50 protein-coding genes and 6 tRNA genes are annotated in these 57,671 nt (G+C 43.9%); 51 read left to right on the plus strand and 5 right to left on the minus strand.

Annotation, left to right across the window (positions count from 1 at the left end; genetic code table 11):
* The first annotated feature begins 3 nt into the window (after positions 1-3).
* From P5Y91_RS07010 to P5Y91_RS07060, 11 genes are all read left to right on the plus strand, one after another.
* A tRNA-Phe gene (locus P5Y91_RS07010) sits at positions 4-76 on the plus strand.
* Positions 77-91: 15 nt separating this feature from the next.
* Positions 92-172: transfer RNA gene (locus P5Y91_RS07015), tRNA-Tyr, on the plus strand.
* A 6-nt stretch (positions 173-178) separates the two neighbouring features.
* A tRNA-Trp gene (locus P5Y91_RS07020) sits at positions 179-249 on the plus strand.
* Between the two features lie 12 nt (positions 250-261).
* Positions 262-334: transfer RNA gene (locus P5Y91_RS07025), tRNA-His, on the plus strand.
* Positions 335-353: 19 nt separating this feature from the next.
* Positions 354-425 (plus strand) — tRNA-Gln (locus tag P5Y91_RS07030).
* Positions 426-435: 10 nt separating this feature from the next.
* Positions 436-519: transfer RNA gene (locus P5Y91_RS07035), tRNA-Leu, on the plus strand.
* Positions 520-622: 103 nt separating this feature from the next.
* Positions 623-1,060: a zinc-dependent MarR family transcriptional regulator gene (locus tag P5Y91_RS07040; RefSeq protein WP_003004547.1), complete on the plus strand. Its 438-nt coding sequence runs from the start codon at positions 623-625 to the stop codon at positions 1,058-1,060.
* A gap of 1 nt (position 1,061) precedes the next feature.
* Positions 1,062-1,766: a metal ABC transporter ATP-binding protein gene (locus P5Y91_RS07045; RefSeq protein ID WP_118397159.1), complete on the plus strand. Its 705-nt coding sequence runs from the start codon at positions 1,062-1,064 to the stop codon at positions 1,764-1,766.
* Entirely contained in the window at positions 1,759-2,562 is an 804-nt protein-coding gene (locus tag P5Y91_RS07050) for a metal ABC transporter permease (RefSeq protein ID WP_003009676.1), read from the plus strand. The genes P5Y91_RS07045 and P5Y91_RS07050 overlap by 8 nt, the downstream gene beginning before the upstream one ends.
* A gap of 2 nt (positions 2,563-2,564) precedes the next feature.
* Entirely contained in the window at positions 2,565-4,070 is a 1,506-nt protein-coding gene (locus tag P5Y91_RS07055) for a zinc ABC transporter substrate-binding protein AdcA (protein ID WP_118397162.1), read from the plus strand.
* Between the two features lie 139 nt (positions 4,071-4,209).
* A complete protein-coding gene (locus tag P5Y91_RS07060) occupies positions 4,210-4,767 on the plus strand; it encodes a DUF6287 domain-containing protein (RefSeq protein ID WP_045758977.1) in 558 nt (185 codons plus the stop codon).
* 189 nt (positions 4,768-4,956) lie between these two features.
* On the opposite strand, the gene P5Y91_RS07065 is transcribed toward P5Y91_RS07060, so the two are convergent.
* Complete coding sequence (locus tag P5Y91_RS07065; protein WP_118397165.1) at positions 4,957-7,032, minus strand: GH92 family glycosyl hydrolase; 2,076 nt, start codon at positions 7,030-7,032, stop codon at positions 4,957-4,959.
* A 214-nt stretch (positions 7,033-7,246) separates the two neighbouring features.
* Here P5Y91_RS07065 and P5Y91_RS07070 point away from each other — a divergent pair, with 214 nt between their 5' ends.
* The 10 genes from P5Y91_RS07070 to P5Y91_RS07115 all read left to right on the plus strand — a co-directional run bounded on the left by P5Y91_RS07070 (position 7,247) and on the right by P5Y91_RS07115 (position 21,655).
* Positions 7,247-8,527 (plus strand): glycoside hydrolase family 125 protein, encoded by a 1,281-nt coding sequence (locus tag P5Y91_RS07070; protein ID WP_118397168.1) that lies wholly within the window; start codon positions 7,247-7,249, stop codon positions 8,525-8,527.
* A 240-nt stretch (positions 8,528-8,767) separates the two neighbouring features.
* Positions 8,768-11,413: an alpha-mannosidase gene (locus P5Y91_RS07075; protein ID WP_118397171.1), complete on the plus strand. Its 2,646-nt coding sequence runs from the start codon at positions 8,768-8,770 to the stop codon at positions 11,411-11,413.
* A gap of 90 nt (positions 11,414-11,503) precedes the next feature.
* Complete coding sequence (locus P5Y91_RS07080; RefSeq protein WP_118397174.1) at positions 11,504-12,373, plus strand: ROK family protein; 870 nt, start codon at positions 11,504-11,506, stop codon at positions 12,371-12,373.
* Positions 12,367-14,247: a beta-N-acetylhexosaminidase gene (locus tag P5Y91_RS07085; RefSeq protein ID WP_070589752.1), complete on the plus strand. Its 1,881-nt coding sequence runs from the start codon at positions 12,367-12,369 to the stop codon at positions 14,245-14,247. Before P5Y91_RS07080 ends, P5Y91_RS07085 begins: the two co-directional genes overlap by 7 nt.
* Positions 14,248-14,474: 227 nt before the next feature.
* Positions 14,475-15,404, plus strand: coding sequence for an ABC transporter permease (locus tag P5Y91_RS07090; protein ID WP_003009701.1), 930 nt, complete (start codon positions 14,475-14,477; stop codon positions 15,402-15,404).
* Positions 15,405-15,417: 13 nt separating this feature from the next.
* On the plus strand, positions 15,418-16,350 hold the full coding sequence (locus tag P5Y91_RS07095; protein ID WP_003004100.1) for a carbohydrate ABC transporter permease: 933 nt from the start codon (positions 15,418-15,420) through the stop codon (positions 16,348-16,350).
* A gap of 79 nt (positions 16,351-16,429) precedes the next feature.
* Positions 16,430-17,911: an ABC transporter substrate-binding protein gene (locus P5Y91_RS07100; RefSeq protein ID WP_118397177.1), complete on the plus strand. Its 1,482-nt coding sequence runs from the start codon at positions 16,430-16,432 to the stop codon at positions 17,909-17,911.
* A 168-nt stretch (positions 17,912-18,079) separates the two neighbouring features.
* Positions 18,080-18,691 (plus strand): YesL family protein, encoded by a 612-nt coding sequence (locus P5Y91_RS07105; RefSeq protein ID WP_045758983.1) that lies wholly within the window; start codon positions 18,080-18,082, stop codon positions 18,689-18,691.
* 2 nt (positions 18,692-18,693) lie between these two features.
* Positions 18,694-20,340: a sensor histidine kinase gene (locus tag P5Y91_RS07110; RefSeq protein WP_118397180.1), complete on the plus strand. Its 1,647-nt coding sequence runs from the start codon at positions 18,694-18,696 to the stop codon at positions 20,338-20,340.
* A 10-nt stretch (positions 20,341-20,350) separates the two neighbouring features.
* A complete protein-coding gene (locus tag P5Y91_RS07115) occupies positions 20,351-21,655 on the plus strand; it encodes a response regulator transcription factor (RefSeq protein ID WP_118397183.1) in 1,305 nt (434 codons plus the stop codon).
* Positions 21,656-21,695: 40 nt separating this feature from the next.
* On the opposite strand, the gene P5Y91_RS07120 is transcribed toward P5Y91_RS07115, so the two are convergent.
* Positions 21,696-22,550, minus strand: coding sequence for a methyltransferase domain-containing protein (locus P5Y91_RS07120; RefSeq protein ID WP_118397189.1), 855 nt, complete (start codon positions 22,548-22,550; stop codon positions 21,696-21,698).
* A gap of 235 nt (positions 22,551-22,785) precedes the next feature.
* Between P5Y91_RS07120 and P5Y91_RS07125 the strand changes: the two genes are divergently transcribed.
* Genes P5Y91_RS07125 through P5Y91_RS07140 form a run of 4 tightly spaced genes read left to right on the plus strand, consistent with a single transcriptional unit; the run spans position 22,786 to position 25,391 of the window.
* A complete protein-coding gene (locus P5Y91_RS07125; protein WP_118397192.1) occupies positions 22,786-23,652 on the plus strand; it encodes an ABC transporter ATP-binding protein in 867 nt (288 codons plus the stop codon).
* Positions 23,652-24,494, plus strand: a complete 843-nt coding sequence (locus P5Y91_RS07130; RefSeq protein WP_070589760.1) for an ABC transporter permease — start codon at positions 23,652-23,654, stop codon at positions 24,492-24,494. The genes P5Y91_RS07125 and P5Y91_RS07130 overlap by 1 nt, the downstream gene beginning before the upstream one ends.
* Before the next feature lie 18 nt (positions 24,495-24,512).
* Positions 24,513-24,968, plus strand: coding sequence for a LytTR family DNA-binding domain-containing protein (locus tag P5Y91_RS07135; RefSeq protein WP_070589762.1), 456 nt, complete (start codon positions 24,513-24,515; stop codon positions 24,966-24,968).
* 9 nt (positions 24,969-24,977) lie between these two features.
* A complete protein-coding gene (locus tag P5Y91_RS07140; protein WP_070448823.1) occupies positions 24,978-25,391 on the plus strand; it encodes a DUF3021 domain-containing protein in 414 nt (137 codons plus the stop codon).
* Between the two features lie 62 nt (positions 25,392-25,453).
* Here P5Y91_RS07140 and tyrS read toward each other — a convergent pair whose 3' ends face one another.
* Complete coding sequence (gene tyrS, locus P5Y91_RS07145; RefSeq protein ID WP_118397195.1) at positions 25,454-26,710, minus strand: tyrosine--tRNA ligase; 1,257 nt, start codon at positions 26,708-26,710, stop codon at positions 25,454-25,456.
* A 182-nt stretch (positions 26,711-26,892) separates the two neighbouring features.
* Between tyrS and pbp1b the strand changes: the two genes are divergently transcribed.
* The 23 genes from pbp1b (at position 26,893) to folK (ending at position 53,203) form a co-directional block, all read left to right on the plus strand.
* Positions 26,893-29,349: a penicillin-binding protein PBP1B gene (gene pbp1b / locus P5Y91_RS07150; protein WP_070589764.1), complete on the plus strand. Its 2,457-nt coding sequence runs from the start codon at positions 26,893-26,895 to the stop codon at positions 29,347-29,349.
* Between the two features lie 351 nt (positions 29,350-29,700).
* Positions 29,701-33,270 carry a DNA-directed RNA polymerase subunit beta gene (gene rpoB / locus P5Y91_RS07155; RefSeq protein WP_070594717.1) on the plus strand — a complete coding sequence of 1,190 codons (3,570 nt, stop codon included), beginning with the start codon at positions 29,701-29,703 and terminating at the stop codon, positions 33,268-33,270.
* Positions 33,271-33,430: 160 nt separating this feature from the next.
* Positions 33,431-37,084, plus strand: a complete 3,654-nt coding sequence (gene rpoC / locus P5Y91_RS07160; protein ID WP_118397201.1) for a DNA-directed RNA polymerase subunit beta' — start codon at positions 33,431-33,433, stop codon at positions 37,082-37,084.
* Positions 37,085-37,406: 322 nt separating this feature from the next.
* Positions 37,407-38,561 carry a non-hydrolyzing UDP-N-acetylglucosamine 2-epimerase gene (wecB, locus tag P5Y91_RS07165; RefSeq protein WP_118397204.1) on the plus strand — a complete coding sequence of 385 codons (1,155 nt, stop codon included), beginning with the start codon at positions 37,407-37,409 and terminating at the stop codon, positions 38,559-38,561.
* Positions 38,562-39,350, plus strand: coding sequence for an MMPL family transporter (locus P5Y91_RS07170; protein ID WP_003009746.1), 789 nt, complete (start codon positions 38,562-38,564; stop codon positions 39,348-39,350).
* A 9-nt stretch (positions 39,351-39,359) separates the two neighbouring features.
* Positions 39,360-39,500, plus strand: coding sequence for a hypothetical protein (locus tag P5Y91_RS07175; protein ID WP_003009749.1), 141 nt, complete (start codon positions 39,360-39,362; stop codon positions 39,498-39,500).
* Positions 39,493-40,803, plus strand: coding sequence for a glycosyltransferase family 2 protein (locus P5Y91_RS07180; protein ID WP_045758996.1), 1,311 nt, complete (start codon positions 39,493-39,495; stop codon positions 40,801-40,803). Before P5Y91_RS07175 ends, P5Y91_RS07180 begins: the two co-directional genes overlap by 8 nt.
* A gap of 8 nt (positions 40,804-40,811) precedes the next feature.
* The gene (locus P5Y91_RS07185; RefSeq protein ID WP_118397207.1) at positions 40,812-41,915 is read left to right on the plus strand and encodes a family 8 glycosyl hydrolase; all 1,104 of its coding nucleotides are present in this window, start codon (positions 40,812-40,814) and stop codon (positions 41,913-41,915) included.
* Positions 41,916-42,138: 223 nt separating this feature from the next.
* Positions 42,139-42,528, plus strand: coding sequence for a DUF1033 family protein (locus P5Y91_RS07190; RefSeq protein ID WP_070587909.1), 390 nt, complete (start codon positions 42,139-42,141; stop codon positions 42,526-42,528).
* Positions 42,529-42,615: 87 nt separating this feature from the next.
* The gene (comGA, locus tag P5Y91_RS07195; protein WP_049496844.1) at positions 42,616-43,557 is read left to right on the plus strand and encodes a competence type IV pilus ATPase ComGA; all 942 of its coding nucleotides are present in this window, start codon (positions 42,616-42,618) and stop codon (positions 43,555-43,557) included.
* Positions 43,490-44,521 (plus strand): competence type IV pilus assembly protein ComGB, encoded by a 1,032-nt coding sequence (comGB, locus tag P5Y91_RS07200; RefSeq protein ID WP_182448484.1) that lies wholly within the window; start codon positions 43,490-43,492, stop codon positions 44,519-44,521. Before comGA ends, comGB begins: the two co-directional genes overlap by 68 nt.
* A complete protein-coding gene (gene comGC, locus P5Y91_RS07205) occupies positions 44,518-44,835 on the plus strand; it encodes a competence type IV pilus major pilin ComGC (RefSeq protein WP_003009763.1) in 318 nt (105 codons plus the stop codon). The genes comGB and comGC overlap by 4 nt, the downstream gene beginning before the upstream one ends.
* On the plus strand, positions 44,825-45,229 hold the full coding sequence (comGD, locus tag P5Y91_RS07210) for a competence type IV pilus minor pilin ComGD (protein WP_003004513.1): 405 nt from the start codon (positions 44,825-44,827) through the stop codon (positions 45,227-45,229). Before comGC ends, comGD begins: the two co-directional genes overlap by 11 nt.
* The gene (comGE, locus tag P5Y91_RS07215; protein ID WP_003004353.1) at positions 45,195-45,482 is read left to right on the plus strand and encodes a competence type IV pilus minor pilin ComGE; all 288 of its coding nucleotides are present in this window, start codon (positions 45,195-45,197) and stop codon (positions 45,480-45,482) included. Before comGD ends, comGE begins: the two co-directional genes overlap by 35 nt.
* On the plus strand, positions 45,472-45,924 hold the full coding sequence (gene comGF / locus P5Y91_RS07220; protein WP_061455749.1) for a competence type IV pilus minor pilin ComGF: 453 nt from the start codon (positions 45,472-45,474) through the stop codon (positions 45,922-45,924). The genes comGE and comGF overlap by 11 nt, the downstream gene beginning before the upstream one ends.
* Positions 45,911-46,348 carry a competence type IV pilus minor pilin ComGG gene (gene comGG / locus P5Y91_RS07225; RefSeq protein WP_003009770.1) on the plus strand — a complete coding sequence of 146 codons (438 nt, stop codon included), beginning with the start codon at positions 45,911-45,913 and terminating at the stop codon, positions 46,346-46,348. The genes comGF and comGG overlap by 14 nt, the downstream gene beginning before the upstream one ends.
* Before the next feature lie 30 nt (positions 46,349-46,378).
* Entirely contained in the window at positions 46,379-47,332 is a 954-nt protein-coding gene (locus P5Y91_RS07230; RefSeq protein ID WP_118397210.1) for a class I SAM-dependent methyltransferase, read from the plus strand.
* Between the two features lie 51 nt (positions 47,333-47,383).
* A complete protein-coding gene (locus tag P5Y91_RS07235) occupies positions 47,384-48,577 on the plus strand; it encodes an acetate kinase (protein WP_118397213.1) in 1,194 nt (397 codons plus the stop codon).
* A gap of 72 nt (positions 48,578-48,649) precedes the next feature.
* On the plus strand, positions 48,650-49,381 hold the full coding sequence (locus P5Y91_RS07240) for a CPBP family intramembrane glutamic endopeptidase (RefSeq protein ID WP_118397216.1): 732 nt from the start codon (positions 48,650-48,652) through the stop codon (positions 49,379-49,381).
* 162 nt (positions 49,382-49,543) lie between these two features.
* Positions 49,544-50,494, plus strand: a complete 951-nt coding sequence (gene folP / locus P5Y91_RS07245; protein WP_118397219.1) for a dihydropteroate synthase — start codon at positions 49,544-49,546, stop codon at positions 50,492-50,494.
* Positions 50,495-51,805, plus strand: a complete 1,311-nt coding sequence (locus P5Y91_RS07250) for a bifunctional folylpolyglutamate synthase/dihydrofolate synthase (RefSeq protein ID WP_118397222.1) — start codon at positions 50,495-50,497, stop codon at positions 51,803-51,805.
* A gap of 8 nt (positions 51,806-51,813) precedes the next feature.
* Positions 51,814-52,368 carry a GTP cyclohydrolase I FolE gene (folE, locus tag P5Y91_RS07255; RefSeq protein ID WP_031572633.1) on the plus strand — a complete coding sequence of 185 codons (555 nt, stop codon included), beginning with the start codon at positions 51,814-51,816 and terminating at the stop codon, positions 52,366-52,368.
* Positions 52,369-52,393: 25 nt separating this feature from the next.
* Positions 52,394-53,203 (plus strand): 2-amino-4-hydroxy-6-hydroxymethyldihydropteridine diphosphokinase, encoded by an 810-nt coding sequence (folK, locus tag P5Y91_RS07260; protein ID WP_031572637.1) that lies wholly within the window; start codon positions 52,394-52,396, stop codon positions 53,201-53,203.
* Between the two features lie 64 nt (positions 53,204-53,267).
* Here the strand turns inward: folK and P5Y91_RS07265 are convergent, their stop codons facing one another.
* Positions 53,268-54,752: a DUF1846 domain-containing protein gene (locus P5Y91_RS07265; protein ID WP_003009791.1), complete on the minus strand. Its 1,485-nt coding sequence runs from the start codon at positions 54,750-54,752 to the stop codon at positions 53,268-53,270.
* Positions 54,753-55,198: 446 nt separating this feature from the next.
* Complete coding sequence (gene pepA, locus P5Y91_RS07270) at positions 55,199-56,263, minus strand: glutamyl aminopeptidase (protein WP_014712788.1); 1,065 nt, start codon at positions 56,261-56,263, stop codon at positions 55,199-55,201.
* Positions 56,264-56,405: 142 nt separating this feature from the next.
* Between pepA and P5Y91_RS07275 the strand changes: the two genes are divergently transcribed.
* From P5Y91_RS07275 to ytpR, 3 genes are read left to right on the plus strand one after another with little or no spacing between them, the layout of a single operon-like run.
* Positions 56,406-56,696 carry a DUF4651 domain-containing protein gene (locus P5Y91_RS07275; RefSeq protein WP_003004245.1) on the plus strand — a complete coding sequence of 97 codons (291 nt, stop codon included), beginning with the start codon at positions 56,406-56,408 and terminating at the stop codon, positions 56,694-56,696.
* Complete coding sequence (locus P5Y91_RS07280; protein ID WP_013904499.1) at positions 56,693-57,010, plus strand: thioredoxin family protein; 318 nt, start codon at positions 56,693-56,695, stop codon at positions 57,008-57,010. The genes P5Y91_RS07275 and P5Y91_RS07280 overlap by 4 nt, the downstream gene beginning before the upstream one ends.
* Positions 57,011-57,019: 9 nt before the next feature.
* Complete coding sequence (gene ytpR / locus P5Y91_RS07285; RefSeq protein ID WP_023919637.1) at positions 57,020-57,646, plus strand: YtpR family tRNA-binding protein; 627 nt, start codon at positions 57,020-57,022, stop codon at positions 57,644-57,646.
* The last annotated feature ends 25 nt before the right edge of the window (positions 57,647-57,671 follow it).

Below are 57,671 nucleotides of genomic sequence, written 5' to 3' on the forward strand. Positions count from 1 at the left end.
TTTGGCTCGGTAGCTCAGTTGGTAGAGCAATGGATTGAAGCTCCATGTGTCGGCGGTTCGATTCCGTCTCGCGCCATCAATTCAATAATTAGGAAGGGTAGCGAAGAGGCTAAACGCGGCGGACTGTAAATCCGCTCCTTCGGGTTCGGGGGTTCGAATCCCTCCCCTTCCATCCTTTACGGGCATAGTTTAAAGGTAGAACTAAGGTCTCCAAAACCTTCAGTGTGGGTTCAATTCCTACTGCCCGTGTTAATACTTATGGCGGGTGTGGTGAAGTGGTTAACACACCAGATTGTGGCTCTGGCATGCGTGGGTTCGATCCCCATCACTCGCCTATTTATTAATATTATTATTGGGGTATAGCCAAGCGGTAAGGCAAGGGACTTTGACTCCCTCATGCGTTGGTTCGAATCCAGCTACCCCAGTTAAATTTATGCCGGCGTGGCGGAATTGGCAGACGCGCTGGACTCAAAATCCAGTGTCCGCAAGGACGTGCCGGTTCGACCCCGGCCGCCGGTATAGATTAAAAAGGAGTTTTACTCCTTTTTTTGTTTATTTTTTTTCTTTTTTGTGATATAATTAACCGGTAAAGTTTCTTTTAATGAATTAGAAGGAGTTAATTTTGTCTGAAGTTGCAAACAAAATCGATCGATTTTTAAATTCTATTTTATTGTTATCAGAAAATCAGCATGAGATTTTAGTTGGTTCTTGTACAAGTGGTGTTTCATTAACCAACACTCAGGAACATATCTTGATGCTGGTTGCTGATGAAGCTCTAACCAATTCTGTCTTAGCTAAGAAATTGAATGTCAGTCAGGCTGCTATCACGAAGGCCGTGAAGCCCTTATTAAGTCAGGGGATGCTGGAGACTTATCGAGATGAAAATGATGCTCGGGTTCTCTATTATCGCTTAACTGAGATTGGTAAGCCAATTGCATTAGAGCATCAGCACCACCATCAGCATACCCTTCACACTTATGAGGATGTTTTGTCGAAGTTTACCAAGAATGAGCAAGGGGTTATTTCGCGGTTTTTAGATTTATTGGAAGAGGAGTTATAGTTTGAGGTATATTACGGTTTCAAATTTATCGTTCTATTATGATCGAGAACCGGTTTTAGAAGGGATCAATTACTACTTAGATAGTGGAGAGTTTGTTACGCTGACTGGTGAGAATGGGGCTGCTAAGTCAACCTTGATTAAGGCTAGCCTTGGCATCTTACAGCCCAAGGTTGGGACTGTTGAGATTTCAAAGACGAATGTTAAGGGAAAGAAGTTAAGGATTGCTTATTTGCCGCAACAAATTGCTAGTTTTAATGCAGGGTTTCCAAGTACGGTCTATGAATTTGTGAAATCAGGTCGGTATCCTCGTAAAGGATGGTTTCGAAAGTTGAATGAGCACGATGAAAAACATATTCTGAAGAGTTTGGAATCTGTTGGGATGCTGGAGTTCAAGGATCGGGCGATTGGTTCTTTGTCTGGTGGTCAGAAACAGCGTGCTGTCATTGCTCGGATGTTTGCTTCAGATCCGGATATCTTTGTTTTAGATGAACCTACGACAGGGATGGATGCGACGACAAAGAGTGATTTTTATGAGTTGATGCATCACAGTGCGCATCACCATCAAAAATCTGTTTTGATGATTACGCATGATCCTGAAGAGGTTAGCCAATTTGCGGATCGGAATATTCATTTGGTTCGTGACCAAAGCTCTCCTTGGAGATGTTTTAATGTCCATGATACTGAAGGGGAGGGTGACCATGCTTGATTTATTCCAGTATGATTTTATGCAACGGGCCTTGTTGGCTATGGTTGCCATGAGTCTTTTTTCTCCTGTATTAGGGATTTTCTTGATTTTAAGACGGCAGAGTCTTATGAGTGATACGCTAAGTCACGTCTCTCTTGCGGGTGTCGCTTTTGGGCTTTTCCTTGGGATCTCTCCAACGCTCTCGACTATGATCATTGTCATTATTGCTGCGGTTTTTCTTGAGTATTTGCGGACCTTATTTAAGGACTTTATGGAGATCGGGACGGCAATTTTAATGTCCACAGGTCTTGCCCTAGCTTTGGTACTGATGCGTGGTGGTGGGAAGAGCTCGATGAGTTTGGATCAATACTTGTTCGGTTCTACCCTAACCATTACGGATGAACAGGTGATTGCCTTGTTTGTGATTGCTTTTGTTGTATTAGTGTTGACGGCCTTATTCTTGCGTCCTATGTATATTTTGACCTTTGATGAAGATACGGCCTTTGTAGATGGCCTTCCGGTCCGGACCATGTCCATTTTATTTAATGTGGTAACGGGGGTTGCTATCGCCTTAATGATTCCTGCAGCAGGATCGTTATTGGTTTCAACCATCATGGTCTTACCGGCTAGTATTGCGCTGAAATTAGGGAAGAACTTCCGTGGGGTCATGCTGATTGCGGTCATCATTGGTTTTATCGGGATGTTTAGTGGGTTGATTTTGTCTTATATTGCAGATACACCAGCGAGTGCCAGCATCACGCTTTTATTTGTGGCACTGTTCTTGCTTGTGAATCTTGGATCACGTTTGAGGAAATAGATATGAACTTTAAAAAATTTGGTTGGTTATTGTTAGTGGCTTTAACACTTGTTTTGACAGCTTGTGGCAAAAGTCAGAGTCAAAATGGGAAATTAAAAGTGATGACCACTTTTTATCCTGTTTATGATTTTACAAAAAATATTGTCGGAGATGAAGGAACGGTAGACCTGCTCATTGGAGCGGGATCAGAGCCTCATGAATATGAATTGTCTGCTAAGGGGCGGGCTATGATTCAAGATTCGGATGTTTTCGTCTATGAAAATGAAAATATGGAAACGTGGGTTCCAAATCTTTTGAAATCAATGAAGGATAAGAAAACCAAAGTGATCGATGCTACCAAGGGCATGGTCTTGCTTCCTGGATTGGAAGAGGAACATGAACACGAAGGGGGCGAAGAACACCATCATGAATATGATCCTCACCTTTGGCTCTCTCCACATCGTGCCATGAAGATGGTAGAGTCGATTCGTGATCAATTGGTGGCAGCTTATCCAGATAAGAAAAAGACGTTTGAGAAAAATGCCCAAGCCTATCTAAAGAAATTACAGGCCTTGGATCAAGCTTATCAGGATGGCTTGAAAGATGCGAAACAAAAGAATTTTGTAACCCAACACGCGGCTTTCCGTTACTTGGCCTTGGATTATGGATTAAACCAGGTGGCCATTTCAGGGATTTCACCTGATAGTGAGCCTTCTGCTGCACGATTACGTGAATTGACAGAGTATATCAAGAAAAATGAGATCAAGGTCATTTACTTTGAGGAAAATGCTTCTAAATCCTTGGCGAAAACCTTGTCTTCTGAAGCTGGTGTCGAATTGGCTGTCTTAAATCCTTTGGAAAGCCTGACGGAGAAAGAAATGAAAGATGGCGAAGACTACGTGTCTGTTATGAAGGAAAATCTAAAGGCGCTAGAGAAAACAACGTCACAAGCTGGTAAGGATATTCAACCGGAACATGAGGAAGATGCTAAGACAGTTCAAAAGGGCTATTTCGAGGATAGTCAAGTGAAGGATCGTAGCTTGGCGAATTATGCAGGTGATTGGAAATCGGTTTATCCATTCTTGCAAGATGGAACGTTGGATCAGGTCTTTGATTATAAGGCAAAATTAAATCCAACTATGACTGCTGCTGAGTATAAGGAATATTATACCAAGGGTTACCAAACAGATATTGATCAGATTAGGATTGATAAGGATTCAATGGAGTTTTATCAAAAAGGATCTTCTAAGAAATATACTTATAAATACGTAGGTAAGCACATTTTGACTTATAAGAAGGGGAATCGTGGTGTTCGTTATCTCTTTGAAGCCCAGGAGAGCGATGCGGGAGACTTCAAATATGTTCAATTTAGTGACCATGAAATTACTCCGGTAAAAGCAGCTCACTTCCACATTTTCCATGGAGGAAAGAGTCAAGAGGCGCTTTATGATGAGTTGGAAAATTGGCCAACGTATTATCCTTCCAACTTATCTGGTTTAGAAGTGGCACAGGAAATGCTGGCTCATTAAGAGCTATATCAAAAGAAAGACTAGGACTGATTATCCTGGTCTCTTTTTGATTAAAAATGAGGAGTGAAGCTTGTCAAATGCTTGAAAATACGTTACAATGAGAGGGCTTTAAACTAAAAAAATGTATGGGGAATTTTAAATGAAAAAAGTTGGTGCAATTCTTGTGAGTTTTCTTAGTGTCGTCTTATTGGTGGCTTGTTCGCAACAGGGAGCGAGCAAAAAATCAACCCCTTCCTCTAGTCAAACGACGACCTCTTCTGAAGTCAAAAAGACGAATGCTTCTAGTTCGGAAGTGAAGGAGAAAGAAAAAAAAGAAGAGAAAAAAGAAGTGAAGAAAATGGATCTTGAAGCGATTGCCAATGGAGATTACAGCAGTATTTCTGGTGTCTGGCAAGATGATAAGGGAAACAAGTTGGTCTTTAACGACAAAGGGTTGGTCTCACAAGAGTTAGAGGGCTACGGAGCTTCTTTGACGGATTATGGGACCGCCTCAGAAGGCATTTATGGTGGTCGTGATGGGGGCTTCTTGTTGGAGTATATTCCTGCTGGAGTAACCATTGGTGATCAGGTCGATGATCAAGGGCAAGTCGTCTTTAAGGACACATCAGATGCCTCTAAAAACCGCTTGTGGTCTGGTGTTGGTATTGCTAGTTTTGGAGAACAAGGATCGATCTACTATCATGTAGGAGATGAATAATGAAAAAAGAGGCTGGGATAAAAGTCCTAGCCTCTCAATTATTTTTGGATTGTCGAGCAAGACGCAGTGGTTGAGTGGGCTCTACTACGCTGATTTCATCAGCTTTTACAGCCCTACTCAACTGTGCGGAGGTGGGACGACGAAATCGAATTCTAACGAATTACCGATTTCTGTCCCACTCTCTTTTTCTTATGCATGTGGGGGGAGCCAAGAAAGCTCAAACTGGAGCAATTGGGCTTCAAGGAGATCTTGATGGGAAACCTCTTGTTTCTCTTTGCCATCTAATAGGGCTTTTTGGATGAAATAGGCGCCTGCAGTGTGTGAGTTGGCGCAAATTTTGAGCTCTTGCTTGGGAAGATGGAGAAGGACTTCTTTAAAGAGAGGGAAGCCCAGATCATAGATTGGTTTTCCTGGACAGGTTGGATAGAGTCCAAGGGCTGACCAGATGTACCAAGCAGATAGGCTACCATTGTCCTCATCACCTGGATAGGCTTGGAAATCTTGATGGAAAGCTTGGGAACGGATCTGGTGGATCAGGAGATTGGTGTATTCGGGATGTAGGCTGTAACGGAAGAGGTAGGGAATGTGGAAGCTGGGTTGATTGGAGATGGCGATCTGCCCAAATGGGGCTTGGGCCATTTCACTCATTTCATGGATTTCATAGCCATATCCTCTTACATCAAATTGAGGTTTTTGATTGGCTAGATCCAGCAGTCGTTGGGTAAAGGCTTTTTTACCGCCCATTAGCACTATCAAGCCGGAGAGGTCGTGTAAGGCTCCAAAAGTAGCCTGGGTTGCAGAACATTCTGCATAATCTCCTCCCCAGCTGGTAGGAGAGAAGGGTTCTTTAAAGTTTCCATTGGTGGATCGCGCTCTCATGAAGCCCGTTTGGGAATCATACAATGTTCGGTAGGAGAGGCTGGAAGCGGCATACCGAGCGGCTGTTTCTGCATGACCCAATTGCTTAGCAACAGTGGCAATGCAAAAATCACTATAAGCATAATCTAGGCTGTGGCTAACACTTTCGTGAAAATCATCGGGTAGGTAGCCAAGGGCCTTGTAGCTTTCATTACCATGGCGACCAAAATGTTGATGAGGATCAGTTTTTTGGGCTGTCTGGAGCATGGCTGTCAGCATGTTTTCATGTAGGTCTGGTGCGATCCCTTTTGTGACAGCATCCGCAAAGACTCCATCGATGAGGGTACCTGGCATCATTCCTCGTTCATCTGGGGCCAACCATTTTGGTAGAAAACCAGTATCCTTGTAAGTGTTTAAAAATCCTTCGAGGAAGTGACGGTAATAATCGGGGTAGACAAGGCTAAAGAGTGGAAAAGAGGTCCGAAAGAGGTCCCAAAATCCGATATTGGTATAAGCTTTTCCGGATTTGATTTCCTGATGGGTGACATCCAGGTGCCAGTCATTTCCCTTGGTATCTGTTTCGTAAAAGGTTTGAGGGAAAAGGAGGAGTCGGTAAAGGCAATGATCGAAAAAGGCTTGGTCACGCCCTCCGGCATCTTTTACTTCAATTCGCTTTAGCAGCTGATTCCATTGATCGGCTGCTTCTTTTTTAGCTTCCTCTAGGGAAAGGTTGGGAAGATGGCTGTGAGCCATGTCTTGGGACAGATAAGAAGTTCCTAATTGGACGGTCACTTCCTTGCTAGCAAAGGTCAGAAAAAGATCTTGATCGATGTGAGTGACGCTCTCAATCGGCTGGCTAAATTGCCACTGGAGATAGAAAGAGTAGGAAGTATCTGCGGTATGGGCCTGATCCAGAATATGGAAGTGGCAGGTTTGGTCTGTAAGGCTCAAGTCCTCTAGTTCATTTGCTGTATGAAAGCAGAGTGTCAGCTTTTCTGGTGCTCGAAAGCGCATGACAGCCCCGTAGTGGCTTGGAACTAGCTCGCTTTGAATCTGATAACGTTCTGAAAAAATACGAAGGTAGTGGGGCTGGAAAACGGCTTCTTTCATCGAATAACTGCTTTGACGACGGAAGAGGTCGGAACTTGCAACTTCCCCTGTGATGGGCGTGATGAGGCACCAAGCGTAGTCTCCTATCCAAGGACTAGGCTGGTGGGTGAGACGAAATCCCTGAAAAATAGGGAGATTGGGGTTGAAAAACCAAGCTCCTTGTTCGTGTGTCGTCTGGGGAAGGAAGTAATTCATTCCAAAAGGGACTCCTGTATAAGGGAGGGTGTTTCCGTGGGAATAGTGGGGATGATTATCGCTTCCCCAGCGGGTATCGATGGTCTGGCAATGTGTGCGCATCTTGTCTCCTTTTTCTTCATCAACCTTAAATGATCTGTATTTTTTTTGAACACGCGCTGGTATTTTCTTCATTGTATCAAAGTGTTGTCAAATATGATAGCGTTTTTATCAAATGGAAAATTTTGTAGAAAAAGGGCTATAGTTTGCGTATGTATTTCCCATCTGAAATCTTTTATACTGAATAGGAAAGAATCGATACGTGTGAGGAAAATAAATGACCTATTCAAAAGAAATCGTCAGAGAATGGCTGGACCAAGTAGCTGAGCGAGCTAAGGAGTACCCGGAGTGGGTGGATGTCTTTGAGCGTTGCTACACAGACACTTTGGACAATACAGTTGAAATCTTGGAAGATGGGTCAACCTTTGTGTTAACAGGGGACATCCCAGCTATGTGGTTGCGTGACTCAACGGCTCAATTGAGACCCTATCTTCATGTAGCAAAAAGAGACCCTCGTTTGCGTCAGACCATTGCTGGCTTGGTCAAACGCCAGATGACCTTGATTCTCAAGGATCCCTATGCTAACTCTTTTAATATTGAGGAGAACTGGAAAGGCCACCACGAGACCGACCATACCGACTTGAATGGCTGGATTTGGGAGCGCAAGTATGAAGTGGATTCGCTGTGCTACCCCTTGCAGCTGGCTTATCTTCTTTGGAAGGAAACTGGTGAGACTAGCCAATTTGATGAAACCTTTGTCACTGCGACCAAGGAAATCCTTCATCTCTGGACAGTGGAACAAGACCACAAGAACTCCCCTTATCGCTTCGTTCGGGATACAGATCGTAAGGAAGACACGCTGGTGAATGATGGCTTTGGGCCAGATTTCGCCGTGACAGGGATGACCTGGTCAGCCTTTCGTCCAAGTGATGACTGCTGTCAGTATAGCTACTTGATTCCGTCTAATATGTTTGCAGTGGTTGTCTTGGGCTATGTGCAAGAAATCTTCGCAGACTTGAATCTAGCCGATAGCGAAAGTATTATTGCTGATGCCAAGCGTCTCCAAACTGAGATTCAAGAAGGGATCGAAAACTACGCCTACACGACTAACAGCAAGGGTGAAAAGATTTATGCTTTTGAAGTAGACGGTTTGGGAAATGCTAGCATCATGGATGATCCAAACGTGCCAAGCTTGTTGGCAGCTCCTTATCTGGGCTACTGCGAGATTGACGACGAGGTCTACCAAGCTACTCGTCGGACGATTTTGAGCCCTGAAAATCCCTACTTCTATGAAGGGAAGTACGCAAGTGGACTCGGAAGTTCTCATACCTTTTATCGCTATATCTGGCCGATTGCCCTTTCTATTCAAGGATTGACAACGACAGATAAAGCTGAGAAAAAATTCTTGCTGGATCAGTTGGTTGCCTGCGATGGAGGCACGGGCGTCATGCACGAAAGTTTCCATGTAGATGATCCAACCAAATACTCTCGTGAATGGTTCTCTTGGGCCAACATGATGTTCTGCGAATTAGTCTTGGATTACTTGGATATTCGCTAATACTCTTCGAAAATCTCTTCAAACCACGTCAGCTTCGCCTTGCCGTATATATGTTACTGACTTCGTCAGTTCTATCTACAACCTCAAAGCAGTGCTTTGAGCAACCTGCGGCTAGCTTCCTAGTTTGCTCTTTGATTTTCATTGAGTATAAGGAGCACGCTTTAGCTTCACTGATTCTTGTTAGAATCACAAATTTATATTTAAAACATTAAAAATTTAAGTTAGAATGAGGTTTTACTCATGGAAAATGTTGTTGTACATATCATCTCTCATAGCCACTGGGATCGTGAGTGGTATTTACCTTTTGAAAGTCACCGCATGCAATTGGTGGAACTGTTTGACAATCTCTTTGATCTTTTTGAAAATGATCCGGAGTTCAAAAGTTTCCACTTGGATGGCCAAACTATTGTCCTTGACGACTATTTAGAAATTCGTCCTGAAAACCGCGACAAGGTGCAGCGTTATATCGACGAGGGCAAACTCAAGATTGGTCCCTTCTACATTTTGCAGGATGATTACTTGATCTCCAGTGAAGCCAACGTCCGCAATACCTTGATTGGACAGGCTGAATGCGCTAAATGGGGCAAATCTACTCAGATTGGTTATTTCCCAGATACCTTTGGAAATATGGGGCAAGCCCCTCAAATCCTTCAAAAATCAGGCATTCACGTAGCAGCCTTTGGTCGTGGTGTTAAACCAATCGGATTTGATAACCAAGTCCTCGAAGATGAGCAATTCACCTCTCAATTTTCTGAAATGTACTGGCAAGGGGCGGATGGTAGCCGTGTGCTGGGTATTCTCTTTGCCAACTGGTACAGTAACGGGAACGAAATTCCAGTGGATAAAGACGAAGCTTTGACTTTCTGGAAACAAAAATTGGCAGATGTTCGCGACTATGCCTCAACCAACCAATGGTTAATGATGAACGGCTGCGACCACCAACCAGTTCAACGAAATTTGAGTGAAGCCATTCGTGTGGCAAACGAACTTTTCCCTGACGTGACCTTTGTTCACAGCTCCTTTGATGAATATGTGCAAGCAGTGGAAAGTGCGCTTCCTGAGCAATTATCGACGGTTACGGGAGAATTGACCAGTCAGGAAACCGATGGTTGGTACACACTGGCAAATACGTCTTCCTCTCGGATTTATCTCAAGCAAGCCTTCCAAGAAAACAGCAACCTGCTCGAGCAAGTGGTGGAACCTTTGACCATCATTACTGGTGGGCACAACCACAAGGATCAATTGACCTATGCCTGGAAGACACTCTTACAAAATGCGCCACACGATAGTATTTGTGGATGTAGCGTAGATGATGTTCACCGTGAAATGGAAGTCCGTTTTGCCAAGGTCAACCAAGTTGGAAACTTTGTCAAGACCAACCTTCTCAACGAATGGAAGGGGAAACTAGCAACTCAAAAAGCCCAGAGTGAGCACCTCTTTACGGTCATCAACACTGGATTGCACAATAAGGTGGATACCGTCAGCACGATTGTCGATGTAGCGGTTTGTCCATTTAAGGAATTGCATCCGACAGAGGGCTTCAAGAAAATGGCCGCTTTGAGCTTGCCAGACTACCACGTAGAAGATTTAGATGGACATCTTGTAGAAGCAGAGATTGAAGACTTGGGAGCAAGCTTTGGCTATACCCTGCCTAAGGATAAATTCCGTCAACCTTATATCGCGCGTCAAGTGCGCGTGACGGTTCCGGTTCACCTAGCGCCTCTTTCTTGGACCACCTTCCAGCTCTTGGAAGGCAAAGCACCTCATCATGATGGTCTGTTCCAGAATGGGGTGATCGATACGCCATTTGTAACCCTTAGTATCGATGATGGCTTGACCCTCTATGATAAAACGACCAATGAGGCTTATGAGGATTTCCTTCGATTTGAAGATCGTGGGGATATCGGAAATGAATATATCTACTTCCAACCAAAAGGAACCGAACCGATCTATGCGGAGTTAACAGCTTATGAGGTCTTGGAAAACAATGCTCGCTATGCCAAAATCTTGCTCAAGCATGACTTGACGATCCCGGTCAGCGCGGATGAACAATTGGATGCGGAGCAAAGAGGCATTATCGAGTTTATGAACCGCAAGGCAAGTCGCTCAGAAGAGCTGACAACTATCCCTCTTGAAACGGAGATGACCATCTTTGTAGATGATCCGCAAATTCGCTTCAAGACGCGCTTCACCAATATAGCTAAGGATCACCGTATCCGTCTCTTGGTCAAGACTCACAATACACGTCCAAGCAACGATTCTGAAAGTATCTATGAGGTGGTCACACGGCCAAATAAACCGGCTGCTTCTTGGGAAAATCCTGAAAATCCCCAACACCAACAAGCCTTCGTCAGCTTGTATGATGACGTCAAAGGGGTAACAGTGGCCAATAAAGGATTGCATGAATACGAAATCCTTGGAGACGATACGATAGCTGTAACACTTCTCCGTGCTTCCGGTGAACTTGGTGACTGGGGCTATTTCCCAACACCAGAAGCACAATGTTTGCGGAACTTTGAGGTTGAATATGCAGTAGAATGCCATCAAGCTCAGGGGCGTTTCTCAGCCTTTCGTCGTGCCAAAGCTTTGCAGACACCGATGACCAGCCTTCAAGTTGAAAAACAAGAAGGAAATGTAGCAGCGTCTGGTAGCTTACTCAAGCATACAGCCTTGACGCATCCTCAGGTTTGTCCAACAGCCTTTAAGGTAGCAGAAAATGAAGAAGGTTACATCCTTCGCTATTACAACATGAGCCAAGAAAATGTGCGCGTGTCAGAAGGACAACAAACGGTTGTCGATCTTCTGGAACAACCGTATCCGGTCCATACAGGTTTATTGGCACCGCAAGAAATCCGGACAGAATGGATTAAAAAAGAAGAAGTATAGCTGGTTGCAGCTGAAGAAACAATAAAAGGAAAGGAGGAGCGAAAAAGTAAGAACCGACTGCTGACTCGCTCCTTTTTACAGGTAAAAGCCATGACCATTGCAACGATTGATATCGGAGGGACTGGGATTAAGTTTGCTAGTCTCACTCCGGATGGAAAGATTTTAGATAAGGCCAGCACCCCAACTCCAGAAACTCTAGAAGATTTGTTGGCTTGGTTGGATAAACGCTTGTCAGAACGTGACTACCGTGGGATTGCCATGAGTGTGCCAGGAGCCGTTCATCAAGAAACAGGGGTGATTGAGGGGATCAGCGCCATTCCTTACATCCATGGTTTTTCATGGTATGAGGCTCTTTCTCATCATAAGCTCCCTGTCCATCTAGAAAATGATGCCAACTGCGTTGGGCTGAGTGAACTCTTAGCTCATCCTGAGATTGAAAATGCAGCCTGTGTTGTGATTGGTACAGGAATAGGTGGGGCTATGATTATCAATGGCAAGCTTCACCGTGGTCGTCATGGCTTGGGCGGTGAGTTTGGCTACATGACAACTATCGAGCCTGCAGAAAAGCTCAATAACTGGTCACAACTCGCTTCTACAGGAAACATGGTTCGCTATGTGATTGAAAAATCAGGTCAGTCTGACTGGGATGGACGTAAGGTCTACCAAGAGGCTGCAGCCGGCAATGCCCTTTGCCAGGAAGCCATTGAGCGCATGAATCGTAATCTTGCTCAAGGACTGCTCAATATCCAGTATCTCATTGACCCAGATGTGATTAGCCTAGGTGGCTCTATCAGTCAAAACCCAGATTTTATCAAAGGGGTGCAAAAAGCAGTAGACATCTTTGTGGAAAGATATGAAGAATATACAATTGCTCCAGTGATTCAAGCTTGCACCTATCAGGCAGATGCCAATCTCTACGGTGCCCTTGTCAACTGGTTACAGGAGGAAAACCAATGGTAAGTTTTACAGGACTTAGTCCCAAACAAGCCCAAGCTGTTGAAGTATTAAACAATCACATTTCTCTACCAGATGTAGAGGTGGCGGTCGCTCAGTCTGACCAAGCTTCTATCTCTATCAAGGGTGAGAATGGGCAGTATCAACTGACCTACCGCAAACCTCATCAACTCTACCGCGCCTTGTCTGTGCTAGCAACAGCTTTAGCAGAAGGAGACAAAGTAGAGATTGAAGAACAGGCGGCTTATGAAGATTTGGCCTATATGGCCGACTGTTCGCGCAACGCCGTGCTCAATGTCGCATCAGCCAAACAGATGATTGAACTCTTGGCTCTGATGGGTTATTCAACCTTTGAGCTCTATATGGAGGACACCTATCAGATTGAGGGGCAACCTTACTTTGGTTATTTCCGTGGAGCCTACTCAGCTGAAGAGTTACAGGAAATCGAAGACTATGCCCAGCAGTTTGACATGACCTTTGTCCCATGCATCCAGACCTTGGCTCATTTATCAGCCTTTGTTAAATGGGGGGTTAAGGAAGTCCAGCAACTCCGCGATGTAGAGGATATTCTCCTCATCGGTGAAGAAAAAGTCTACGACCTGATTGACGGTATGTTTGCGACGTTATCTAAATTACAAACTCGCAAGGTCAACATCGGGATGGACGAAGCTCACTTGGTCGGTTTGGGTCGTTATCTTATCTTGAACGGTATTGTGGATCGGAGTCTCCTTATGTGCCAACATTTGGAGCGCGTGCTGGATATTGCAGACAAGTATGGTTTCCACTGCCAGATGTGGAGTGATATGTTCTTCAAGCTTATGTCAGCAGATGGCCAGTACGACCGTGAGGTAGAAATTCCAGAAGAAACACGAGTTTATTTAGACCGTCTTAAAGACCGTGTGACCTTGGTTTACTGGGATTATTATCAGGATAGCGAGGAAAAATACAACCGAAACTTCCGTAATCACCATAAGATTAGTCAGGATATTGCCTTTGCTGGTGGTGCCTGGAAGTGGATTGGTTTTACGCCCCACAACCATTTCAGTCGCCTCGTCGCTCTTGAAGCCAATAAAGCCTGCCGTGCTAATCAGATCAAGGAAGTCATTGTGACGGGCTGGGGGGACAATGGTGGTGAAACAGCCCAGTTCTCGATTCTCCCAAGTTTACAAATTTGGGCAGAACTCAGCTATTGCAATGATTTAGAGCGTCTTTCAGCTCACTTTAAGACCAATACAGGCCTATCCGTTGAGGACTTTATGCAGCTGGATCTGGCCAACCTCTTGCCAGACCTACCAGACAATCTCAGTGGGATTAACCCTAACCGCTATGTCTTTTATCAGGATGTTCTTTGCCCAATTCTTGACAAGCACATGACACCTGAACAGGACAAGCCACACTTTGCCCAAGCAGCTGAGATTCTTTCTGACATTAAAGAAAAAGCGGGCGTCTACGCTTATCTCTTTGAAACTCAGGCACAGTTGAATGCTATTTTAAGTAGCAAGGTCGATGTAGGACGACGCATCCGTGAGGCCTATCACGCAGGTGATAAAGAGAGCTTGCAACAAATCGCTCAGGAAGAATTGCCAAAACTCAGAAGCCAGATTGAACACTTCCATGACCTCTTTAGTCACCAATGGTTGAAAGAAAACAAGGTCTTCGGCTTGGATACCGTAGATATCCGTATGGGTGGACTCTTGCAACGCATCAAGCGAGCAGAAAGTCGGATTGAAAACTACCTAGCTGGTTCCATCACATGTATCGATGAACTAGAAGAAGAGATCTTACCATTCAACGATTTCTACGGGGATCAGGACTTCGCAGCCACAACAGCTAATCAATGGCACACCATTGCGACAGCTTCGACCATTTATACAACGTAAAAAATGCCAAGTTGGATGACAGGTATCTCATCCACGGTGGGATAGGAGTAGAAGAGGAACTGTCTTTACGACCACCCTTTTCTACTCTTTTTTAAAGCTATGTCATAAATTTGTAGAATTTTTTCTATAATTAGGAGTTTGAAAATGTAAATGGGCTATCTTATAATAGGTGATGTAAACGCTACCAAAGTAAATAAACACGCTCAAGGCTCAAAGGGGGGAGTTAAATGAAAAAGTTTGTAAGGACTCTGAGAGAAAATTTCATTTTTCTTTTAATGGTCTTACCTGGTGCAGCGTGGTTAATCTTATTCTTCTATATTCCGGTTTTTGGGAATATCGTAGCATTTAAGGACTATCATATTACGGGAGAGGGCTTCATTGACAGTGTCATGAAGAGTAAGTGGGTTGGCTTTGACAACTTCAAGTTCCTCTTTAGTTCCAAAGATGCCTACATTATTACAAGAAACACGGTATTGTACAACTTAGGATTCATCTTCTTAGGATTGATTGTTTCCGTTGGGATCGCCATCATCTTTAGTGAGTTGAGATCAAAAAGAGTGGTCAAGGTGCTTCAAACCTCCATGCTCTTCCCATACTTCCTATCATGGGTTATCATCAGCTTCTTCACCGATGCCTTCCTTAACGTGGACAAAGGATTGGTCAACCACATCTTAACTTCATTTGGTATGAAAGCCATCAATTTCTACTCGGAATTGTGGATCTGGCCAGCGCTTCTCCTCTTCTTAGGAATCTGGAAAGGCTTTGGTTATAGTAGTGTCATGTACTATGCAACCATCATGGGAATTGACCCAACTTACTATGAAGCAGCGACTGTGGATGGTGCGTCTAAGTGGCAACGCATTCGCAACATCACCATTCCTCAGTTGTCTTCCTTGATTACGGTTTTGACTATTCTTGCAGTCGGAAATATCTTCCGCGCAGATTTCGGTCTTTTCTACCAAATCCCGCATAATGCTGGAGCGCTCTATAGTGTGACCAACGTTATTGATGTTTATGTCTACAACGGTTTGACCAAGTCAGGGGATATCGGGATGACAGCAGCAGCCGGTCTTTACCAATCGGTAGTCGGTTTGGTTCTTGTTTTAATCTCAAATATCATTGCCCGTCGCATTGATAAGAATGCCGCTCTCTTCTAGAAAGGAGGATCGTATGAAAAAATCAACCATTCAAAAAGAAAAAATTGATAATGTCGGGATCCATTCTTTCAGTAAGAAGAGCAACTTCTTCTTTACCTTGTTGTTGACCTTGGTCGGATTGACCTGTGTGCTTCCCTTCATCTTCGTTGTCATGATCTCTTTGACTGACGAACAAAGTTTGGCAGTCCATGGCTTCCAATTCTGGCCAGCAAAATTTGGATTTGATGGTTACCTCTTCTTGGTACAGTTCAAAGACAAAATCTTGCAAGCCCTCTTCATTACCTTGTTTGTGACCATTGTGGGAACAGCATGTAATGTCTTTATCACCACAACCTATGCTTACGCAATCTCACGGAGTACCTTTAAATACCGCAAGTTCTTTACCGTATTTTCACTCCTTAGTATGCTCTTTAGTGCAGGGTTGGTTCCAAGCTACATTGTGACCACTCAACTCTTGCAATTGGGTGATACCATCGGGGCTTTGATTATCCCAATGTTGCTCAGTCCATTTAACATCATCTTGATGCGGACCTTCTTTAAACGGACCATTCCAGAAGCTATCCTTGAATCCGCTCGGATCGATGGGGCAAGTGAAACACGGATCTTCTTCCAAATCTGCTTGCCATTGTCTCTACCAGGGATTGCGACTATCAGTTTGTTCACTGCTTTAGGGTTCTGGAACGACTGGTTCAATGCCCTCCTCTATATTAAGAGTGACAACCTTTACCCATTGCAATACCTCTTGATGCAAATCCAAAACAATATGGATTACATCGCTAAAAACGTCGGGGTATCCGGCCAATTGGCAGGAGCTGTACAATCCATCCCACGGGAAACAGGACGTATGGCCATGGTGGTTGTGGCAACAGTGCCAATCGCCATTCTCTATCCATTCTTCCAACGCTACTTTGTAAAAGGCTTGACCATCGGTGGTGTGAAAGAATAACATCGTTCATTGAAAATCAGCAGGATTTTCAACTCATAACCTAGTCTAAAAAGAAAATAACATAAAGGAGATTTTTCTTATGAAAAATTGGAAAAAATACGCGTTAGCATCTGCTAGTGTCATCGCTCTTGGAGCTACTCTTGCTGCTTGTGGAAACCTTACAGGGAACAACAAGAAGTCAGCAACAACTGAAGACGGTAAACCAATCATCAAGATGTACCAAATCGGTGATAAACCAGATAACTTGGATGTTCTTCTTAAAAATGCCAACAAGATCATTGAAAAGAAAGTTGGCGCAAAATTGGATATCCAATATCTTGGTTGGGGTGACTACGCACAAAAAATGAACGTTATCATCTCATCTGGTGAAAACTATGATATTGCCTTTGCTAATAACTACGTTATCAACGCTCAAAAAGGTGCTTATGCTGACTTGACAGAATTGTACAAGAAAGAAGGAAAAGACCTTTACAAAGCACTTGACCCAGCTTACATCAAAGGGAACACTGTAAATGGCAAGATCTATGCTGTTCCAGTAGCAGCTAACGTGGCATCTTCTCAAAACTTTGCCTTCAACGGACCACTTCTTGAAAAATATGGTATCGACGTTTCAAACGTGAAAGACTATGCTTCTCTTGAACCAGTCTTGAAAGCTATCAAAGAAAAAGATCCAAACGTTGTTCCATTTGCAATGAACAAGAGCTACGGTGGACCTTCAGATGACTTCGACTATGTGGCTGTTGATGGACTTCCATTCGTTGTTGACTTGAAAGGTGACACCACTAAGATCGTTGACCGTTACACCATTCCTCGTTATGTAGAAAACTTGAAGACTCTTCACAAATACTACGAAGCAGGATACATTCCAAAAGACGTAGCAACGAGCGACACTGGTTATGATCTTTCTCAAGATACATGGTTGGTTCGTGAAGAAACAGTAGGACCAGCTGACTACGGTAACAGCTTGCTTACTCGTGTAGCAAACCGTAAGATCGAAATCAAACCATTTACTGAACTTTACAAGAAGAACAACACTACTCAAGTAGCTAACTTTGTTATCTCAAACAACTCTAAGAACAAAGAAAAAGCCATGGAAGTGTTGAACCTCTTGAACACTGATCCAGAACTCTTGAACGGCCTTGTTTATGGACCAGAAGGCAAGAACTGGGAAAAAGTTGCCGGCAAAGAAAACCGTGTCAAAGTCTTGGATGGCTACAACGGAAACACTCACATGTCTGGATGGAACACTGGTAACAACTGGATTCTTTACATCAACGAAAACGTAACAGATGAACAAATTGCACAATCTAAGAAAGATTTGGAAACTGCAAAAGAATCTCCAGCACTTGGCTTCATCTTTAACACAGACAAAGTGAAATCAGAAATCACTGCTCTTACAAATACTTTGAACCAATTCGCAGGTGCGATCAATACTGGTACTGTGGATCCTGAAGTAGAAGTTCCTAAGATGCTTGAAAAATTGAAATCAGAAGGTGCTTACCAAAAAGTGCTTGACGAAATGCAAAAACAATACGACGAATTCCTTGCTTCTAAAAAATAAGAACAGGTAGTTCGAAAAGGCTTTGGAGGGATCTCCAGAGCCTTTTCATATCTTTATGAAAATAGAACTGTAAATGAAAATCAATATTTCAATTTACCAATGCAAATAAGGGAAAGCGTTTTATTTTTATGGTATAATAGAATCACTAATTGGAAAAGAGGCTGAATGATGGGAAAAATCATCGAGTTCATTTTTACGAGAGTCTATGTTGCTATGCTGGTAACAGGGATTTTTTGGGTCTTGACGATCTGTGGGGGTGTTCTACTAGGAGTAGGACCGGCTAGTGCCACTATCATGAGCCTCTATGCGGAAAATGGCATGACCTACAAGGACTATCATTGGTCACGCGCTTGGGAACTCTTCAAAGAAAATCTACGCCCGGCTAATCAAGTCTTTTATACCTTCTTTGCCATTGAAGGGGTTCTCCTCTATGGCATGTACCTCATGGTCCAGATTCCTCACTTGAATTTCTTCCAAATTTTGGTTCTCTTGTTTAATCTGGTTTTCCTCTTGGTTGCGCCTCTAGCTTACGCCGTTTATTTGAAATTGCAAGTTCATTTTGATCTCTCTTATGCCAACAGTATCAAGCTCAGTTTGATCGGAATGTTGCTGGACATTCGTCCGGTTCTCAAGCTCATCCTTGGAACCGCGCTACTTGGTGTCATTAGCTACTATATGCCAGCCCTTCTCTTTTTCGTCTTGATCGGTGTATGGCATTTCTTTGTCAATGATATCTTTGACCCTGTTTATCAAAACATCCACGAAAAATTGGTATCCTAACGATGAAAAAAATCTGGTTAAGTACGCTTTTAAAATTCTACGCCTATGTCATGGTGGTCATTTTGACCATTATGGGCCTGGTTGTTGCGGGGATCTCTTGGAAAAACCAGCAAGCTGAAGCCGACCGGATCGCCCAACGGGTCTTGACCGAAGTGGTGACGGATCTTGAGACCTCTTATCAGCGGGTCACACAAGAAGGGCGTAGCCTCGTTGAAAACCCTGCAAAATTAGAAGGAGTTTATCGCTATTTTACCTTGTCACCATCGGAGTATGAGACTTGGCGATTGAATGCCCAATTTCCTTCGTATATCCAATTGTCCCTACATAAGAATATTGACAGCCTCTATTTGAGCAATAAAAACATCGAGGGTATCGATGTCACCTTGTCTGATTACAAGACGGTATTTGTCTCTACTCGGCAATCACAGGGAGGCAAGCAAGTCTCAGCGGACCATTACAAGGCTCCTGCGACAGCCATTCCGGTTCCTTTGACAGATCCGACTACGGGTGCTGGAGTTGGGATAGCTTATATGACGCTGGACCAAGAAATTTTGACGGCAACGATTGATAATGCCAGAGGCGATCTTCCGATCGCTGTGCGGATTTTCACTCCCTTTGGGAAAGAGATGTACCATGAAGGGGATAAGGGGCAATCAAAAGATGTTAAATGGCAAACCCGTAGCACGATCTATGGCTACAAGGTGGATGTAGCTGTTTCTGAAAGTTATCTGGTCAAAAAGGGTCTAGCTAACCTGACCACTTTTCTTTCCATTGCTTTCCTAATTTTCTTGATCCTTTACTTGTTATTACGGCAGATTTTCAAAAATTACCGGCGTCAAGTCCTCGATTTGGTCGATACCATGAATCTGATCAGTCAAGGCGAGAGTGAACGACGGATTGATACCTCGACCAAGGACCAAGAACTCTTGGTTATTGGTAATATGATCAATACCATGTTAGACAATATGGATAAGAATATTCGAGATATCTACCAACTGCAGCTCAGCCAAAAGGATGCCAATATGCGGGCCTTACAAGCCCAGATCAATCCCCATTTCATGTACAATACACTGGAATTTATCCGGATGTATGCCGTCATGCAAGAGCAAGAAGAGTTGGGTGATATTATCTATGAGTTTAGTAGTCTCTTGCGCAATAATATCTCAGATGAGCGAGTGACGACAGTTGAAAATGAACTCGAATTTTGCCGCAAATACAGCTACCTCTGCATGGTGCGTTATCCAAAATCGATTGCCTATGGCTTTAAGATCGATCCAGGTTTGGAAAAGATGAAGATTCCCAAATTCACCATCCAACCTTTGGTCGAGAACTATTTTGCCCATGGGGTGGACCACAAACGCAAGGACAATGTGATTAGTGTCAAAGTCTTGCAAGGAGAAGGGCAAGTCATGATCCTAGTTACTGATAATGGGCGCGGAATGGAAGAAGAGCAGCTAGAAAAGATTCAAGAGATACTAGCCAATCGCCATCCTCACTCAGAAATTGAAGAAAAGAGTGGCCGGCAGTCCATCGGAATTGTCAATGTCCATGAACGCATGTTACTCTATTTTGGAGATCGCTACCATATCCAAGTCTTCTCCCAACCTCACCATGGAGTGACTTATACGATAACCATTCAAGATGAATAAAGGAGACAGAATGTACAAAGTCTTATTAGTAGACGATGAGTATATGATTACAGAAGGATTAAAAAAATTAATCCCCTTTGACCACTGGAATATGGAAGTGGTCGCAACTGCAGAAGATGCAGACCAAGCCCTTGATTATGTGCGAGAGCATCCGGTGGATGTGGTGATCACGGATGTCAATATGCCTGGAAAGACCGGACTTCAGATGATTGCAGAGATGAAGGATTTGATGCCAGATGCTGCTTTTATCATTATGTCAGGCTATCAGGATTTTGAATATGTCAAGACAGCCCTCAATTTGCGCGTGGCAGACTACCTGCTCAAACCGGTCAATAAGGTGGAAATGGGCAATATTCTAGAAAAAATTCAGCACCAAATCCAGCAACCAAGCCAAGAGTTGGCCAACCGCTTGATTCACGATGATATCTCTGAGGAAGAGTTTTGTCGGTATATTGCAAGACGAAATTCACTGTGGATTGGGGTTGCTAAGGAGAAAAAAGGCTTTATCAGCTCGTCTTACCAAGTTCTCGGGCAAAATCTTCAACTCTTTATCTCGGATCAAGAAGAAGAAGCCATGATTGAGAAGGCCTTTGAGCCACCTTATAAGGAGCACTTTCATCAATTTAAGGACCTAGTGGAGCGGAGTCTCTTTTATGGAGCGACCCCTCTCAATCAAGATGAAGAGGTCTTCCATTACTACGAGCCGGCCTACCGGGTGATCATGCAAGGGAATATCCAACAGATCTTAGAAGAACTGGATTGGTTGGAAAAAATGATCCTTGAGAAGACACCTAAGGTTTCGTTGACCAAGCAGCTCTTTATCCAATTTTTGATGGATGTCTTTCATTTGTTTGAATACCTGCAAGGAGATGATTTGGCCGATGTGGTCAAGAAAGTCCAAGAAGCTGCTACCTTTAGCGAGATGATTAGCTTCATCCAGGAAGAGTTGTCCCGTTTCTTATCCCACTATCGGATGAACGAAAATGTAGCGAGTGTCCTCCAAGTGATTAGCCGTGATTACCAAAAAGAGCTGTCGCTCAAGGATATCAGTCAGGCTCTCTTTATCAATCCAGTCTATTTAGGCCAATTGATTAAACGAGAAACCAATGCAACGTTCGCAGAACTCCTCAACAAACAGCGGATTAAGGCTGCCCAGCAGCTCCTCTTATCGACCAATGACAGCATTGAAGATATCTGCTATAAAGTCGGTTACAGCAATGTAGGCTATTTCTATAAGGTTTTCCGTAAACTCTGTGGAAAATCGCCTAAAACCTATCGCTTACAAGTCATGACAGAGCAAGCAGAAGATGAGTAAAAGGCTGAGACGATTTGTCTCAGCCTTTTCACTTTTCATTTTACGTCCTTTGTATCTTGATTTTCCCAACCAATATTTGGGCCTCAATGGTGATTTCTGTGAGTTGAGTCCAATCGATTTTTTCTTGGTCTACGTGAAATAGAAGAGGGGTCATGGCGAGGAGCGCCTGGCGTTCTTCCGGAGTTAAACTCTTGGTGAGGCTGACCGTTTCGGATGAGAGGATCTGGCAGTGGTCTTCAAAGTGCTCCAAAATTTCCTGGTTGGAGTAGGATTGCTTGGTCAATTGATCTTGGGCCAACTGACGAATTTCTTTTAGATGAGAAGAGGTTGGAACGACCTTAATGATGACCCCTTCAGCTTTTAAGACACGCTCAAATTCAGCGTAATTAGCCGGGGAGAAGATGTCCAAAATGACATCCATACTCTTGGATTGAATGGGTAGATGAGCCAAGTCTCCTACAAACCAATTGACCTTCCAGCTAGCGTCACTCTTGGCAGCTAGTTGCACAGATTCCTTGGAAAGATCAAAGGCATAGAAAGTAGCCTTGGGATAGGCTTCTTGTAGTTTTCGGGAGTAATAGCCTTCTCCGCAACCGATATCTAGAATTCTGGCATCACTGGTCGGAATTTTTTGTCCGATCGCTGTTAGAATCGGCTCGTAAAAACCTGCTTCCAAGATTAGCTGGCGATTCTGGAAATTTTCTTTGTCATAGTCCTTCGATTGTTTGATCTGAGGAGCTAGGTTGACATAGCCGAATTTCGCTAAATCAAAAGAATGGCCCTTGGGACATTTAAAACTGGTCTCCACAAGTTCTAGGTCCAGTTGACAGATGGGACAGGCAAAAGCAGTGGCTGTTTGAAATCGTTGTAATTTTGGTTTGATCGGTGTATTCATATTAGTAGTGTAACAAAAGAGCCTCTAGATAGCAACCGATGTTTTAATGGGACTAAGTCACACTTTTTTAACGAATCTACGCGGTATTGAATGGAACTTGAGTCTCTTTATTTAATTTCCTTATTTTAATCTCTTCTATCTCGCCACTCATCTCTTCATTTTGACCACTTATCCCCAAAAGCCGTTTTTTAAATGGCTTTTTTGTTAGACTGGTTCTATCAAAAGGAGAGAGAACATGATATTACAAGCTAAAAACATCAGTAAACGATATGGAAATCATTTAGCCGTAAACAATATTCATTTACAGTTTGAAAAGGGAACCTTTAATGCGATTCTAGGACCAAATGGGGCGGGGAAATCAACAACGATTTCCATATTGATTGGTTTGAAACAACCAACGCAAGGTGAAATCATCTATGAACCAGGTACTAAAATTGGTGTGGTCTTCCAGACTAGTGTCTTAGATGAGATGCTAACGGTTAGGGAAAATCTGACCATTCGTGCGAAACAGTATAAAGGCTTAAAACCCGATCGTGTGTCTGATCTCATTGGTCGGCTAGGCCTATCAGCTTTCCAAAAGCAGAAATACGGAACGCTTTCAGGTGGCCAAAAGCGTCGGGTTGACATTGCGCGTGCCCTGCTCTCACAACCAGATATTCTGTTCTTAGACGAACCAACGACAGGTTTGGATATCCAAACTCGGAAGTCTATCTGGGATTTGCTCTATCAATTGCAGAGAGAAGAGGGAATGACTGTTGTATTGACCACGCATTATCTTGACGAAGCAGATGAAGCTGATCAAATTTATATTGTGGACCATGGGGAAGTGATTGCTCAAGGATCGGCGCTAGATATTAAGAGTCAATATGCAAAAAACATCTTGAAGATTCGTTTCAAGGAGAGACAGCAGATAGAAAGTCTCAAATCTTTGGGAATGTCAGTAGAGCAACAAAGTCAATTGGAGTATATTTTTCAACCCAAGAGTGAAAGGGAAGCCATTGATTACCTGGCGCAAGTTAGAGATAGAATAGCCCATTTTGAGTTTCGTCCAGGGACCATGGATGATGCCTTTATTGCACTTACAGGAAGGGAGGTCCGCTAATGCTAGCCTTACTAAAGCGAAATTTTTTATTGTACTTCAGAAATCGTTCAGGAGTTTTCTTCTCCCTGTTGGGAGCCTTGATTTCCTTTGTTCTCTATATTATTTTTCTTCAAAAAAATCTAACAGATGCTTGGGCTCAGCTCCCCAATAGAGGTCCTGTGTTAAATAATTGGTTAATGAGTGGGACGCTGGCTGTGACAGGGATTACGACAAGTCTGGCTGCCCTGACTCAGTCGGTAAAGGACCGTGAACATCAAGTAGATCAGGATCTTTATTTATCGGATCAAGGGAAGTGGCGGTTACCATCTTCATATTTAGCAAGTGCAATCATCATCTCTTTTTTCATGCAAGTCCTTATGTATGTGCTGATGTGTGGCTATTTTAGAGAAGTTCCAGCACTGTCTTTATTACCTGAAGTGCTCCTCATCATGCTGCTTAGTAGCCTGCTTTCTAGTTTAGTGAATGCCATTTTTGTTTATTTTTTCCATTCCGTAGACAGTCTTGGGAAGTTTTCGACCATAGTGGGTACAGCTTCTGGTTTTTTGGTAGGGACTTATGTACCTTTAGGTGTTCTACCTGATTTTGCACAACTACTAATGAAATGTACTCCAGCAACTTATATTGCTGCACTTTATCGACAAGTACTCATGAAAGAAGCAGTGAGCGAAGCCTTTAAGGGGCGAGATGATCTTCTTCGAGAATTTCAAGAAAAAATGGGCGTTCAGCTCAAATGGCAAGCCTTATTGACAAAGGAACAAACATACCTTATAGTGTTAGGTGGTATTCTTCTAGCTTTGGGGATTTGGGTTTCCTTAGCAAAAAGATCGAATAAAAGAAAGTAAGTGAGAATTGGAGTAGGAATGAAGATTCGTTTTGAGGAAAAACAGGATATCCCAGAAAACAACCCCCGTGTAGTCATTCAAGCTAAGCAATTATCCGATCAAGCACGAGAGGTGATGGACTATCTCGAACAGTTTTCGACAGTGAATCAAGTAGTGATTCCTATCAAAACAGATGATCATTTGATCATGGTGAAAATTGATGACATTATTTTAGCCGAGATTGATAAGAATCAGCTAACCATTTATACGACAGACAAAACGTTTACCGTAAGAGATACTTTGACAAATTTTCAACATCGGATTAATCGTCGTAATTTTTTACAGATATCCCGCCACGCGGTGATGAATATCGACCATTTGGAATCGCTATCGGATAGTTTTTCAGGCAATATGATGGCTAAACTGACACGTGGAGTAAAATCAAGTGTCAGTCGGAAATATGTCAAATCCTTGATGGATTATTTAGGGGTATAGGAGAAAGTGATGAAACGAGTTATAGCTTATTTTGTATCTGGTATGAGGACAGGATCCTTCTTTTATTTGTGTTTGGTGTTATTATCCCATGTCTATCCCAACATCGTCTATCCCGCTGTAAATGTCCGCAACATCCTAGCGATCTTTTTGATGAGTGGGACAATGGGGGTCTTGACGTTCATTCTTGAGGAAGAAGAGTTTTTGACCTATAGTTTGCGTGTAGCCTTGCATTTAGTTGTGACAGCTACCATCTTAGCATTGACCTACTTATTTTTTGGCTGGGGGGCAGCCTTACGGAGTCCTATTCCTTGGTTGATCTTTCTAGCCATTTACGGTCTGATCTGGCTTTACCAGATTTGGCAACTCCATAAAAAAACTCAACGAATCAACCAAGCTTTGTTGCATCGCAGAAAAGGGAAATAGTCCCAGAAAAAAGTGTATAAGAAAACCACGAAGTTCATACCAAACTTCGTGGTTTTACTTTCTTAATAAGTCAAAACAAAGTATTTTTTCTTACCGCGACGGATAACGGTCAATTCATTTTCTAATTTATCGCTATCGCTCAAGACATAGTCAAGGTCTTGGATGCGTTCGCCGTTGACGTAGATAGCTCCATTTTGAACATCTTCGCGGGCTTGGCGTTTAGAATTGACCACACCAGCTGTGACCAAGAGTTCAACAATGTTGAGGTTATCTTCTGCTTGGACCTGGTAGTTTGGCACACCACGAAGGCCTTGTTTGAGTTCTTTGACAGAAAGGTTTTTGATGTTTCCTGCAAAGAGTTGTTCTGTGATGTTGAGGGCTTCCTTGTAGGCTTCTTCGCCGTGGACAAGGGTAACCACTTCACGCGCCAAGATCTTTTGAGCCAAGCGTTCATGAGGAGCGGCCTCAAACTGTTTGCGGATCTCTTCAATCTCATCAAGTGACAAGAAAGTGAAGATCTTCAAGAAGCGCACAGCATCCGCATCCATCACATTCATCCAGAATTGGTACATTTCGTATGGAGATGTTTTGTCTGCATTGAGCCAGACCGCATTGCCTTCTGATTTACCGAATTTCTTACCAGTTGCATCTGTGATCAAAGGCACGGTCATAACATGACCAGTTTTATCTGCTTTACGACGCATCAACTCAGTACCAGCTGTCATGTTTCCCCATTGGTCAGATCCACCGATTTGAAGGGTTACATTGTGTTCTTGGTTGAGGACGTAGAAGTCATAGCCTTGCATGATTTGGTAGGCAAACTCTGTGTAAGAAATCCCTGTTTCAATCCGTTTTTTAACAGATTCTTTACTCATCATAGCATTGACTGTAAAGTATTTTCCGACATCACGAAGGAAGTCAATAAAGCTAATGCTTCCAAACCAATCGTAGTTGTTGACCATTTCGGCTTTATTGTCACTATTTTCAAAATCGAGGAAACGAGACAATTGCCCTTGAATGGAGCGAACCCATTCTTGTACAGTTTCTTTTGTTTGGAGACTACGTTCAGCATCTTTGAAGGACGGATCTCCAATGAGACCAGTCGCACCGCCAACGAGCGCATAAGGTTTGTGGCCGGCTAGTTGAAGACGACGGCTCGTCAAGATGGCAACCAAGTGACCAAGGTGAAGGCTGTCAGCAGTTGGATCATAACCAGTATAATAAGAAACCTGACCTTCTTCCAGTGCTTTGCGCAAGGCTTCTTCATCCGTCGTTTGAAATACCAAACCACGCTCTTTTAGCTCATCAAAAATGTGCATGTGTCTTTTCTCCTTTATAAGTTTATTCATTTCTCTATTCTACCATAAACCACGGAAATGGCAATGGTTTCCATCATTTTCTTGACCTTACTCAAGAAGATTGAGTGACGATTTCTACGCTCTTGTGATTGAAAACAAAGGGCCTAATCTGCTATAATATAGGGAACAAGGAGAAAGAATCAGTGAATCAATTAAAAGAGAAGCTGCAAGAATTTTGGACGAAGATTCAAAAATTCTTTGCAAATATGTATACAGAAACTCCGAATAAGGAAAAAAATGAGGAAAGTAGCTGGTCTGTCGGTGATATTTTTGCGACCTTTTTACGAACCCTCAAACTCTTGTGGGATGTCATGATCGCCCTGTTCGTGTGCCTCTTTTTATTTGGCGCAGGGATCGGGATTGGTTATGCGGCGAGCCTCTTTAGTAACGTCAAGGTTCCAAAGACAGAAGAATTGGTCCAGCAGGTCCGAAACGTCAGCAGTGTTTCAAAACTGACTTATTCCGATAAGAGCTTGATTGCAGAAGTGGACAGTGATTTGATCCGTACGCCAGTAGCAGGAGACGCCATTTCGGATAATGTCAAGAAGGCTGTGATCGCTACTGAGGATGAGAATTTTGAAAGCCACAAGGGGGTTGTACCTAAAGCCGTTCTTCGGGCAACACTTGGATCTGTAGCCGGCGTGGGTTCCTCAAGTGGGGGATCAACCCTGACCCAGCAGTTGATCAAACAGCAAGTCGTGGGAGACGCTCCAACCTTTACTCGTAAGGCGACAGAGATTGTCGATGCCTTGGCTTTAGAGCGGGGAATGGATAAAAATGAAATCCTAACCACCTACTTAAATGTTTCGCCTTTTGGACGAAACAATCGGGGACAAAATATTGCGGGTGTGGAAGCTGCAGCTCAAGGAATCTTTGGCGTCTCTGCCAAAGACTTGACCGTTCCACAAGCGGCCTTTATCGCTGGCTTGCCACAAAGTCCGATTGTCTACTCTCCTTATGCTGCAGACGGTAGCCTAAAGAGCAAGGAAAACCTCGAGTTAGGTTTGGCGCGTGCCAAAGACGTTTTGTTCAATATGTACCGGACGGGAGCCTTGTCGAAAAAAGACTACGAGACCTATGCTCAGTACGACTTGACCAAAGACTTCATGGCTCCAGATGGCATCGAGAAAACACCGCATGACTACCTCTACTTCCAAGCCATGGAAGAAGCAAAAGAGGCTATGTATGATTACTTGATCAAGCGAGACAATGTCACCAAGCAAGACTTGAAAAATAATGAAACCGTCAAGGCTTACCAAGAATTAGCTGAGAGCGAGTTGCGCGAAGGTGGCTACACCATTCAAACCACGATTAACAAACCGGTTCACAATGCGATGCAGGCTGCGGTAGCGAATTTTGGAAGCGTCTTGGATGATGGGACGGGTCTTGTAGAAGTTGGGAATGTCCTTATGGACAACCGAACGGGTGCCGTTTTAGGATTTATCGGTGGACGGAATTTTGACGGCAACCAAAACAACCATGCCTTTGATACAGAGCGTTCCCCAGGGTCTACTATCAAGCCGCTGTTGGCCTATGGGATTGGCATCGACCAAGGCTTGATGGGAAGCAATAGCATCCTTTCTAACTATCCGACTAATTTCTCAAGTGGTGAGCCGATCATGCACGTGGATAGCCGAGGAACAGCGATGATGGATCTCCGTGAGGCCCTCAATACCTCATGGAATATTCCAGCTTACTGGACTTACCGGACCCTTCGTGAAAAGGGTGTGGATGTCCCATCCTACATGAAGAAAATGGGCTATGATATCCCTGAATATGGCATTGAAAGCCTGCCGATGGGGGGAGGAATTGAGGTCACTGTTGCCCAACATACCAATGGTTTCCAAACCATTGCTAACAATGGGAACTACCTCAAACGCTACATGGTAGAGCAAATCATTGATCGAGATGGAGATGTAGTTTACAAGCACGAGGCAGATCCTGTTCGTGTTTACTCTCCAGCAACGGCAACGATTATGCAGGATCTCTTGCGCGGGGTTATTACGTCTGGTGCAACAACGACCTTTAAGTCACGGATTAGCCAAGTCAACCCAACGCTGGCAGGTGCAGACTGGATTGGAAAAACCGGTACCACTAACTCAAATGGAGATATGTGGCTCATGTTGTCCACCCCTAATGTTTCTTTAGGAGGTTGGATTGGCCATGACAACAATGCTTCCATGCAGACCTTGACTGGATACAACAACAATGCCCAATACATGGCGCAGTTAGCGAATGCGATCTACCAAGCAGATCCAAGTCTCTTTGGAATTCAGGATAAATTCACTCTCGATAAGAGTGTGATCCGTTCTGAAGTGCTCAAATCGACGGGTGAAAGACCGGGCCGCGTCAATGTCAATGGCCGGGATATCGATGTGAGCGGTCAAACGGTGACGAGTCTTTGGGCTAAAAACGGAGCGCCAACTACTCAATACCACTTTGCCATCGGGGGATCGGATAGCGATTATCAAAGTGCTTGGGCAGCGATTCTGGGTAATAGCAGTGGAAATCAGTCGAATAATAAGAACAATTCGACAACCAATAGTTCATCAAGCAATAGTTCAAATCGAAACAGCTCAAATCGTGGCAATCGACGCTAGTCGGATCTAGTAGAAAACCTAGAGAAAGCCTTGATTTTTGGAGCAAAAAACGGTATAATAGTGACAACTAATTTGTCGTGTGCTTTATTTGAAATATTGTCCAAATAAGAGCTTACAGCAGTTAAATCTTACTTGAATAAGTCGATTTAGCTGCTCTTTTTGTGCCTATTTTTCAGAAAAATCCTAGTTTGTTACACAAATTTAATTTTTCTAAAAATTACAAAAAGCGACGAATGAGGTGAAGAGACAGCTCTTCACGTGATGCAAATCACACAATTGTAGTTAAAACCGGATAGGTGGTGAAAGTCATTTTACCAAGCTATCCTAGTATGGAAAAAGGAGCTAAAAACTTTGGCAGGACATGACGTTCAATACGGGAAACATCGGACCCGTCGTAGTTTTTCAAGAATCAAAGAGGTTCTTGATTTACCAAACTTGATTGAAATCCAGACAGACTCATTCAAAGATTTCTTGGATCATGGCTTGAAGGAAGTATTTGAAGATGTGCTTCCTATCTCAAACTTCACGGATACAATGGAATTGGAATTTGTGGGTTATGAAATCCGCGAACCTAAGTATTCGCTTGAAGAAGCGCGCATCCACGATGCCAGCTACTCAGCACCAATCTTTGTGACCTTCCGTTTGGTCAACAAAGAAACAGGTGAAATCAAGACCCAAGAAGTTTTCTTTGGTGATTTCCCAATCATGACGGAGATGGGAACTTTCATCATCAATGGTGGAGAACGGATTATCGTATCTCAGTTGGTCCGCTCACCAGGTGTCTACTTCAATGATAAGGTGGACAAGAATGGTAAGGTTGGTTATGGATCAACTGTTATCCCTAACCGTGGGGCTTGGTTAGAGCTTGAAACTGACTCAAAAGACATTGCTTACACACGTATCGACCGCACACGTAAGATTCCATTTACAACGCTTGTGCGTGCTCTTGGATTCTCTGGAGATGATGAAATCATCGATATCTTTGGGGACAGCGAATTGGTTCGCAATACCATTGAAAAAGATATCCACAAAAATCCAATGGATTCACGGACAGATGAAGCCCTCAAAGAAATCTACGAGCGTCTTCGTCCAGGTGAACCAAAAACAGCGGAAAGCTCACGTAGCTTGTTGGTAGCTCGTTTCTTTGATCCACGTCGTTATGACTTGGCACCAGTTGGTCGCTACAAGATCAACAAGAAACTCAATATCAAGAATCGCTTGTTGAACCAAACAATCGCAGAACCATTGGTAGATGCTGAAACAGGGGAAATCCTTGTAGAAGCTGGTACTGTCATGACGCGCGATGTGATCGACAGCATCTCAGAACAATTGGATAACGGTTTGAACAAAATCACCTACATTCCAAATGATGCTGCTGTTTTGACAGAGCCAGTAGAATTGCAAAAATTCAAAGTTGTCGCTCCGACAGATCCAGACCGTGTTGTCACCATCATCGGAAATGCTAACCCATCTGACAAAGTACGGATTGTGACTCCAGCTGACATCTTGGCAGAAATGAGCTATTTCTTGAACCTTGCAGAAGGTATTGGCCGCGTGGATGATATCGACCACCTTGGAAACCGTCGGATTCGTGCCGTTGGTGAATTGCTTGCCAACCAAGTGCGTCTTGGACTTTCACGGATGGAACGAAACGTTCGCGAACGGATGTCTGTACAAGATAACGATGTCTTGACACCACAACAAATCATCAACATCCGCCCAGTAACTGCAGCAATTAAAGAATTCTTTGGATCTTCACAGTTGTCACAGTTCATGGACCAACACAACCCACTTTCTGAGTTGTCTCACAAACGTCGTTTGTCTGCCTTAGGGCCTGGTGGTTTGACACGTGACCGTGCCGGATATGAAGTGCGTGACGTGCACTATACCCACTATGGTCGTATGTGTCCAATCGAAACACCTGAAGGACCAAACATCGGTTTGATCAACAACTTGTCATCTTACGGACACTTGAACAAATATGGCTTCATCCAAACGCCATACCGTAAAGTGGACCGGGAAAAAGGTGTAGTCACCAACGAAATCGTTTGGTTGACAGCCGATGAAGAAGATGAGTACATCGTCGCTCAGGCTAACTCTAAGTTGAACGAAAAAGGTGGCTTTGCTGAGCCAATCGTTATGGGACGTCACCGTGGTAACAACCAAGAATTCCCATCTGATCAAGTCGACTACATGGACGTATCTCCAAAACAAGTAGTTGCCGTTGCCACAGCATGTATTCCTTTCTTGGAAAACGATGACTCCAACCGTGCCCTCATGGGTGCCAACATGCAACGTCAGGCTGTGCCATTGATCGATCCAAAAGCCCCTTATGTGGGTACTGGTATGGAATACCAAGCAGCCCATGACTCAGGAGCTGCAGTCATTGCTCAACACGATGGTAAAGTTACTTATGCGGATGCGGACAAGGTAGAAGTTCGTCGGGAAGATGGATCTCTTGATGTCTATCACGTCCAAAAATTCCGTCGTTCAAACTCAGGTACTGCTTACAACCAACGTACCCTTGTAAAAGTTGGCGATGTCGTTGAAAAAGGCGACTTTATCGCTGACGGTCCATCGATGGAAAAAGGGGAAATGGCCCTTGGTCAAAACCCAATCGTCGCTTACATGACATGGGAAGGGTATAACTTCGAGGATGCCGTTATCATGAGCGAACGCTTGGTGAAAGAAGATGTTTACACATCTGTTCACTTGGAAGAATTCGAATCAGAAACACGCGATACCAAGTTAGGCCCTGAAGAAATTACCCGTGAAATTCCAAACGTTGGGGAAGATGCTCTTCGTGACTTGGATGAAACAGGTATTATCCGTATTGGTGCAGAAGTAAAAGAAGGCGATATCCTTGTCGGTAAGGTCACACCGAAGGGTGAAAAAGACCTTTCTGCTGAAGAACGTCTCCTTCACGCGATCTTTGGAGATAAATCTCGTGAAGTGCGAGATACTTCTCTTCGTGTACCTCACGGTGGAGATGGAGTCGTTCGCGATGTTAAGATCTTTACGCGTGCAAACGGAGATGAATTGCAATCGGGTGTCAACATGTTGGTTCGTGTTTACATCGCACAAAAACGCAAGATCCGCGTCGGAGATAAGATGGCCGGTCGTCACGGAAACAAAGGGGTTGTGTCTCGTATTGTTCCGGTTGAAGATATGCCTTACCTTCCAGACGGTACACCGGTTGATATCATGTTGAACCCTCTTGGGGTGCCATCACGTATGAATATCGGTCAGGTTATGGAACTTCACCTTGGTATGGCCGCTCGTAACTTGGGTATTCACATCGCAACACCAGTCTTTGACGGAGCAAGCTCAGAAGACCTCTGGGATACTGTGAAAGAAGCTGGTATGGATAGTGATGCCAAGACGATTCTTTACGATGGACGTACAGGTGAGCCGTTTGACAACCGTGTTTCTGTCGGTGTCATGTACATGATCAAGCTTCACCACATGGTTGATGATAAACTCCATGCCCGTTCAGTCGGACCATACTCAATGGTTACCCAACAACCACTCGGAGGAAAAGCTCAGTTTGGTGGACAACGTTTCGGGGAAATGGAAGTGTGGGCCCTTGAGGCTTATGGTGCATCAAATGTCCTTCAAGAAATCTTGACCTACAAGTCAGATGATGTCAACGGACGTTTGAAAGCTTATGAAGCAATTACCAAAGGTAAACCAATTCCAAAACCAGGTGTACCAGAATCCTTCCGCGTTCTTGTCAAAGAATTGCAATCTCTTGGTCTTGACATGCGTGTCTTGGACGAAGATGATCAAGAAGTGGAACTTCGTGACCTCGATGAAGGGGAAGACGATGATGTGATTCATGTGGATGACCTTGAAAAAGCACGTGAAAAAGCAGCCAAGGAAGCAAAAGCAGCCTTTGATGCTGAAGAATCAGAAAAATAATCAGTAAAAATGATTGTCTTGTAAGAAACCAATGCTTCTGACAGGATGATTCGATAACAAGATACAGATACAAGGAGGTGGCAAGAAAGTTTCCTTTCTTCCCCCCACCTAAGCTGTATCCAAATGAAACAAGTATGAAAACAAGGAAAGGTAAGAAATAGTGGTTGATGTAAATCGTTTTAAAAGTATGCAAATCACCCTAGCTTCTCCAAGCAAGGTCCGTTCATGGTCTTATGGAGAGGTCAAGAAACCTGAAACAATCAACTACCGCACATTGAAACCAGAACGTGAAGGTCTCTTTGATGAAGTCATCTTTGGACCTACAAAAGACTGGGAATGTGCGTGTGGGAAATACAAACGGATCCGTTACAAAGGGATCGTTTGTGACCGCTGTGGGGTTGAAGTAACACGTGCCAAGGTTCGTCGTGAACGTATGGGACACATCGAGTTGAAAGCGCCTGTATCACACATCTGGTACTTCAAAGGCATCCCTTCTCGTATGGGATTGACCTTGGATATGAGCCCTCGTGCCCTTGAAGAAGTCATTTACTTCGCAGCTTATGTGGTCATCGATCCAAAAGATACACCACTTGAGCACAAATCCATCATGACGGAACGTGAATACCGTGAACGCTTGCGTGAATACGGACCAGGTTCCTTTGTGGCTAAGATGGGTGCAGAAGCGATCCAAGACCTCTTGAAACAAGTGGATTTGGAAGCTGAAATTGCTCTCTTGAAAGAAGAATTGAAGACTGCAACTGGTCAAAAACGTGTGAAGGCTGTTCGTCGTTTGGATGTCTTGGATGCCTTCTACAAATCTGGCAACAAACCAGAATGGATGGTTCTCAACATCCTTCCCGTTATTCCACCAGATCTTCGTCCGATGGTCCAATTGGATGGTGGCCGTTTTGCTGCCTCTGACTTGAATGACCTTTATCGTCGTGTGATCAACCGGAACAACCGTTTGGCTCGTTTGTTGGAGTTGAATGCCCCTGGTATCATCGTGCAAAACGAAAAACGGATGCTCCAAGAAGCGGTTGACGCTTTGATCGACAACGGTCGTCGTGGTCGTCCAATCACAGGACCAGGTAGCCGTCCACTCAAATCATTGAGCCACATGCTCAAAGGGAAACAAGGACGCTTCCGTCAAAACTTGCTTGGTAAACGGGTGGACTTCTCAGGACGTTCCGTTATCGCCGTTGGTCCAACTCTGAAGATGTACCAATGTGGTGTGCCACGTGAAATGGCCATTGAGCTCTTTAAACCATTCGTGATGCGTGAAATCGTTGCGCGTGATATCGTGCAAAACGTCAAAGCTGCAAAACGCTTGGTCGAACGCGGAGATGAACGTATCTGGGATATCTTGGAAGAAGTGATCAAAGAACACCCAGTTCTCTTGAACCGCGCACCGACCCTTCACCGTTTGGGGATCCAAGCCTTTGAACCTGTCTTGATTGATGGGAAAGCCCTTCGCTTGCACCCCCTTGTCTGTGAAGCCTACAATGCCGACTTCGATGGAGACCAAATGGCCATCCACGTACCGCTTTCAGAAGAAGCTCAAGCAGAAGCTCGTATCTTGATGTTGGCTGCTGAGCATATCTTGAACCCTAAAGATGGTAAACCAGTCGTTACGCCATCACAGGATATGGTATTGGGGAACTACTACCTCACGATGGAAGAAGCTGGTCGTGAAGGTGAAGGAATGGTCTTTAAAGACCGTGATGAAGCGGTCATGGCCCTTCGCAATGGCTATGTTCACTTGCATACTCGTGTCGGAATTGCGACCGATAGCTTGAACAAACCATGGACAGAAGCACAACAACACAAGATTCTCTTGACAACTGTTGGTAAGATTCTCTTTAACGATATCATGCCTGCAGAACTTCCATACCTTCAAGAGCCAAATAATGCCAACTTGACAGAAGGCGTTCCAGCTAAGTATTTCTTGGAGCCTGGTCAAGATGTCAAATCAGCGATTGAGAAATTAGAATTAAACGTTCCATTCAAGAAGAAAAATCTTGGAAATATCATCGCCGAAATCTTCAAACGTTTCCGTACAACTGAAACGTCTGCTTTCTTGGACCGCTTGAAAGACTTAGGTTACCATCATTCAACCCTTGCTGGTTTGACAGTGGGGATTGCCGATATTCCGGTCGTTGAAGACAAGGCAGAAATCATTGAAGAATCTCACAAACGTGTGGAACAAATCACGAAACAATTCCGTCGTGGTTTGATCACGGATGACGAACGCTACAATGCCGTTACAGCTGAATGGCGTGCAGCTCGTGAGAAATTGGAAAAACGCTTGGTGGATAACCAAGATCCGAAGAACCCAATCGTTATGATGATGGACTCTGGAGCCCGTGGTAACATCTCAAACTTCTCGCAACTTGCCGGTATGCGTGGTTTGATGGCCGCTCCAAACGGACGGATCATGGAATTGCCAATCCTTTCAAACTTCCGCGAAGGTTTGTCAGTACTCGAAATGTTCTTCTCAACTCACGGTGCCCGTAAAGGGATGACCGATACGGCCCTTAAGACAGCCGACTCAGGTTACTTGACTCGTCGTTTGGTTGACGTGGCCCAAGACGTCATTATCCGTGAAGATGACTGTGGAACAGACCGTGGACTTGTGATCCGTGCCATTACTGATGGTAAGGAAATGATCGAGCCACTCGAAGAACGCTTGACTGGTCGTTATACCAAGAAATCTGTTAAACATCCTGAAACAGGTGAAGTTATCGTTGGTCCAGATACCTTGATTTCAGAAGACCTAGCACGTGAAATTGTTAATGCTGGTGTGGAAGAAGTCACTATCCGCTCTGTCTTTACATGTAACACTCGCCATGGTGTCTGCCGTCACTGTTATGGTATCAACTTGGCAACTGGTGATGCGGTTGAAGTGGGTGAAGCAGTCGGAACCATCGCTGCCCAATCTATCGGGGAACCTGGTACACAGTTGACCATGCGTACCTTCCACACGGGTGGGGTTGCCTCAAATACCGATATCACGCAAGGTCTTCCTCGTGTCCAAGAAATCTTTGAAGCCCGCAATCCAAAAGGGGAAGCGGTCATCACTGAGGTCAAAGGGGAAGTCACAGCCATTGAAGAAGATGCTTCTACACGGACCAAGAAAGTCTTTGTTAGCGGAGCAACTGGTGAGGGTGAATACGTTGTCCCTTACACTGCTCGTATGAAAGTCGAAGTAGGAGATCAAGTCTCTCGTGGTGCGGCTCTGACAGAAGGGTCTATCCAACCAAAACGTCTCCTTGCCGTTCGTGATGTCTTGTCTGTTGAAACTTACCTTCTTGCGGAAGTACAAAAGGTATACCGTAGCCAAGGGGTAGAAATCGGCGACAAACACATCGAGGTAATGGTTCGTCAAATGATCCGTAAAGTACGTGTCATGGATCCAGGAGATACAGACCTTCTCATGGGTACGCTTATGGACATTACAGACTTTACAGATGCTAATAAGGATGTCCTTATCTCTGGTGGAGTTCCTGCGACTGCTCGTCCAGTCCTTATGGGAATCACCAAAGCCTCTCTTGAAACCAACAGTTTCTTGTCTGCGGCTTCCTTCCAGGAAACAACTCGTGTTCTTACAGACGCAGCGATCCGTGGTAAGAAAGACCATCTCCTTGGACTTAAGGAAAATGTTATCATTGGTAAGATTATTCCTGCAGGTACAGGTATGGCTCGTTACCGTAACTTGGAACCACAAGCGATTAATGAAGTTGAAATTATCGAAGAAGTGCCATTAACAGATGGAACAGTTGATGAAGTTCAAACAGCTGAAGTCGTAGAAGAATAAGAAAATTAGTCGGAACTACAAGTTCCGGCTTTTTTTTGAAAAAATTATAAAAATTTATTATTTGAAAAATAATTGTATAATTATTGAATTATTTTTTTACCAAAAATATTAGCCCGTAAAAAGCAATGTCTTATTTGCTTACAATTAGTGATAAAATGGATATGTATTCTAAACTTCAAAATAATAAAATGACTAACTATTAGTAATTTCTTTATAAAACCCAAAATCGGTTTGACAATTCAAGTCATTGGCGGTAGAATGAAAAAAGATGTACACAAATTAAAAAAATGTCGAATTACATGCATGTCGACGGGGGAAGTTTATGGGAAAATTGAAAATTATGGTTGTGTTTGGGACGCGACCGGAGGCCATTAAAATGGCCCCTTTGGTGTTGGAGTTGCAAAAACAAAAGGAGGTTATTGAGACCATTACGGTGGTCACTGCCCAGCATCGTCAAATGCTGGACCAAGTCTTAGAAACCTTTAACATCGTACCTGATTACGATTTGGATATTATGGGGAAAAACCAGACCTTATTGGACATTACTTCTAAAATCCTGAATCAATTAGATCCAGTTATCAAAAAAGAAAAGCCGGATATGGTGCTCGTCCATGGAGATACGACTACTACCTTTGCAGCGAGTCTGGTTGCCTTTTACAATCAAGTCCGCATTGGTCACGTCGAAGCTGGTTTGAGAACCTTTGATAAATATTCTCCATATCCAGAAGAGATGAACCGTCAAATGACGGATGATTTAGCGGATCTGTATTTTGCGCCAACGGGCGAAAGTAAGGCCAATCTCTTAAAAGAAAATCATCCGGAATCCTCTATTGTGGTGACAGGAAATACTGCCATCGATGCACTGAAACTCACGGTTCAAGAGGATTATCACCACGAAGTGTTAGATCAATTAGATCCAGCTAAAAAAGTCATCCTGGTCACCATGCATCGAAGAGAAAATCAAGGCCAACCCATGCGAGCGGTCTTTGGGGCTCTGAGAGAAATGGTGGATCAAGAACCGACTATTGAAGTGGTTTACCCAGTGCATCTTAGTCCAGCGGTCCAAGAGGCAGCAAACGATCTATTAGGAGATCATGATCGGATCCACCTCATTGAGCCTCTAGATGTACTAGATTTCCACAACTTAGCTTCGAGAAGTTACTTTATCATGTCGGATTCAGGTGGGGTGCAAGAGGAGGCGCCATCATTAGGAAAACCGGTATTGGTATTACGCGATACAACGGAACGCCCAGAAGGGGTCAAAGCGGGAACTTTGAAATTAGTTGGAACGGATCCTGCCGTCGTCAAAACGACGATGACAGAGCTCTTAACCAACGAAAGCCTGTATCTTCAAATGGCAAATGCCCGAAATCCTTATGGGGATGGAAGAGCTTCTGAGCGAATCGTACAAGCCATTAAACATTACTTTGGCCAGGGAGAGGCTGCCGAAGAATTTCATGAGGGAGAGAAAGAATAAATGAAAAAAACGGAAAAGTTAAGTAGATGGTTGCTGATTTTGATTGTTTTCGAAGTACTTCTTTTACTTTACTGCTTGTTTTTTGCAAGAGAGATTCTGATTGAGGAAGGATTGTTCTTTGTTTTAGGATTATTTTCTGCTATTGTTTTATCGGATTTATTGTTGACATGGACCATCCTGTTGTCATTTGCCCTTGGGATTGTCTTTTTGGTGGCGGGTGTTGTCTATATCCCATTTCATCAAGCCTTGCTCTTGCTCTTTAGTTTTCCAATCTTGATTGGAATCTTGACCCGAATTCGCTATCACCTCTTTAAAGAGATTGCAAAAGTGAAGGATCAAGAGCCAGAAGCTTACGCAGATTATCGCAACCGCATCGCTTCTTATGGCGGACAAACCAATGATACAATTCAGGCCTTACTCATTCACTGGTCGCACGAGGAATTGTTCTTCCAATTGCAACCGAGAGAGTACAATCGGACCTTGAACCAAATCAACTATTTGTTAACGCATCATCTGAAGCCAAATGAAAGCTTGTATTATGTATCAGACGGTAATTTCTTGATCTTATCTTCTGATAGCGAGCGGGATCTGAAGAGCGATTATATGACGGTCTTAAAACCACAGTTGGAAAGTCTGGTGTTCCAAGGAGAAGATGGGGTTCAGGGCATCCAATTTCAGTCAGGATTTCTTGTAGTGGATCAATCCAATCGAACCAAATACCATCGCTATAAAGAAATGATTCGTTACTTAAAACGTCAACTTGAAACAGATATTATTGTGGAATATTAGGAGGAAAACATGTCTCTTACAAATATATTTTTTAATATAGCTGTAGGCATCAGTGTATTTTTTGCCTTGTGCTTTATTGTATTATTTGTAGCTTATACGGTGATTTACCACCGTGTCAATAAAAATTTTAAGGCGGTGGACCATGATTAGTCAAATTGTGATGATTATTGCCTTGATTTCGATTTGGTTATCCTTAGCCTGGGGCTTAGTAATCCTCTTTTCAGCCGTTCATTTTTGGTTTAAACACAGTGATTTTCGTGTTAATACGGATCCGCTCCCTTATTATCCAAAAGTAACGATCGTCGTACCCGCCCATAATGAGGATGTGGTCATTGCACAAACAGCCAAAGCGATCCTTGATATGAACTACCCACATGATCGTGTTGAATTACTGCTCTTTGCGGATAATTGTTCCGATCGCACCTATGAAGAGTGTTTGGCGGTTAAAGCATTGCCAGAGTATGCAGGACGGGATTTGACCATTATCAATCGAAGTGGAACAGGTGGGAAAGCCGGTGTGCTAAATGACGCTTTGGCGATGGCGACTGGAGACTATATCTGCGTCTATGATGCAGATGCCATGCCTGAAAAGAATGCTCTTTATTTCCTTGTGAAAGAAGTCCTCAAAGATCCAGAACGTCATGTGGCTTCTTTCGGCCGCAATAAAACGCGGAATGCCAATCAAAACTTCTTGACCCGCTGTATCAACCAAGAGATTGTTGTCACCCAACGGGTCCACCATGTGGGCATGTGGCATCTCTTTAAGATTGGACGGATTCCAGGAACTAACTTCATTATTCAAACCGAATTTGTAAAGAGTATCGGAGGATGGAAAAACGGTGCCTTGACTGAGGATACGGATATTTCTTTCAAGATTATGCAAAGTGGGAAGTTGATTGCGCTAGCCTATAATTCAGAAGCCTTCCAACAAGAGCCAGAGACTCTGAAGAGTTACTATATGCAACGGAAACGTTGGGCCAAAGGGAATTATGAAGTGGTTCTTTCCAACTTCAAGCATTTATTTGGTAAGGGAAATTGGCGCGTGAAGTTAGAAGTGACCAACTATTCCTGTGTCTTCTTCTGGTTTAATGCGGCCATCGTCTTATCGGACTTGATCTTTTTTGCCAATATTCTGGCTATGTGTATCCATACAGTGGTGCCAGGTGTGCAAATTCCATTTGCCTTTGATTCTGAAAATATCTACATTGCGCAATTGATGCTCTTCAATTGGATCTTGATGATTGGGCTTTACCTGCTTCAGATTAATGTGGCTCTTGCCTCACAATTTGGTCAAGCCACTACCAAGCAAATTTGGTTGGCTTTGGCTGCCTATTTCACCTATTCTCAACTGTTTATCATTGTGTCGATTGATGCCATCTCTTCGATTGTGATGGATAAACTATTGCACCGGAAAGAAACCAAATGGGTTAAAACAAAACGATTCGCAGGATAGGAGAGATTATGAATACGAAAAAGATGAGATATGTATGGTTTCTAGTCATCCTTTGCATTTTCTGTTTGACCTTGTTTTTAGCGAGAACGAGAAGTAAAGTGGAGATGCGAAATCGAATTTATCGTCAGTGGAATGAGCATTTTGTTGTTTCAAAAGGGAAAGAATCCTATGTTCGAACCACCAATGATAGCAATCAAACGGTAGTGTTATCCGAGGCGCAAAGTTATGGAATGCTCATTACTGTTGCAGCTGCCGAAAAAGGACAAGCCCAACAAGCAGACTTTGACCGACTCTATCACTATTATCTAAATCATCGCTTAGAAGGTACCCAATTGATGTCTTGGAAACAAACCATCAGCAATGGGAAAGCAAAGGATGAGGATCATAATGCAACAGATGGAGATCTCTACATCGCCTATGCTCTTCTAAAAGCCGCTCAGCAATGGCCAAAGCAAGCTAAAGACTACCAGGCTCAAGCCAAAGCGATTTTAGAAGATATTCTCGCACACAACTACAATGAAGAAACTGGTGTGTTAACGGTGGGGAATTGGGCCAATCAGGACTCGGAGTTTTATCATTTGATGCGGACGTCTGATACACTGCCAGCGCAATTCCAGATCTTTTATGAAGTGACAAAAGATTCGAAGTGGTTGGATATCAAAGAAAAGATGTTGCAGCAACTCCAAACGATCAGCTCCCAAACCAAAACAGGTTTACTACCTGATTTCATCTGGGTAGATGAGCAAGGAACGCGCGTAGCGGATCCCAAGACGATTGAATCCAAGTATGATGGTGCCTACTCGTATAACGCTTGTCGCCTTCCATACAACCTTGTTCAAAGTAAGGACAAAACCAGTCAACAATTGGTGAAAAAGATGCTTAACTTTTTCAAGAGTCAAAGAAACCTGTATGCAGGTTATGACTTGAAAGGGAAGGCCTTGAACAATCATCAGGCAGCAAGCTTTTTGGCACCGATTGTCTATGCCTCTGAACATGAAAAAGGCTATTTGAAGTTGGTGCAACAGAACAAGTATATCTTTACACAAGATCTACCTCTGAACAACTATTACGATGCAACCATGACAACCATGATTGCACTTGAATTGTTCTAAATACTTGAGAAGAGAGAGTTCCCCAGGATGGTCTGTCCATTTTGTTGGGACTCTCTTCTTTTGATTCTCGAAAAAAGGAACCAATAGCAATTAGGCAGTCTATTTTTGAAAAATAATGGTGAAAATCACCTGAAAACTACCTGAAAAATCATGCTCTGAGCAGAAAACTTTTATTCTCAAAGGATTTTCTATATAATAGAGGATACAAAGGATGGAAGAGTTTATGTATCGAGTGATTGAAATGTACGGGGACTGTGAACCCTGGTGGTTTTTAGAAGGTTGGGAAGATGATATCGTGAGTAGTCGGAAGTTTGAAGACTATTACCAGGCTTTGAAATACTACAAGCAGAAATGGTTGGAGTTAAATGAGCATTTTCCAAGTTATAAGAGTCGGAGTGACCTCATGACGATCTTTTGGGATACCAAGGAGCAAGAGTGGTGTGAGGACTGCAGTGAAGATGTGCAGTTTTTCCATTCGATTGTCCTTCTAGAAGACGAGCACAAGATCCCTAAAAGCAAGCTCCGCCCAGGCTACGAAAAGGAAAGAGGCAGTCGCAAACACCGTTCTTGTCAATATACACTCGATTCAAAAAAGGGGACAACCCTGTCATAAGAGACATTCGGAAGATTTTCTAGAGCGATCTAGAAAGTCTTCTTTTTTTGTCTTCTTTTTCGAATAGTATAAGTGAGAGGAGGAACTATGGTTCAAGAAATTGCAAAAAAACTGATCCGTATGGGGAAAAAGGAAGAAGCTCAGGATCTTTACTTCATTCCTCGGAAGGAGGAGTACCAAGTTTTTATGAGGGTGGGAGACGAGAGGCGCTTTGTGCAGTCCTTCCCTTTTGAAGAGATGACAGCTATTATCAGCCACTTTAAGTTCGTAGCAGGGATGAATGTGGGAGAAAAAAGGCGCAGCCAGCTAGGATCGTGTGATTACCCTTTGGAGAATGGAGTGGTCTCGATTCGCTTGTCGACGGTGGGGGATTATCGTGGTTATGAAAGCTTGGTCATTCGGCTCTTGCATGATGAGGAACGTGAATTGCGGTTTTGGTTTGATCAGTTGCCGGACTTGAAGAAGAAATTGGCTGGTCGTGGCCTCTATCTCTTTGCAGGTCCTGTTGGTTCGGGAAAGACCACTCTCATGCATGCGTTGGCGCAAGAGCGCTTTGCGGACCAGCAAGTCATGTCTATTGAAGACCCTGTCGAGATCAAGCAGGACAATATGCTTCAACTTCAGCTGAATGACCAGATCGGCATGACCTATGACAACCTGATCAAACTCTCCTTACGCCATCGGCCGGACCTTCTCATTATTGGAGAGATCCGAGATAGGGAAACAGCTCGTGCGGTCGTACGAGCTAGTTTGACAGGAGTCACCGTCTTCTCTACTATTCATGCGAAAAGCGTTCGAGGTGTTTATGAGAGGCTCTTAGAACTTGGAGTGAGTGAGGAAGAGCTCAAGATTGTTTTACAAGGTATTTGCTACCAACGATTAATTGCAGGAGGAGGTGTGGTCGATTTTGCGACGGAAAACTACCAAGAGCACTCAGCCAGCCGCTGGAACCAACAAATGGATCTCTTGGCTCAATCGGGATATATCCAGCTGGCTCAGGCCCAAGCCGAAAAAATTATCTACCGCTAAACAAAAGCAAATTATTGAATTGTTTTTGAATCTTTATTCGAGTGGTTTTCATCTGTCTGAGATCGTCGATTTTCTGGATCGCTCCCACCTAGTGGAGAGTCGTTTGGTTTCCCAGATGCGAGAGGATCTCTCGCGGGGCCGGAGTTTTTCAGAGATGATGGCGGGGATCGGTTTTTCAGATGCAGTGACGACACAGCTGTCTCTCGCTGAGCTCCATGGCAATCTTGCATTGAGCTTGAAGAAAATCAGTGCTTATTTAGAAAACATGCGCAAGGTCAAGAAAAAGCTGATTGAGGTGAGCACTTATCCTCTTATCTTACTTGGGTTTTTAGTTTTGATTATGCTAGGCCTGCGTAATTATTTGCTCCCTCAAATGGATGCTCAAAATATTGGGACACAATTGATCAGTTCCTTCCCCCAACTCTTTTTGGCCTTAGGAGCGGGACTGGTGACCTTCTTCTTACTCGGCTTTCTCTATTATCGGAAGTCGGGCAAGATCAACGTTTTTAGAACCTTGTCTCATTTGCCTTTCGGAAAAGGCATGATTCAAGCTTATTTGACAGCCTATTATGCCAGAGAATGGGGCAATCTGATTGGGCAAGGATTGGAATTGTCTCAGATTTTTTCCATGATGCAGGAGCAAAAATCCCAGCTTTTTCAAGAAATTGGGAGGGACTTAGCTCTTTCTTTAGATCGTGGCCAGTCCTTTTCAGAAACGGTCAGGGGGTATCCTTTTTTCAAAAAAGAATTGCCCCTTATGATTGAATATGGTGAAGTCAAATCAAAGCTCGGAAGTGAGTTAGAGATCTACGCTGAAAAAACATGGGAAGATTTCTTTCGTCAGGTTCACAAGGCCATGAATGTGATACAACCCTTGGTGTTTGTCTTTGTGGCTCTTGTGATTGTGTTACTCTATGCAGCCATGTTGCTGCCGATTTATCAAAATATGGAGGTTCATTTATGAAAAAATTAAAAACCTATCAGGTTAAAGCCTTTACACTTATTGAAATGTTGGTGGTCTTATTGATCATCAGTGTGCTTTTATTGCTCTTTGTGCCGAATTTGACCAAGCAAAAAGACTCCGTGAAGGAGACAGGAAATGCAGCGGTTGTGAAGGTGGTCGAAAGCCAGGCTGAATTGTACGAGCTCAATCATACCAATGACCAAGCTACTCTAGCAAAGCTGATTGCTGATGGAAATATTACCAACAAACAAGCAGAGTCCTACCGTGCCTATTATGCGAAAAATAGTGGAGAAACTCGTGCGGTTGCAGATTAAGGCCTTCACCTTGGTGGAGACTCTTCTGACCTTGATGATCGTCAGTTTTATCTATCTGGGCTTATCGGGATCGATCAAGACGAGCTTTCAGCAGGTGGAAGAAAAAGTATTTTTTGCAGAGTTTGAACACCTCTATCAAGAAAGCCAGAAAATAGCGCTGGCAAGGCAAACGGAATTGGATGTTGAAGTGACTGCAAGGAAGATTCAAACGCCTTACCAGACGGTGGAGATTCCTGATTCTGTCATTTTGCAAGATCCTAAAACTATTCGTTTAGACCGAGCAGGTGGCAATTCATCCCTGGCCAATGTTCACTTTCAGACACAGAGAGGAGTGGTGACCTATCAACTGTCGCTTGGAAATGGGAAAATTAAAAAAAGCATCCGTTCCCGCTAGTATTCTCATAGAATCTTTGGTAGCCTTGGGTTTATTTGCCATGATTACGACCTTATTGTTAGGGGAGATCCGGCGTTCGCGCAAGGAGCGACTAGCGGATTTCAAAGAGGTAGAGGTCTTATCTGTCGCTCAAATGGCGCTTCAGACAGGGCAAAATCATCTAGAGGCCAATGGTATTCAGGTTCAAGTCGAAAAAGATGCCGATCAACTCACGGTCTATCATCAAGGAAAGGTGGTGCTGCATGTGGAATAAAGGAAAGGTCAAGGCCTTTACCCTGCTCGAAGCCTTGGTCGCTCTCTTGGTGCTCAGTGGGGGTGTGTTGGTCTTTCAAGGCTTGACCAAGCTCCTGCATGCTGAATTGGACTACCAGGCGCATCAAAAGCAGGAAGAATGGATACTTTTTCAGCAACAATTGCAGGTGGAATTGGATCGGAGCCATTTTGAAAAAGTAGCGGACAATCATATCTACTTGGTTCAGGATCAAAAACCAATTGCCATTGGTCAATCTAAAGGAGATGATATCCGAAAAACAGATGATAAGGGCAGGGGCTATCAGCCTATGATTTCAGGGGTTCGCTCTAGCCAAATTTGGCAGGAGGGAGAGTTGATTCATCTGCGGTTGAATTTCGAAGAAGGTCTAGAAAGGGAGTATGTCTACCATGTGGTACCAGCGATGCAAAATGAAAAAAGTTAAGGCTGGTGTCTTGCTCTACGCCCTCTTGATGGCAGCGATTTTTAGTCTCTTACTTCAGTTTTACCTGCACCGTCAGGTTGCGGAGAGACGGATCTTAAAGACGAGTCAAGATCGCCTTCGGGCCTATGCTTTGGTGCAAATGGCTCTTGAAAAGAGAAAGAGTGATGAGAAGACATCAGAGATTCATTTAAAATCTGGAGTTGTTCAGCTACAGCAGGACACTGATTTTCTTCATGCTCAGGCTAAGATGGATGGCGAAAGCTATGAGTTTGTCCTTCCTGTGAGGGAAGAAAAAGAAAGCAAGAAAGCTAAAAAAGAAAAGAAGAAGACGCAGAAAGATAAAGAGCAGACAGGGAGCGAAAAGCCTTCTGAAGAGACTTCAAATGAGACCAAGGAGCCATCAGAAAATAGCGAAAAAGACTAATTTTTGGTATGATAGGGTGCGGAGGAAAACATGAATTTCGAAAAAATTGAACAAGCCTATACCTATCTATTAGAAAACACTCAAAGTATTCAAAATGAATTGTCGACCAACTTTTATGACGCCTTGATTGAACAAAATGCCATGTATTTGGATGGCAAGACAGATCTAGACATTGTTAAAAACAATAGCAAAAAATTAAAAGAACTAGGTTTGAGTAAGGAAGAATGGCGCAGAGCCTACCAATTCCTTTTTATGAAAGCTGCTCAGACAGAGCCTTTACAAGCGAATCACCAGTTCACACCAGATGCGATTGGTTTTATCATTACATTTTTGATCGATCAGTTGGCTAAAAGCGACCAACTGGATGTCTTAGAAGTGGGAAGTGGAACCGGAAATCTCGCTGAGACTATTGTCAACAATAGCCGTCTCACGATTGATTACTTAGGATTGGAAGTAGATGATCTCTTGATTGATCTATCTGCTAGTATCGCAGATGTGATGGAGTCCAGTGTTGTCTTTGCACAAGGCGATGCGGTTCGCCCACAAGTTTTGAAAGAAAGTGACTTGATCGTCAGTGATCTTCCAATTGGTTATTATCCAGATGATGCGATTGCACAGCGCTATCAGGTAGCGAGCTCCGAAGGCCATACCTATGCTCATCACCTTATGATGGAACAGGCTCTGAAATACCTGAAACCTCAAGGAGTAGCCATCTTTTTAGCTCCAAACAACCTCTTGACGAGCTCTCAGAGTGATCTGTTGAAAGCTTGGCTAACAGACAAGGCTCAACTCCTTGCCATGCTGACCTTGCCAGAATCTCTTTTTTCAAATCCGGCATATGCTAAGACGATTTTCGTCCTACGAAAACAAGAAGAAGAGTCTGTTCAGCCCTTTGTCTATCCTTTTACCGATCTCCAGGATCAAGACCAGGTGGTTCACTTTATGGAAAGTTTCCAAAACTGGTTAAAGGATAGTGAAATTTGATCAAAGATCTGATATAATAGAGGAAGTGAAAACGCTTAATGAGGTGAATATATGTCGAAAACAATTTCTATTAATGCAGGAAGCTCTAGTTTGAAATGGCAATTGTACCAAATGCCAGAGGAAACTGTTCTTGCAAAAGGGTTGATTGAACGGATCGGTTTGAAGGATTCTATTTCAACTGTTAAATTTGATGGACGCTCTGAAAAACAAGTATTAGATATCCAGGACCATACACAAGCTGTAAAAATTTTGTTGGATGATTTGATTCGCTTTGATATTATCAAATCCTACGATGAGATTACAGGTGTGGGCCACCGCGTCGTTGCTGGTGGAGAATACTTCAAGGATTCTGCCTTGGTAGATGACGAAGTCCTTCGAAAAGTAGAAGAATTGTCTTTGTTAGCACCTCTTCATAATCCTGCAAATGCAGCTGGAATTCGTGCCTTTAGAGAGATTTGTCCAAATATTACCAGTGTTGTGGTATTTGATACTTCTTTCCATACAACCATGCCGGAAAAAGCTTATCGTTACCCTCTTCCAACTAAATATTACACAGAAAATAAGGTTCGTAAATATGGCGCTCATGGAACCAGTCATCAGTATGTAGCTGGTGAAGCTGCTAAACTTCTTGGAAAACCATTAGAAGAATTGAAATTGATCACCTGCCACGTTGGAAATGGTGTATCTGTTACAGCGGTTGACAAGGGAATCTCTGTCGATACCTCAATGGGCTTCACCCCTCTAGGTGGTGTCATGATGGGAACCCGTACAGGGGATCTTGATCCAGCGATTATTCCTTACTTGATGGAACATACAGAGGATTTCAGTAAGCCTGAAGATATTAGCCGCATCCTCAATCGTGAATCAGGTCTTCTGGGTGTTTCTGGATCTTCTAGTGACATGCGGGATATTCATACAGCGATGCATAATGGAGACGAAAAAGCCAAATTGGCTTACGATATCTTTATCGATCGTTTGCAAAAATACATCGGTCAATACTTGGCTGTCTTGAATGGTGCAGATGCCATCATCTTTACAGCAGGAATCGGTGAAAATGCAGTAAACGTTCGTTCTTCTATTATCAATGGAATCAGCTGGTTTGGCTGCAAGGTCGACCCTGAAAAGAACGTCTTTGGAGTTGTCGGAGATATTTCCACAGATGATTCCCGTGTGAAGGTATTGGTGATTCCAACGGATGAAGAGTTGGTGATTGCGCGTGACGTTGAACGTTTCAAAAATCAGTAAACTGTAATAAAGAGAGAAGGCTGGAGGCGAAAGCCCCAGTCTTCTTATTTTATACAAGAAAGAGGTTGTCCATTGAAAAATATACAGTCATTTGTTCGAAAGCACCCATTATGTAAGAATGCCCTCTGGCTCCTTCTTTTTGTGCCCTTATTCTTTCTCTCACAATTCCCCCTCATCACCATGGTTTATTCCCTTCAAGAAGGAATGGATGCAAGGTGGGTCACTATCCTCACTCTCTTGGTGACAGTGGCGGTGCTATTTATTTTTTATATAGTCATCAAAAAGAGCCCTCTGGAGAACTTAGATGCTCGGGTTATAACCTGGCCGTCTTTGGGGAGAAATTTTCTTTTTCTTCTCTTGTTGATGGCTAATAACCTGCTCGCCTATCCCTTGTTGAAACAAGAGGCAGGTGGTACGACGGCAAACCAAGCGGCTCTGAATGAACTGCAATCTCATGCTCCTTTTCTTGCTATGGGAATGGTCGTGATCCTTGTTGCTCCGATTCTAGAAGAGCTGCTCTGTCGGGCCATCATCCCTCGTTTGATCTTTCGAGGGGCAGAACCAATCGGTTACCTAGCTGGTGCTCTCTTTTTTACGTACTTGCATGGACCGAGTACCCTAGGGGAATGGGTAGCTTACGGAGGCATGTCCTTGATCTTAACTTGGGTGGCTTATCGCTACAAGCGGATCGAATATAGCATTTGCCTTCACATGACCTTGAATGCGCTGGCTTATTATTATCCAGCTGTATTCCTCCTTTGTTTATTGCCGGTATCGAGAGTTTTCTTCCATGATAAATTATGATAAAATGGTAGGTACCAATGAGTTTTGATGCAGAACCTTCTTACAGAAGGTCAGAAAAAATCAGAAATCCGTATGGAGAGTAGACTCAGAGGTTTAGAACACTTGTTCTAGCCTCTTTTATTCGCAATCATGCTGTAGGAAGGGAATCAAAGGAGAACGAAAATGATTGATAAAAAATGGCTGAGTGGCCAAGGGACCCTTCTTTGTGGGATCTTAAATGTCACTCCGGATTCATTTTCTGATGGCGGTAAGTATACGAGTGTGGATGTAGCCTTGCAGCAGGCGAGAAAACTGATCCAAGAAGGAGCTCAGATCCTCGATATCGGAGGAGAATCAACCAGACCAGGAAGTCATTATGTGGAGATCCAAGAAGAGATTGACCGCGTGGTTCCAGTGATTAAAGCCATTCGGAAAGAAAGTGATGTCTTGATATCAGTGGATACCTGGAAGTCCCAGGTGGCGGCGGCAGCGCTGGAAGCTGGAGCCGATATTGTCAATGATATTACTGGTTTTCTTGGAGATTCTAAGATGGCTACTGTGGTTGCAGAGCATGAAGCCAGCGCAGTTCTCATGTTTAATCCAGTGATGGCAAGACCGCATCATCCAAGTTCCACTATTTTTCCAACTTTTGGTTTTGAACCAGCTTTTACAGAAGCAGAGCTTCAAACAATGGCTCAAGAACCGATTCAAGACGTGATGTGGACCTTCTTTGACCGCTCGCTTGCGGTCGCAAAAGAAGCCGGTGTCCAGGCGGAACGGATCATGCTAGATCCTGGTATCGGCTTTGGTTTGACCAAGCGCGAGAACTTACTCTTATTACAAGAGCTTGAAACCATCCACCAAAAAGGTTATCCGATCTTTCTAGGGGTCTCCCGCAAACGTTTTGTGGTCAATATTATTGAAGAAGCTGGATTTGAGACAGATCCTGCAACGGAGACTGGTTTTTGGAATCGGGACCTGGCTTCGAGCCATTTGACGAGTATTGCAGCCAGTCAAGGAGTCGAAGTGGTGCGGGTGCATGATATTCCCCTACACAAGATGGCAGCCAGTCTGGGCCAAGCCATTTTCCAAGCCCAAGAGGCAGCAGATACTAATTTAAAACAATACAAGTAAATGAAGACAAAAGAACATCAGTTGGATCTTCGTTGGCTAGAAGCCTATCGTTCCCAAGATCCACATTTCGGCTTGGAGCGCATGGAAGCTCTCTTGGCGTTGAGAGGAAATCCTCACCTAGACTGTCGGGTCATTCATGTTGCGGGGACTAATGGCAAGGGATCTACCATTGCTACCTTGTCCCAACTTTTGAGGCAGGCAGGTTTACGCGTTGGAGTCTTTACCTCTCCTTATCTGATCCATTACAATGACCAGATCACCATTAATGGCGAAGCCATTTCAGATCAAGACCTGCAAACCTATCTGGATAGCTACCAACGGCTCTTGGAAGCTGAAGAATCAAGAGACATCTTTCAAGGTTTGACGGAATTTGAAGTGATGACGGCGGTCGCCTATGATTATTTTGCTCATGAGGAGCTGGATTATGTGATTATGGAAGTCGGTATGGGGGGACGACTAGACAGTACCAACGTCTGCCAGCCCGTTCTGACTGCGATCACATCGATTGGCTTGGACCATGTTGCTCTTCTTGGGCCAGATCTGGCTTCCATTGCCCGTGAAAAGGCAGGTATCATTAAGCCAGGAATTCCTCTGGTTCTAGGGAAATTAGAAGCAGAAGCTAGCCAAGTCATTGAAGGCATTGCGATTCAAGAGCAGGCACCGATAACAGCCTATGACAGAGATTACCAAGTTGAGCTAGAAGCCTCTTATCTATCGGGCCAATCCTTTTCTTATCACAGTTCCAAAAGAGAAACAGCTTCTTATCAAGTAGCACTCTTAGGTCATCACCAGGCCAGAAATGCAGCTCTTGCTATCAGTATCTGTGATGTGCTTTTTGAAAGAGAAGGGCGTGAACTCTTGTCAAAAGAGTTGGTAGATAAGGCTTTGCGTCAGGTTGTCTGGCCTGGTCGGATGGAAGTGATCTCTCGAAAACCCATGATCTTGCTGGACGGGGCCCATAACCCCCATGCCGTTGCGCCTTTGATCGCAAGTCTTCGAGAACTGTTCCCAAGTCAAAAAAAGACCATTCTTTTTACTTGCATCCGGACCAAAGCCTTAGAAGAGATGCTCATTCAGTGGCAGGAACTGGAAAATAGTCGCTTGATCCTCACGACCTTTGAAGATCCAAGAGCCTATTCTCAAGAAGAGATGACAGCTGCTGCAAACCACCACCAGCTTGAGGAAGTCAACTGGCGAGAATTTTTACAAAACTGGCAAGCTGGAGATGATGAGCTCCTCATTGTAACAGGATCGCTCTATTTCCTTAGCCAAGTACGACCTTATTTATTAAAAACAGAAAAATCCAACTAGGAGATGATATGGATACAAAGAAAATTGAAGAAGCAGTAAAAATGATTATCGAGGCAGTCGGTGAAGATGAGAACCGTGAAGGGCTTCAAGAAACCCCGTCCCGCATTGCAAAGATGTACCAAGAAATCTTTTCAGGACTAGGACAGACGGCAGAAGAGCACCTGTCTAAATCATTTGAAATCATTGATAACAATATGGTGGTTGAGAAGGATATTTTCTTCCATTCCATGTGTGAGCATCACTTTTTGCCGTTTTATGGAAAAGTGCACATTGCCTACATTCCAAATGGCCGTGTTGCTGGGCTTTCAAAACTGGCTCGTACGGTCGAAGTTTATGCTAAAAAACCACAGATTCAGGAACGATTGACGGTAGAAATCGCAGATGCCTTGATGGAATATCTTGGAGCGCAAGGTGCCCTTGTCTGGGTAGAAGCAGAACATATGTGTATGAACATGCGGGGTGTCCGTAAACCTGGGACTGCTACAGTGACAACTGCTGCGCGTGGATTGCTTGCGACAGATAAAGACTTGAAAAATGAAGCCTATAAACTCATGGGCCACTAATGGCTGGCTATAAGAGGTGAAGAGAGTGGATCAATTACGGATCAAGGACTTAGAGGTATACGCCTATCATGGTGTTTTTCCAGCAGAAAAAGAATTGGGACAACGCTTTGTCCTAGACCTATGGGTGGATTATGAAATGACCCGTGCTGCCCGCACAGGTGATTTGGAAGCTTCGATCCATTACGGGATCTTAGCGGAACAATTGACCGAGTGGATGCAGGCAGAAAAAATCGATCTGATTGAAACGGTGGCCTTTCAATTGGTGCAAAAGATTTTCGAAAGCTATGCCTTTGTAGAAAAAGTTCGTCTGGAGTTGAAAAAGCCCTGGGCTCCTGTTCCCTTGCCATTAGAGACTTGTTCTGTGACAATTGAACGGGAGAAAAAACGGGCCTTTATTGGGCTTGGCACCAATATGGGAGATAAACAACTGCAACTAGAGACGGCGCTAGAAAAACTCAAGGATCGAGGCATTCGCCTTCTTCAGACATCCACAAGGATTGAAACAGAACCTTGGGGAGGAGTGGAGCAGGACACCTTTTTGAATCAGGTGGCAGAAGTTGAAACCTGGATGACCCCAGAGGATTTATTAGAGACCTTACTTGCCATTGAGCAGGAAATGGGACGTGTTCGTGAGGTCAAGTGGGGGCCACGTGTGATTGATCTAGATCTGCTCTACATGGAGGACACCATTTGTTACAGTCCGAGCTTGATCTTACCGCATCCTTATGTGGCAGAACGTGCCTTTGTCCTAGAATCTTTGAATGAAATTGCTCCTCATTTTGTGGACCCTGTTCAAAGAAAGCCCATTCGCCAATTATGGGAGGCTGTCAAATAGTTTCTCTTCTTTGCATTATAAAAAAACAATCCCTCGAGCAGGGATTGTTTTTGTTTGTCTGAGTTTATTTACGATACAAGCGATCGTATTGGTAGACAGGGTCCATAGTGACGTTGATACCGAGCTTGCGAAGGACATTCTTGTCTTCGTCTGTTAGCATCACGGTTGAGTGGGCTTCGCTGCCTTTCAACTTGCCTAATTCTTGCATAGCAAGCTTAGCATCTTCGTTGCTCATGGCTGTAATGGCAAGGGCAATGAGGATCTCGTTCGAGTGAAGACGAGGGTTACGGCTACCCAAATGATTGATCTTCAAGCCTTGGATAGGTTGGACGTATTCTGGCTCGATTAATTTGGTTTCTTTATCAATATGCGCCAATTTCTTGATCGCATTGATCAAGAGGGCTGCCGTTGGACCAAAGAGATCAGAGGTTTTTCCGGTTACCATCTCGCCGTTTGGCAATTCAAGGGCCAAGGCTGGCTCACCTGTTTCTTCTTCTTTTTGGCGGGCAAGCACGGTCACTTTCCGATCATTTGGAGTAATGCCCAAATCATTCATCAAGAGCTCAATCTTCTTGACGGCTCCTTCACCGACACGTTCAGCTTTGACATCCAAGATGGTTTGGTAATAGCGACGGATGATTTCTTGTTGGGAAGCTTCAATCGCAGCGTCATTGTCCACAATGGCAAAGCCAACCATGTTGACGCCCATGTCTGTTGGAGAAGCGTAAGGGGAGGTTCCTAAGATGCGTTCCAACATGCGCTTCAAGACAGGGAAGATTTCGATATCGCGGTTGTAGTTGACCGTTGTTTCTCCATAGGTTTGGAGGTGGAAGGGATCGATCATATTGACATCGTCTAGATCTGCAGTCGCTGCTTCATAAGCCAAGTTAACTGGGTGGTGCAAAGGAAGATTCCATACTGGGAAGGTTTCAAACTTGGCATAACCTGATTTGATCCCATTTAATTGGTCATGGTACATATTGGACATACACGTTGCCAGCTTACCAGAACCAGGTCCAGGAGCTGTCACAACGACCAAATTGCGGCTAGTTTTGATGTAGTCGTTTTTCCCCATCCCTTCAGGAGAGATGATGTGGTCCATATCAGTCGGATAGCCCTTGATCGGATAGTGGAGATAAGAGGCGATCCCGCTCTTGTCCAGTTGTTTGCGAAAGGCGTCTGCTGCTGCTTGTCCAGCATATTGGGTGATGACGACAGAGCCTACAAAGATCCCTAATTCATTGAATTTGTCGATCAAGCGTAGCACTTCTTGGTCATAAGAAATTCCTAGGTCCCCACGGGCTTTTGAGTGCTCAATGTTGTTGGCGTTGATGGCAATGACAATTTCCACCTGGTCGCGCAATTCTTGGAGCAGCTTGATCTTATTGTCTGGTTCGTATCCAGGGAGGACACGAGCAGCGTGAAAGTCTTCTAACATCTTACCACCAAATTCAAGGTAGAGCTTGCCATCGAATTGGTTGATCCGCTCAATAATGTGGTCACGTTGCAAGTTCAAATACTTTTCAGAACTAAAAGCTTGTTTTTTCATGTAAAACTCCTGTATATAAGGGAAGGGTCTGCCACACAAATCCAAGGATGAGTGTTCCGTTCCCTACCATTTCATTCTTTCATATTATATCAGAAAACAGATGGAAGATAAAATATTCTAAGATACTTTCCTAAGATGAGGTTAGACATCATAGAATTTGATTGTTCAGGCATATTTTTTACATAAAATGACCTAAGTGATGCTAAACAAATAAAATGAGGTAGTCTATTAAGGTCATTGCAGGGTGCACTTAAACTTTCCGCTGTGAGAAAAGTGCCTGAAACGACTCAGTTTTAGGCACTCGGAATTATTGAGACCTCAGGCTCAATAATTAGTCTTGGAACTTCGGAGAAGTTCGCAGACGTCCGTACTCACCTAAGGAAAGTTTTTAAGAGGATTTTATCCTCGATCTGAAAGCCCCTTACGGGGCTTCAGATCGATGTTGTTTAATAGTGTTTGATCAAATCAACTGTAGAGCGATCCAATTTCTTAACCAATGCTTGTAAGAAGGCTTGCGCTTGTAAGAAATCATCCATGGCATAGAGGGTTTGGTGAGAGTGGATGTAACGTGCACAGACACCAATAGTGGTTGATGGGACTCCGCCGTTCTTCAAGTGTGCTGCACCTGCATCGGTACCACCTTTGGCACAATAGTATTGGAATTTGATGCCCGCTTCTTCAGCCGTAGTGAGCAAGAAATCCTTCATATTTGGTAGCATGATGTGACCTGGATCATAGAAGCGAAGCAGTGTTCCTTCCCCAATCGCTCCTTGGTCTCCAAAGACATCGGCTGCTGGCGAACAGTCTACAGCAAGGAAGATTTCAGGATCAAATTTAGTGGTTGAAGTGTGGGCTCCACGAAGTCCCACTTCTTCTTGAACGTTGGCCCCTACATAGAGTTCATTGTTTAAGGCTTGTCCGGAAAGGCTCTTGGCCAATTCGCTGACCATCAAGACGCCGTAGCGGTTATCCCATGCTTTAGAGATGACGTTTTTACCATTAGCAGTAAGAATCGCAGAGCTATCTGGGACCAAGGTATCTCCAGGACGGACTCCATAGCTTTCAGCTTCGGCTTTAGAGCTAAAGCCTGCATCAAAGACGATGTCGCTAATGGCAGGTACGGTTGGTCCACCTGTTCCACGTGTCAAATGAGGAGGAACAGATCCTGAAATAGCAGGGTATTCACGTCCGTCACGTGTAAAGAGTTTGAAGCGTTGGCTGCTGACGACCATCGGGTTCCAACCTCCGATTGGGACAACACGGAAAGTTCCGTCAGCTTTGATCTCGCTGATCATAAAACCAACTTCGTCCATGTGGGCAGCCACTAAGATACGAGGAGCATCGGCTGCCGTTGAGTGTTTGACCCCAAAGATCCCACCGAGACCATCTGTCACGATTTCGTCCACATGAGGGGTCAATTGTTGGCGCAAATAATCCCGTACAGGAGCTTCATGACCTGAGATAGCAGGGATTTCAGTTACTTCTTTGATTTTAGAAAATAAATCAGTCATAGGTTACCTTCTTTCTGATGCTATTTTATCACTTTTTCTACAAGGATGGTAGCGTTATTATGGAAATCAGACTCTAAAATCGGAGGGAGAGATCCAGCTTAGACCGTTGTCCCTCTGCTTATTTTGTGTTACAATAGGCACTATGAAAGCTAAAAAAATTATTTTGTCTAGTCTGGCTGTAGCAAGTGCAGGAGCTCTTGCGGCCGGTGTCTATAAAATTGCCAAAGATCAAAAGCGTCTCCGTACCCAAGAAGAGTTGGTAGCAGAAGTACGGGAGCAAATGGAAGCCATGGGGACGATTGCGACTCTGTATGTGGAACTCTACGAGTCTAGTGAAGAGCGCTTAGTAGGTGGTGTCATTTTTGAAGATGAGCGCCATTACCGCTTTGTCTATGAGGATGGTCTCTTGCATTACGAAGAGGAAAAACTATGATTACACCAAATTCTCTAGAAGAAATTGCTTCTTATGTAGAGCAAGAGGGCAAGAAAGTGTTTGTCTTTTCAGCAGATTGGTGTGGGGATTGCCGTTACCTCAAACCTTTTTTGCCGGAGATTGAGGCTGAAAATCCCGAATTTACCTTTATCTTGATTGACCGCGATGCCTATATGGATCTGGCGAAAGTCTGGGATGTTTATGGGATCCCAAGTTTGGTGGTTCTGGAAAAGGATAAGGAAATCGGTCGGTTTGTCAATCGGGATCGGAAAACTAAAGCGCAGATTACAGCATTCTTAGCAGGATTAAAATAGGAGAAAATCATGATTGTAACATACAACAAAGAACAAGTCGGCGATGTCTTGATGTTGACCCTGAAAAATAGTGGGGAAGCCAAGCTCGCGGTGGAGAGAAAAGGAAAAGTGGCTCGTGTTTACCGTGAGGACAACCAAGAAACCGTTGCCTGGAATATCTTTGATGCCTCATCTTTCTTCGCCATCGAAGGCAAGGGCCAAGTCTTTTTGACAGATGAGCAAGTAGCTCGTTTGAACCAAGAATTGGAAAGAGAAGGCTTCGCAGAACGTTTAGTCAATGATCGGGAACCAAAATTTGTGGTGGGAGAAATCCTTGAAATGGTAGCCCATCCAGATAGTGACCACTTGAATATCTGCCAAGTAGCAGTTGGACCAGATAAGACGGTTCAGATCGTAGCTGGAGCTCCAAATGCGCGGGTGGGTCTAAAGACCATTGTCGCTCTTCCAGGTGCTATGATGCCGGATGGCAGCTTGATTTTCCCAGGGGCCCTTCGTGGTGAAAAAAGTTATGGCATGATGTGCAGTCCGCGTGAATTGCACTTGCCAAATGCTCCTCAAAAACGAGGCATTATTGAATTGGATGATGCAGAAGTAGCAGGGACACCTTTTGATCCTGCTCGTCACTGGCACGAATAAAGAGAAGAATCTAGGATGTTTTGGA

It is taken from the genome of Streptococcus taoyuanensis, from assembly GCF_029589235.1.
In the GTDB taxonomy this organism is placed as follows: Bacteria; Bacillota; Bacilli; order Lactobacillales; family Streptococcaceae; genus Streptococcus; species Streptococcus taoyuanensis.

What these genes read in the sequence shown, in the direction of transcription:
- P5Y91_RS07050 (WP_003009676.1), top strand. Translation starts at nt 1,759, where the DNA reads ATGCTTGATTTATTCCAGTATGATTTTATGCAACGGGCCTTGTTGGCT.
- P5Y91_RS07055 (WP_118397162.1), top strand. Translation starts at nt 2,565, where the DNA reads ATGAACTTTAAAAAATTTGGTTGGTTATTGTTAGTGGCTTTAACACTT.
- P5Y91_RS07060 (WP_045758977.1), top strand. Translation starts at nt 4,210, where the DNA reads ATGAAAAAAGTTGGTGCAATTCTTGTGAGTTTTCTTAGTGTCGTCTTA.
- P5Y91_RS07065 (WP_118397165.1), bottom strand. Translation starts at nt 7,032, where the DNA reads ATGCGCACACATTGCCAGACCATCGATACCCGCTGGGGAAGCGATAAT.
- P5Y91_RS07070 (WP_118397168.1), top strand. Translation starts at nt 7,247, where the DNA reads ATGACCTATTCAAAAGAAATCGTCAGAGAATGGCTGGACCAAGTAGCT.
- P5Y91_RS07075 (WP_118397171.1), top strand. Translation starts at nt 8,768, where the DNA reads ATGGAAAATGTTGTTGTACATATCATCTCTCATAGCCACTGGGATCGT.
- P5Y91_RS07080 (WP_118397174.1), top strand. Translation starts at nt 11,504, where the DNA reads ATGACCATTGCAACGATTGATATCGGAGGGACTGGGATTAAGTTTGCT.
- P5Y91_RS07085 (WP_070589752.1), top strand. Translation starts at nt 12,367, where the DNA reads ATGGTAAGTTTTACAGGACTTAGTCCCAAACAAGCCCAAGCTGTTGAA.
- P5Y91_RS07090 (WP_003009701.1), top strand. Translation starts at nt 14,475, where the DNA reads ATGAAAAAGTTTGTAAGGACTCTGAGAGAAAATTTCATTTTTCTTTTA.
- P5Y91_RS07095 (WP_003004100.1), top strand. Translation starts at nt 15,418, where the DNA reads ATGAAAAAATCAACCATTCAAAAAGAAAAAATTGATAATGTCGGGATC.
- P5Y91_RS07100 (WP_118397177.1), top strand. Translation starts at nt 16,430, where the DNA reads ATGAAAAATTGGAAAAAATACGCGTTAGCATCTGCTAGTGTCATCGCT.
- P5Y91_RS07105 (WP_045758983.1), top strand. Translation starts at nt 18,080, where the DNA reads ATGGGAAAAATCATCGAGTTCATTTTTACGAGAGTCTATGTTGCTATG.
- P5Y91_RS07110 (WP_118397180.1), top strand. Translation starts at nt 18,694, where the DNA reads ATGAAAAAAATCTGGTTAAGTACGCTTTTAAAATTCTACGCCTATGTC.
- P5Y91_RS07115 (WP_118397183.1), top strand. Translation starts at nt 20,351, where the DNA reads ATGTACAAAGTCTTATTAGTAGACGATGAGTATATGATTACAGAAGGA.
- P5Y91_RS07120 (WP_118397189.1), bottom strand. Translation starts at nt 22,550, where the DNA reads ATGAATACACCGATCAAACCAAAATTACAACGATTTCAAACAGCCACT.
- P5Y91_RS07125 (WP_118397192.1), top strand. Translation starts at nt 22,786, where the DNA reads ATGATATTACAAGCTAAAAACATCAGTAAACGATATGGAAATCATTTA.
- P5Y91_RS07130 (WP_070589760.1), top strand. Translation starts at nt 23,652, where the DNA reads ATGCTAGCCTTACTAAAGCGAAATTTTTTATTGTACTTCAGAAATCGT.
- P5Y91_RS07135 (WP_070589762.1), top strand. Translation starts at nt 24,513, where the DNA reads ATGAAGATTCGTTTTGAGGAAAAACAGGATATCCCAGAAAACAACCCC.
- P5Y91_RS07140 (WP_070448823.1), top strand. Translation starts at nt 24,978, where the DNA reads ATGAAACGAGTTATAGCTTATTTTGTATCTGGTATGAGGACAGGATCC.
- tyrS (WP_118397195.1), bottom strand. Translation starts at nt 26,710, where the DNA reads ATGCACATTTTTGATGAGCTAAAAGAGCGTGGTTTGGTATTTCAAACG.
- wecB (WP_118397204.1), top strand. Translation starts at nt 37,407, where the DNA reads ATGGGAAAATTGAAAATTATGGTTGTGTTTGGGACGCGACCGGAGGCC.
- P5Y91_RS07170 (WP_003009746.1), top strand. Translation starts at nt 38,562, where the DNA reads ATGAAAAAAACGGAAAAGTTAAGTAGATGGTTGCTGATTTTGATTGTT.
- P5Y91_RS07175 (WP_003009749.1), top strand. Translation starts at nt 39,360, where the DNA reads ATGTCTCTTACAAATATATTTTTTAATATAGCTGTAGGCATCAGTGTA.
- P5Y91_RS07180 (WP_045758996.1), top strand. Translation starts at nt 39,493, where the DNA reads ATGATTAGTCAAATTGTGATGATTATTGCCTTGATTTCGATTTGGTTA.
- P5Y91_RS07185 (WP_118397207.1), top strand. Translation starts at nt 40,812, where the DNA reads ATGAATACGAAAAAGATGAGATATGTATGGTTTCTAGTCATCCTTTGC.
- P5Y91_RS07190 (WP_070587909.1), top strand. Translation starts at nt 42,139, where the DNA reads ATGTATCGAGTGATTGAAATGTACGGGGACTGTGAACCCTGGTGGTTT.
- comGA (WP_049496844.1), top strand. Translation starts at nt 42,616, where the DNA reads ATGGTTCAAGAAATTGCAAAAAAACTGATCCGTATGGGGAAAAAGGAA.
- comGC (WP_003009763.1), top strand. Translation starts at nt 44,518, where the DNA reads ATGAAAAAATTAAAAACCTATCAGGTTAAAGCCTTTACACTTATTGAA.
- comGE (WP_003004353.1), top strand. Translation starts at nt 45,195, where the DNA reads ATGGGAAAATTAAAAAAAGCATCCGTTCCCGCTAGTATTCTCATAGAA.
- comGF (WP_061455749.1), top strand. Translation starts at nt 45,472, where the DNA reads ATGTGGAATAAAGGAAAGGTCAAGGCCTTTACCCTGCTCGAAGCCTTG.
- comGG (WP_003009770.1), top strand. Translation starts at nt 45,911, where the DNA reads ATGAAAAAAGTTAAGGCTGGTGTCTTGCTCTACGCCCTCTTGATGGCA.
- P5Y91_RS07230 (WP_118397210.1), top strand. Translation starts at nt 46,379, where the DNA reads ATGAATTTCGAAAAAATTGAACAAGCCTATACCTATCTATTAGAAAAC.
- P5Y91_RS07235 (WP_118397213.1), top strand. Translation starts at nt 47,384, where the DNA reads ATGTCGAAAACAATTTCTATTAATGCAGGAAGCTCTAGTTTGAAATGG.
- folP (WP_118397219.1), top strand. Translation starts at nt 49,544, where the DNA reads ATGATTGATAAAAAATGGCTGAGTGGCCAAGGGACCCTTCTTTGTGGG.
- P5Y91_RS07250 (WP_118397222.1), top strand. Translation starts at nt 50,495, where the DNA reads ATGAAGACAAAAGAACATCAGTTGGATCTTCGTTGGCTAGAAGCCTAT.
- folE (WP_031572633.1), top strand. Translation starts at nt 51,814, where the DNA reads ATGGATACAAAGAAAATTGAAGAAGCAGTAAAAATGATTATCGAGGCA.
- P5Y91_RS07265 (WP_003009791.1), bottom strand. Translation starts at nt 54,752, where the DNA reads ATGAAAAAACAAGCTTTTAGTTCTGAAAAGTATTTGAACTTGCAACGT.
- pepA (WP_014712788.1), bottom strand. Translation starts at nt 56,263, where the DNA reads ATGACTGATTTATTTTCTAAAATCAAAGAAGTAACTGAAATCCCTGCT.
- P5Y91_RS07275 (WP_003004245.1), top strand. Translation starts at nt 56,406, where the DNA reads ATGAAAGCTAAAAAAATTATTTTGTCTAGTCTGGCTGTAGCAAGTGCA.
- P5Y91_RS07280 (WP_013904499.1), top strand. Translation starts at nt 56,693, where the DNA reads ATGATTACACCAAATTCTCTAGAAGAAATTGCTTCTTATGTAGAGCAA.
- ytpR (WP_023919637.1), top strand. Translation starts at nt 57,020, where the DNA reads ATGATTGTAACATACAACAAAGAACAAGTCGGCGATGTCTTGATGTTG.